The sequence below is a fragment of the Geodermatophilus sp. URMC 60 genome (genome assembly GCF_053502585.1).
Window position 1 is genome coordinate 4,559,993 of record NZ_CP199958.1, and the last position, 56,931, is coordinate 4,616,923.

Here is a 56,931-nt window from a genome sequence, read left to right on the forward strand (position 1 = left end):
CGCGCAACCTGAGCAGCCTAGATGCCTGCAGGCGGGAGAGGGGGACCCGGCGTGGACATCGCCTTCACCGTCCACCTCCCGGTGGACACCGGCAGCGTCCCGTTCATCCGCGGGCTGTGCCGGCAGGCCCTGGAGCACCTGGACGTCGAGCACACGGTGATCGACGAGATCGCGCTGGCGCTCACCGAGGCCTGCGCCAACGTCGTCCAGCACGCCGGGGACCACGCCGAGTACGAGGTCGCGGTGGCCATCGACGACCGGCTGTGCCGGATCAGCGTGGTCGACAGCGGCGAGGGCTTCGACCCCGCCGAGCTGCCCGCGCGGGACGAGCGCTCGCCGCTGGAGGACGGCCGCGGCCTGCTGCTCATGCAGGCGCTGGTCGACCGGCTGGACTTCCGGCACGAGCCCGACGGGCGGCACCGGGTCACGCTGCAGAAGCGCCTGGCGCCGCACCCGACGCTGCGCCTGGTCGACCCCGTCTGAGCATGGCGGCAACGGGAGACGTCCTGCAGGACCGCTACGAGCTCCGGTCGCTCATCGCGACCGGGGGCATGGGCGAGGTCTGGCGCGGGCAGGACCGGGTGCTCGGCCGCGAGGTCGCGGTCAAGGTGCTCAAGAGCCAGTTCACCGGCGACCCGGTCTTCCTGACCCGGTTCCGCACCGAGGCGCGCCTGTCGGCCGGGCTCACCCACCCGAACATCGCCGTCCTGCACGACTACGGCGAGGTCGAGCCGGCCTTCCCCGGCGGTGACCGGCTGGTCTACCTGGTCATGGAGCTGGTGGACGGTGAGCCGCTGTCGGCGGTGCTGGCGCGCGAGGGGCCGCTGACGCCGGAGCGCACGCTGGACCTGCTGGGCCAGGTCGCCGCCGGGCTGGCCGCCGCGCACGCGGCCGGGGTCGTGCACCGTGACGTGAAGCCGGCCAACCTGCTGGTCCGTCCCGACGGCACCGTGAAGATGACCGACTTCGGCATCGCCTGGTCGGCCGCGAACGCCACCGTCACCCGCACCGGCCACGTCGTCGGGACGGCGCAGTACCTCGCGCCCGAGCTGGTGCAGGGGCGGAAGGCCACTCCCGCCGTCGACGTCTACGCCTGGGGCACGGTCGCCTACGAGTGCCTCACCGGGCGCCGTCCCTTCGACGGGCCCGACTCGGTCGAGGTCGCGATGCGGCGGCTCACGGAGACGCCCGCGCCGCTGCCGGCCGGCGTCCCTGCGCCGGTGCGCGAGCTGGTCGAGCGCACCCTCGTGACCGACCCGGCCGCGCGCATCCCCGACGGCGCCGCGCTGGTCCCCGCCGTCGCCGACGCCGCCGCGGGCCGTGCGCCGGAGCCGGCCGACGAGCGGACCGCGACCCGCGTGCTGCCCGTCGTCCCCGCGCAGCAGCCGGCCACCGCGACGCTGCCGGTCGGCCCGGCCGCGGCCGCCGCCGTGCTCCCGGTGCCGCCCACGCCCGACGACGAGGACGACGGCCGCGGCCGGGTGCGCCGGCTGGTGGTGCCGGTGCTGGTCGGGCTGGTGGCCACGGCGCTCGTCGTCACCGGCCTGGTGCTCGGGAGCCGCGACGTCCCCACCGCCGCGCCGGCCGCGGCCGCCCCCACCACCTCCGCCCCGGCGACGTCCGTGCCGCCGGCGTCCGTCGCGCCGCGGTCCACGGTCCCCTACGTCCGGGTGGACTCCGCCGACCACGTCGGGCAGCAGGTGACCGCGGTGAGGGCCTGGCTGACCGGCCTGGACCTGACGGTCACCCTGGTCGCGGTGGAGCGGGACGACGTCCCCGACGGGCAGGTCCTCGCGCTGGAGCCGACCGGCGAGCTCCCGGTCGGGACGACGGTGACGGTGGCCCACGCCGTCGCCCCGACGCCTCCGCCGACGACCGCCGCGCCGTCCCCCACGCCGACCGCCGAGGCGACGGCCGGCAAGGAGCGCGGCCGGGACCGCGAGCGCGGGCGGGACCGCGACAAGGACGACGACGACGAGAAGGACGACGACTGAGCTCCTCGCGAGGGTAACCGGGGCGGACGGCGGGGCAGGACTGCTCCACCGTCGCGCCACCGACCGGAGCGAGAGGGACATGGAGAAGATCAGCGACCGCCTCCTGAACTGGGCGTCGATCCTGGAGCCGACCACCCGCGTGCAGGCGGAGCGCACCGCCTCGATGCCGTTCGTCCACCCGCACGTGGCGCTGATGCCCGACGCGCACCTCGGGCTCGGTGCGACCGTCGGGTCGGTGATCCCGACCGACCGCGCCATCATCCCGGCGGCGGTCGGCGTGGACATCGGCTGCGGGATGATGGCCGTGCGCACCCAGTTCACCGGGGACGACGTCCGCGGCCGCAACCTGGCCACGCTGCACGAGCAGGTCTCGCGGGCGATCCCGCTGTCGGCCGGCCGCTACAACAAGAAGCTGCGCGAGACGGCGGCGGCACGGGTCGCGGAGCTGCGCGACCTGCCGGGTGTGGCGCAGGCCGACGGCGTCGCGCACAACTGGCCGCTGCAGCTGGGCTCGCTCGGCTCGGGCAACCACTTCATCGAGGTCTGCCTGGACGAGCACGACCGGGTGTGGCTGTTCCTCCACTCGGGCTCGCGCGGGGTCGGCAACCGGCTGGCGTCCAAGCACATCCGGGTGGCGCAGGACCGGTGCAGCGGCATGGACCTGCCCGACCGCGACCTGGCGTACCTGGAGGAGGGGACGGCGGAGTTCGACGCCTACATCGAGGCGCTGCACTGGGCGCAGCGGTTCGCCGCGCTCAACCGCGAGGAGATGATGGACCGCCTCGCCGAGCAGGTGTCGCAGTTCTTGAGTGGGCGTGGCCGGACCGAGGAGGTGCACCGCGCGCAGGTGGTGCAGTGCCACCACAACTACACCGAGCGGGAGACGCACTACGGCACCGAGGTGTGGCTCTCGCGCAAGGGCGCCATCTCCGCGCGGACCGGCCAGTGGGGTCTCATCCCGGGCTCGATGGGCGCGGCGTCCTACGTCGTCGTCGGCAGGGGTGACGTCGCGTCGCTGACCTCGGCACCGCACGGAGCCGGGCGCAACCACTCGCGGGGTGCCGCACGGCGGATGTTCACCCGCGCCGACCTCGACCGGCGGATGAAGGGCATCGCCTGGGGCCGCTCGGACGCGTTCCTCGACGAGCACCCCGACGCGTACAAGCCCATCGACCAGGTGATGGCCGACGCTGCCGACCTGGTGGAGGTGCGGCACACGTTGCGCCAGGTGGTCAACGTCAAGGGTGACTGACCGGCCCCTGCCAGGCACGTGCAGGGCGCGATGTCGGGTGTACTTGACGTGGTGTCCAGTAGACCCGACACTCTTCGCCATGGGGCGGACCTCGGCGAAGGGGCGGCGCAACGCGGTGCGCGCGGCCCGGACGGCGTCGGGGCTCACCCAGGCCGAACTCGCGAGCGCCGTCGGGGTGACGCGGCAGACCGTGGTGGCGGTGGAGGCCGGGGACTACGCGCCGTCGGTCTACCTCGCGCTGGCGATCGCCGCCCGCCTCGACCGCACCGTCGAGCAGCTGTTCGGCGAGCAGCCCGAGGCCGACCGGCCAGGGCGAGGGTCCGAGGTGGAGGTGGGTCGGTGAGCGGGGACGACGACGTGCAGCCCGGTGCACGGGACGGCTGGTTCATGCGTGCGGCCGGTGTGGTCGGCGACCTGGACCACCCGTTCTACGAGGAGGAGCGCCAGCGCGACGTCTGGAACGAGGCCTGCGCCGTCGGGCTCCAGGCGGCGCTGTGGCTGGGGCTGGCCCTGGCGACGGCGATGGTGTGGCTGGGCGGTGCGACGGGCCTGCCCTACGCCCTGGCGGTCTTCGCCGTCGTCGTCGGCGTCACCTCCTGGGTGACCGTCCTCTACGCGCAGCAGCTCGGTGTCCGCGTGGAGGACCCGGCCGGGCTGCTGAGGCTCCGGCTGGTGCCCTACCTGGTGCTCCTCGCCCTGTTCCTCGCGGGCGTGTTCCGGGTCGCACCGGCCGGCGGGTTCCTCGGCGGCATGGCCCAGGGTGCCGCGTTCGGCGGCGGGGCCGTGACGCTGTGGCTGCTCGTGAGCGGCCTGCGCGCCCGGCGCCGCGCGCGGAGCGACGGGGCCTGACCGCCGGCACGCCCTCGGCCGGGGCCGGCGAGCGGGCGGCGGACGTCCCGGTCGGGGCCGGGCGGGCCCCCGACCAGCAGGACGGCGTGTCGACACGATCCGGTGGTAGACGATCCCATCGCGCACCAGCCGAGACGGGCTGGTCCTGTTAACGTCGGGGACCGGGTCGAAGAGCTGGCCCGGACGCGCCGTCCGTGGGACGCCGTCCGGCGGTGATCCCGCCGACCCGGCGCTCCGCAAGGGGGATCACCATGCCCGCACGTGCCATCTCGCAGCGGCCGCTCGAGCGTCCGCTGCTGCTGTCGATCGACCTCCGGAACGGCTGCGTCACCGCCGCCGGCGAGCTCGACCGCCTCGTCGCCCACCGGCTCGGGGATGCACTGCACGCGCTCGGCGTCACCGGCCACCGCACCTGGACCATCGACGCCGCGGGCCTCACCTTCTGCGACGCCGCGGGTCTGCGGGCGCTCGCCGCGGGCGCCGCGCTGGCCGAGGACCGCGGCTGCGTGCTGCGGCTGGTCGCCCCCTCGCCGTTCACCGTCCGGCTGCTGCGGCTGACCGGCATGGCCGACCTGCTGGACCGCCCGGCCGCCCGGCCGCCGCTCGGCGTGGCCCAGGCGCGAGGCGGACGGCGCGCTCCGGTCGTGGGCAGGCCGACGATGCCGCGCACCAGCTGACCGGGCCGCGCACCAGCTGACCGGGCGGGCGGCAGTGGTGGCGGGTCAGCCGCTGTTCCGGCCGCCGAGCGGGTGGTCGGTGTCCGGGACCCCGCTGGCGGCCTCACCGGGGTTGGTCGACATCTCGCCGTCCCGCGCCGCGCGCGGCTCCTCCTGCTGGGACGGGGGACCGACCTCGCCCGCCTCCGGCCGCTCGCCGGGCAGGACGTCGTCGTCGGGTCGCTCGTTGGCGCCGCCGTACGGGCGGCCGGTCATGTTGCCCTCGGTCATCGCAGACCTCCTCGTCCCGGGCCCGGAGGGGTACCCGGGCCCGGCACGGGTCACGCGGGAGCGATGACCCGCACCGGCTCGCCGCGGAGCCAGGCAGCGACGTCCTCGACCGCGTCGCCGTAGAAGACGCGGTAGGTGTCGCGGGTGACGTAGCCCAGGTGCGGGGTGAGCACGGTGCGCGGGGCGCGGCGCAGGGGCGAGTCGGCGGGCAGCGGCTCGCGGTCGTGGACGTCGAGACCGGCGCCGGCGAGGCGGCCCTCGGACAGGGCCTCGATCAGGGCGGCCTCGTCGACGATCGGGCCGCGCGAGGTGTTGACGAGGATCGCGCCGGGCTTCACGCGGGCGAGCTCGTCGCGGCCCACCAGCCCGCGGGTGCGGTCGGAGAGGACCAGGTGGACCGTGAGGACGTCGGCGGTGGCGAACAGCTCGTCGCGGTCGACGCGGCGCACGCCGGCCTCCGCGGCGCGCTCCTCGGTGAGGTTCTGGCTCCACGCGACGACGTCCATGCCGAAGGCCTGGCCGATGCGGGCGACGCGGGTGCCCAGCCGGCCGAGGCCGAGAACGCCGAGGCGGGCGCCGGCGAGGTCGGTGCCGACGGTGCGCTGCCAGCCGCCGGCCCGCACCCCGGCGTCCTCCTCGGGGACGTGGCGGGCCACGGCCAGGACCAGCGCCCAGGTCAGCTCGACGGTGCCGGTCGGGTGGGCGCCGGTGCCGCAGACGGGGATGCCGCGCTCGGCGGCCGCAGCGACGTCGATGGCGGTGTTGCGCGCGCCGGTGGTGACCAGCAGCCGGAGCCGCGGGAGCCGCTCGAGCAGGGTGCGCGGGAACGGGGTGCGCTCACGCATGGCGACGACGACGTCGAACCCGGCCAGCCGCTCGGCGACAGCCTCCTCGTCGTCGAGGTGGTCGGCGAAGCTGACGACGTCGGCATCCTCGGGGAGGCGCGACCAGTCGGCGAACTCGGCGGCGACGGACTGGAAGTCGTCGAGGACGGCGATGCGCAGCACGGTCCCCGAGCATGACGGCGACCCCCGCCCGGTGCGAGCGGGGGTCGCCGTGCGATCAGGGGCGGGTGCTCAGCGCACGGGGCCGCGGCCGTAGCCCCGGCCGCCGCCCTGCTTCTTGTTCTGCTCGCCCATCTTGGCGATGAACTCCTTGATCTTCGCCTGGTTCTGCGGCTTGCGGGCCTCCTGGATGACCTTCGCCGCGAGCCCCGAGGCCAGGACCTTCCTCAACATGCCGGCCATGGTGTTCCTCCTTGGGTCGGTTGCCTCTCGTCGTGCCCGTGGAACGGCCGGTCCAACCACGACCCTGTCAGAGCTCTCTGCATGGGACCCCACACGGTGCGCACAGGCGCTCCGCGATCAAGGAAACTTTTCGATAACGCTCTGAGCAGCGCGTTTCCCCTGCACTTCCAGGCGCCGCCAGTGGCGTTCGTGGTGCTCAGCCCGGCGAGTCGCGCTCCGTGCCGGCCACCGTCCCGGACCCCCGTCCTCGCTTTGAGCAGGGCCCTAGGGCCCACCTAGCCTCGGTCGCCGTCCGGAGGGCCCGCGTCGCTGACCTTGTGACACCCGCCGGACGCCGCCGAACCGTGCACCGGTCGATGACCGGTGCGCAGGCCGGGGACCCACCGCAGCACTGGGGTGAAGCGCGACTCGTCGCGCCGGGCGACTCCCCCGTCCGAACCCGTCAGCTAACCCGGTAGGCGGTCGTGGAGAACAGGAGAACCGTCGTCGATGACGACTGCCCGCACGACCTTCGCTCGCCGCTCGTTCCGCGGCGTCGCCGTCGCCGCCATCGCCGGCGCCGGGATCGCTCTCTCCCCCCTCCCGGCCTCGGCTCACACCGCCGTCGCCGCTCCGGTCTCGGCCGCCGCGGTCAGCAGCGCCGCCCAGACCGCCGTCAACACCGCGCTGGCCCAGGTGGGTGACCGGTACGTGTACGGCGCCACCGGTCCGAACTCCTTCGACTGCTCGGGGCTGACCACCTTCTCCTACAAGGCGGCCGGCGTCTCCCTGCCGCGCACGTCCAGGGCGCAGTCGACGTTCGGCACCCCGGTGTCGAAGGCCAACCTCCAGCCGGGTGACCTGGTGTTCTTCTACAGCCCGGTCTCGCACGTGGCGATGTACATCGGCAACGGCAAGATCGTGCACGCGCTGAACGCCAGCAAGCCGGTCCAGGTCATGAACCTCGACTCCATGCCGAGCTACGCGGGCGCCCGCCGGGTCGCCTGACCTGCGCTGAGCGGCGAGATCACCGATCCCGCACGGCCACGACGCTGTGGGCGTGCGGGATCGGCGGTCCCGACCGGGCGGTCAGCCGCAGGGGTGCGGCGGCTGGTCGGCCGGCTGGAGCGAGAACACCGACGCGGCGTCCTGCGGCCAGGTGCGCAGGAAGAGCAGGCCGTACCGCTCGTTGAGCAGGGCGTCGGGGCCCGAGGTCTCGACGAGGTCGAGCAGTCGACCGGACTCGTGGTTGCGGAACCGCCGGAGCTCCGCCCCGCAGGCGAGGGTCAGCACGTCCCCGACCGCGCCCATGACGACGACGGCGGTCCAGGTGTCCTCGGGGCTGCTGTCGCAGAGCAGCACGCGGGTGGGCTGGACGGCGTGGCCGGCGGCACGGCTGGTGCAGAGGGTCGTCCGGCCGCTGTGCGGGGCGGTCGGCCCGAGCTCGCGATCGGTCACGGCGTACTCCTGTCCTGCGGCGCCTCCGGCCGTCCGGGCCGGCTGGGGACAGTGCAGCACCGCGGGGTCCCGGTGCGCTCGCCGCAGACGCCGTCGTCCCCCGGTCGCGCGGGTGATGGCCGATCCCGGTGACGCACGGTCAGCTCCTCCTGCGCGCCGCCCGGCACGTGTGCAGGATCGGGGCACCGGCGGGTACGGCGCCGACGTGGACGGACGCACGCTGCTGCTGGGTGACTGGACGCCGATCGTGCGGGACGGCATCGACGTCCTTCGGCTGGCGATCTTCATCGGAGCCGCGGTGTACGCGGCCGACGGCCGATGGGGATCGGCGGCCCTGCTCACCGTCCTGGGGGCCGTCACGCTCGTCGCACGGCTGGTGAACCTGCCGCGGCTCTACGACCTGGCGCTGACCCTGGGCATGGCGCTGCAGGGGTTCGGCGAGACGCTGGGCCTGTACGACCAGTTCGTCCGCTTCGACGACCTGGTGCACTTCACCCTGCCGATGCTCACGGCCCCGGTCGTCTACATCGCGCTGGCCCGGCTGGACGTCGTCCCGGACCCGCGCGACGAGACGCACCTGCAGCACTACGTGGGCATCGGCGTGGTCACCGCGGCGCTCGGCATCGCCATCGGGGCGTTGTGGGAGCTGTTCGAGTGGCGTTCCGACGCGTGGTTCGGAACCCAGCTCTCGGAGGACAACGACGACACCAACGGTGACCTGTTCCGCGACACCCTCGGGTCGCTCGTCGGCGCCGGCTTGCTGGTCGTGTGGGCCCGCTTCGGCTGGGGCTCGGTGCGGCGCATCCCCGGCGTGAACACGCACGAGGAGGTCAGCGCCTGACCGCGGGACGTCCGGCGCCGCAGGATGCTCGGGTGACCCCGCGCATGCACCGCTCGCACCGCGCCGCCGGCGCGCTGGTCGGCTCGGCCGTCGGCGACGCGCTCGGCGCGCCGTTCGAGTTCGGCCCGCCCGGGCAGTTCTCCGCCCGCTTCCCCACCCCGGCCCGCGGCGCGCACACCGAGATGTGCGGCGGCGGAGCGCTCGGCCGGGAGCCCGGCGAGTTCACCGACGACACCCAGATGGCGCTGCTCGTCGCGACATCGCTGGTCGAGCGCCGCGGCCTGGACGAGGCCGACCTGTTCGACCGCTTCCTGCGCTGGGCCGAGGCCGATCCGCCGGACATCGGCGTGCAGACCCGCGCCGTCCTCGGCTCCGGTCTGCCGTGGGACAGCGCCGCGGCAGAGCACTTCCGCCGCACCGGGCGGTCGGCCGGCAACGGCTCGCTGATGCGGGCGACGCCGGCCGCCGTCCGGTTCGCGCGCGAGGGCCGCGAGGCCACCACGGACGCCGCCCGGCGCATCTCGGCGCTGACCCACGGCGACCCGGCCGCGGGCGAGGGCTGCGCGGTCTTCCACGAGCTGGTGCGGGTGGCCCTCGACGGGGAGGACCCGCTGGCCGCCGTCCCCACGGCGCTCGAGGCGGTGGCCGACGAGCACCGCGCGCGGTACGCGGAGGTGCTCGCGCCGGACTGGACGCCGGAGCCCGGCACGCCGAACGGGGCGGTGTGGCCGACGCTCGGCCAGGCGGTGTGGGCGCTGCGGCACGGGACGTCGTTCGCCGAGGTGCTGCGCCTGGTCGTCGACCTGGGCGGGGACACCGACACGGTGGCCGCGGTCGCCGGCGGGCTGGCCGGGGCCGTGTACGGGATGGGCGGCATCCCGATGCGCTGGTCGTCGGTCGTCCACGGGCGCATCCCCGGGCACGGCGACCGGGTGTGGCGGCTGGCCGACCTGCAGCAGCTGGCGGCCGCGCTCGACGGCGGCGCGCAGCAGAGCTACGACCCCGGTGTGATCCCGCGGATCGGTCCGCAGGAGGTGCTGCCGGGCATCTGGGCGGGCAACCTCGACGGCGCCCGCTACAGCGAGGAGGACTTCGCGGTCATCTCGCTGTGCCGGCTGGGCGAGCCGTTCCCCCACGTGCTGCACCGCATGGCCTACATCGCCGACAGCGACCACAACGCCGACCTCGACGTCATGCTGGCCGACGTCCTCGACGACATGACGGCCCTGCGCGCCGAAGGGCACCGGCTGCTCGTGCACTGCCACGGCGGCGCCTCGCGGACCGGGCTGGTGCTGCGCGCCTGGCTGGTGCGCGAGGAGGGGATGACGGCGCAGGAGGCGACGGCGTACGTCGCCGGGCGCTGGCCGCACCTGGGTCTGTGGAACGACAGCTTCACCGCCGCCTTGACCCGACTGGAGGAGAGCCGCCGCTGAGCGTGACGGAGCCCGGACCACGACCGCCGCTGGGAGCGCGATCCGGGCCGGCCCTCTACCAGGACTTTCGCCCTCCGTGGTCACATCGTCGCGCCAGAGTGGCGGCCGCCACACAGAGGTGCGGCCGCGGAATGGGGACCGACGTGATCATCCTGCACGCGAGCATCGCCATCCTCGCCGTCCTGCTCCTGATCATCGTGCTCAAGGTCGAGCCCATCATCGCCCTGGTCGTGGGCTCGCTGTACCTGGGGATCGCGGGTGGCGTGGGCCTCGTCGGGACGCTGGAGACGATCGTCACCGGCTTCGGCGAGATCATGGCCGAGGTCGGCCTGCTCATCGGCTTCGGCGTGCTGCTCGGCGCGATGCTCTTCGCGCTGGGCGCGTTGCAGAGGTTCGTGGCCCTGCTGCTGCGGCTGCTCGGGGCCCGCCGGCTCCCCTACGCGATGAGCGCCGCACTCACCACGCTCTTCCCCTCCATCTACGTCGACGTCCAGCTGGTGCTGGCCTCGCCGCTGGCCCGCTCGGCCGCCCCGCACATCGGACCGCGCGGACTGCCGCTGATGGCCGGTTCGCTCACGTCCGGCATCCTCGTCGGCTACGTCTTCGTCATCCCCGGCCTCGGGACGCTCTCGATCGCCGGCCTGCTCGGCATCCCGCTCGGCACCATGCTGGTCTACGGCCTGGTCGTGGGCCCGGTCACCGCGGTGGTGACCACGTACCTGTTCGGCCTCATCCTCAAGCGCGGTCTCTGGAAGCCGGAGTCCGACGAGCACGAGACCCAGGCCCTGCGGGACGAGGAACGGGCGGCGAGCGAGCGGGACGGCGCGAACGACGTCGCCATGCCGGCACTGGGGATCTCGCTGCTGCCGGTCCTCGTGCCGCTGGTGCTCATCGCCACCGGCGCCTTCGCCACGGCCGCCGGCGTGGAGAACCCGGTCATCGACTTCCTCAGCAACCCGGTCTTCGCCCTGTTCCTCGGCATGGTCGGCGCCTACGTGCTCACCCGGCGCACGCTCGGGCGCGAGCGCACGGACGACGCCGTGGCCACCGGCCTGAGCACCACCGGGCAGATCCTGCTCATCACCGGCATCGGCGGCTCGCTCGGCGCGGTCATCGGCGAGACCGACCTCGACCAGCGCCTGGGCGCCCTGTTCTCGGCCCAGTCCGGCGCCTCGGTGATCCTGACGCTGCTGCTGGCCTGGCTGATCGCCGCGCTGCTGCACTTCGCGATCGGGTCGATCTCGGTCGCGGCGATCGCGGCCGCCGGCATCCTCGCGCCCGTGCTCGGCACGCTGGACGTCGCGCCCGTCGTGGTGGGTCTGGCCATCGGCGCCGGCGCGCTGTTCGCGCTGCAGGTGAACAGCAACTTCTTCTGGATGTTCCAGAGCCTGCTGGGGATCTCCACCTCGGGTGCGCTGAAGGCGCTGACCCTCGTGACCGCGCTGGCCTCGGTCGTGGCGCTGCCGATCATCATCGTCCTCGGCTTCGTCGTCCCCGCCTGACCTGCCGGGCCGGCGGTGGAGCCCGGCACCCGGACGACCTCGGAACCCCAGATGGGAATGGCTGACACCGCATGACGCACAGCACCACCACTCCGCCCGCCGCCCGGACGCCGCTGCTCGCCGGGGTGCGCGTCCTCGACCTCTCCACGATGATCGCGGCGCCGACCGCGGCGGCGATCCTGGCCGACTACGGCGCGGACGTCGTCAAGGTCGAGATGCCCGGCACCGGCGACTTCGTCCGCCGCTTCGGCCGGCAGAAGGACGGCCAGGGCCTGTACTGGAAGGCGCTCTCGCGGGGCAAGCGCTCGGTGGCGCTGGACCTGCGCCGTCCCGAGGGCCGCGACCTGGTGCTGCGGTGGGTCGAGCACTTCGACGTCCTCGTCGAGAACTTCCGCCCGGGCACTTTGGAGCGCTGGGGCCTCGACCCCGCCGACCTGCGTGCGGCCAACCCGCGGCTGGTGGTGCTGCGGGTGACGGCGTACGGCCAGGACGGCCCCTACCGCGACCGGCCCGGCTTCGGCACCCTCGCCGAGGCGCTGGCCGGCCTGGCCTCGGTGTCGGGCTTCGAGGACCGGCCGCCGCTGCTGCCGGCCTATCCGCTGGCCGACATCATGGCCGGCAACCTCGGTGCGACCGCCGTCCTCGCCGCGCTGCTGCGCCGGCAGGCCACCGGGACGGGCGACACCATCGACCTGGCCATCTACGAGGCCGCGCTCAAACTGGTGGAGATCAACGTCCTGGAGTACCAGCAGACCGGGCACGAGCACGGCCGCACCGGCAACCGGTACGGGCCGGCCGCGCCGCGCGGCAGCTACCAGTGCCGCGACGGGCTGTGGATTGCGCTCAGCGGCAGCACCCAGCCGATGGCCCAGCACGTGCTGCGGACCATCGGCGGCGAGTCCCTCGTCGAGGACCCGCGGTTCCGGACCAATGCCGACCGCGTGCAGCACGTGCAGGAGCTCGACGACCTGATCGCCGCGTGGTGCCGCACCCGGGACCGGGACGAGGCCATCGCCGAGCTGACCGCCGGCGGCTGTGCGGTCGGCCCGCTGGAGAGCGTCGCGACGATGCTCGACAACCCGCAGGTCCGGCACCGGGGGTCGATCGTCGAGGTCGAGGACCCCGACCTCGGGCCGCTGGCGATGACCAACGTGTACCCGGCGTTCCAGGACGGCGGCACCGTGATCGGCCGGCCCGGTCCGGCGCACGTCGGGGCGGACACCGACGCCGTCCTCGCCGCGGACCTCGGGCTCTCCCCCGAGGAGCTCGCCGCGCTGCGGGAGGCGGGCGTGACGACCGGACCGCCCACCGTGCCGCCGGGCCACCAGAAGGACGCGGTGTGACGCCGCGCGTCGACCGTGAGGCGGCACTGCACCGCCGCACCCAGCTGTTCGTGCCGGCCGTCCGGCCGGAGTTCCTGCCGAAGGCGGCCGCGTCCGGGGCGGACGCCGTCATCGTCGACCTCGAGGACAGCGTGCCGCCGGCCGAGCGCCCCGGAGCCCGTGCCGCGCTGCCGTCCGCCTTGGCCGCGCTGCGGGGCGTGGACTCGGTCCTGGTCCGGGTCAACCCGGACGACGACCTGCGGGACGACGTCGAGGCGGCGGTGCTGGCCGGTGCCGACGGCGTGCTGGTGCCGAAGGTCGAGACCCCCGAGCACGTGCAGGTGGTCGAGGAGCTGGTCAGCCGAGCCGAGCGGGTCCTCGACGTCCCGGGCCGAGCGGTCGAGGTGCAGCTGCTGGTGGAGACACCGCGCGGACTGCTGCGCGTCGCCGAGATCGCGGGCGCCGGGGCCCGGACGACGGCGCTGGTGCTGGGCGTCGAGGACCTCGCTGCCGAGCTCGAGGTCGACCCTGCGGCGGAGGGGTTCGACGTCCGGTGGGCGCACGGCCTGGTCGTGTGCGCGGCGCGGGCGCACGGGCTGGCGCCCTACGGGCTGCTGGGCAGCCTGGCGAACTACCGGGACCTGCCCGCGCTGGCCGCGGACGGCCGGGCCGCGCGGGCCTTCGGCTACGTCGGCGCCCTGTGCATCCACCCGGCTCAGGTGCCGGTGCTGGCCGAGGCGTTCTCCCCGTCGGCGGAGCAGGTGGCGCACGCGCGACGGGTGCTCGACGCGCTCGCAGCCGGAGAGCGGGCGGGGACGGCGGCGGTGTCGGTGGACGGCCGGATGGTGGACATCCCGACGGCGACGCGCGCCCGTCGCCTGCTCGCCCGTGCCGGGGTCCGAGGTCCTGGCCTGCCGTGACCGCGGCTGCGCCCCGCTGGCCGCGCCCGGCACGACCCGGCCCGGTGGTGGCGGTGGGGAAGCTGGTGGCCGACCAGCTGCTGGAGCTGTCCGCGCCGCTGGTGGTCGGGGGGCAGCAGCGGGTGGTGCGGACGACGACGGCGGGCGGCGCCCCGGCCAACGTGACGGCCGGCGTGGCCTGCCTCGGTGCGCCGGCCCGGTTCGCGGGCTGGGCCGGGGCGGACCCGCTCGCCGACGGGTTGCTGGCCGGCCTCGCCGGGCGCGGCGTCGAGGTCGCGGTGGTGCGCCGCGGCCGGGCGCCGTTGTCGACGGTGCTGGTGCACCCGGACGGCGAACGCACGCTGCTCACCGACCGCGGTGAGGGCGGTCTGGAGCCGGCCGACGTCCGCGTCCCGTGGGTCACCGGCGCCGCCGTCGTCCACCTGGACGGTTACGACCTGCTGCGCTTCCCCGAGGCGGTGCTCGCCGTCGCGTCGACGGCGCACGACGCCGGGGTGCCGGTCAGCGTGGACGTCGCCGCCGCGGCCCGGATCGAGCGCCACGGGGTCGGCACGTACGTCGACCTGCTCGCCGGGCTGCGGCCGGACCTGCTCTCCTGCAACGCCGCCGAGGCCGCGGTGCTGGGACTGGACGGCGACCTGCCGGCGTGGGCGCCGGAACTGGTGCTGGTGCACGCCGGGGCGCGGCCGACCCGGGTGGAAACGCCGGCCGGCACAGTGGAGGTGCCGGTCGAACCGCTGCCGGGGGAACGGCTGCGCGACACGACCGGCTGCGGGGACGCCTTCGTCGCTGGAGTGCTGACCGGCTGGCGCACCGGGGCATCCGTGCTGGGCGCCGTCCGGACCGGTCACGCAGCCGCCGCGCTGGTCGCCGGTGTGATCGGCGGACAGCCGCCGTCCTGAGGGTCGCGGGCGAGACGCCGGACGGGACCGACACGAAGGTCCCAGTCAGCCGTGCCGTGCCGAACCCGCTACCCGACTCCGCGGGCCTGGGCGGCGACGGCGTCCAGTCCGGCCACCACAGGCTCGACCGTGAAGGTGACGGGCTCGTACGCGGTGGCGAGATACCGCAGGTCGGCCGGCTCGTCGGTCTCGACGACGGCGTACCCGCCGAGCCCGACCCGTGCGACGAACCGGTGGAAGGTGAGGCTCCTCGGCAGCCGCCCCACCGAGAAGGCCTCGCGGACCCGCTCCTGTGCTGCCTCGTACTCCGCGACCGACTCCGTCGGCCGCTCCCGCCAGGTGACGACGTACTCCATCCCGCCCCCTCGGACGTCGTGTGGCACATCGAGGCTCCCGGGGGGCGCAGCGGCGACACCAGAGGACGACGACCCCGACCGGTCCCGACGGCGCTCGGTCGGTCGGCGACGGACGCGCGTCACTCGGCCGCGCTGCCGCAGCAGGATGGGCGCATGGCCTCGACCCGGGACGTCCCCATCCTGCTGCTGGACGTCGACGGCGTGCTCAACGCGGCGCGCGCCGACCTGCCCGCGGGGTGGGAGCGGGGCACCTTCAACGGCTACGTGCTGACCTGGGACCCGACGATCACGGCCCGGCTGCGGGCGCTGCACGGGTCCGGCCGGGTGGAGATCCAGTGGCTGACCACCTGGACGACGGACGCCGACCGGCTGCTGGCCGAGCCGATGGGGCTGCCCCGCGGACTGGTGACCCACGCCCGCGCCGACACCGCGCCGACCGGGTTCGCCGGTGTGTTCGGCGGCCGGTCGGCCTGGTGGAAGCTGACCGCCGCGCAGGCGGTCGCGGAGGCGCATCCGGACCGGCGGATCGTGTGGGTCGACGACGACCTGGCGATGCAGGCGGCCGACACCGGGGACTGGCTGGCGGCGAACCCGCACGTGCTCGTGGTCGCGCCGGACCTGTTCGTCGGGTTGACCCACGACCAGCTGGACGCGATCGAGGCGTGGCTGTGAGCTGCCGGCGACCGTCGCTGCACCCTCGTCCGGCCGGGCAGTCGCACCCGGACGACGACGAGCGCTGAGCCCGAGCCGCCTGGTCCACCTTCCGCGAACGTCCGCCGCTGCTTCCCCCTCCGCCGCTGCTTCCCCCTGTGAGCAGCGGTAGAGGTTCGCGGGGGAGATGTGGTGCCCCGGCAGCCTCGGCCCCCGCCCTCACTGTGCGCAGGCGTCGAGCGTCGCGCCTCGGGTCCGGCTGCGGAGGCGGCGACGTCGAGTGCGGGACGTCCAGCGCGTGCTCGCGGTCCGGCCGGCGCGTCCACCCGTCCCAGCCGCTCCGGCGTCGGGACCGGGCCCTGCCACGGATCACCGGCGGACGTAGAGCTGCGCCGGCTTGCCGACCGTCCCCTCCGACCTCCGCCGGGTCTCGTCGAGCATGGGCAGCATCGCGCGGCGAAAGGTGTCGGCGGAGTAGTCGAGGCCGCCCGCCACGGCCTCGTGCAGCCGGAACAGCGATCGCATCGTGAACGGCTGGTCCAGGAGCCCGTCCGGGTCGGGGCGTTCGGCGTAGGCCGTCCGCACGTCCGCCGCGGCCCGCCGCACGATCTCGTCGTGGTCGAACAGCAACCCGCGGACCTCGTCGACCGGGCGCACGCACACCTCCTCCGGCCGCGCCTCCAGCACCGGCTGGACCGCCCGCCACGGCAGCGCTGCGACGTGCGCGACGGAGAGGACCCAGCCACGGTCGTCACGGCTCGGTTCGTCGAACACGTGCAGCTGGCGCGGCGCGACGTCCGGCGTCAGCCCGGCCTTCTCCCGCAGGCGCTCCTGGTCACGGCGGCCGACAAGACGCACAACGGTCTGTGCATCGCCGCGGACGTCCGCCGCTACGGGGAGGAGTTCTGGTGGACGTTCAACGCGAGCCGGAACGAGCTGCTCTGGTACTGCACCAGCGTCGAGCGGGCGGTGGCCGACGCCTGCCGGGCAGCTCGATCGCCGACGCGCTGCGGCGAGCCGTCGACGAGTTGATCGCAGCGGCCGACACCAACGGTCGGCCATCCCGGCGGCGATGCCGGTCCGCGACTGACACCGGCGCCCGTGGGTCCACGTCCGCGGGAGGCCGTCAGCGCACGACGGTCGCCATCTCGACGAGCCGGCACAGCGCGTTGACCTGGCGCAGCTGCTCCGGCGTCCGGACGGCGGCGTCCAGCAGCTCCTCGCTCATCACCACGACAGCCAGCGCCTTGGCCCGGGAGACCGCCACGTTGAGCCGGTGCAGGTCGTAGAGGAACGAGACGCCGCGCGGGGCGTCGTCGGCCGAGGTCGACGTCATCGAGTAGACGACGACCGGCGCCTCCTGCCCCTGGAACTTGTCCACGGTGCCGACCCGCGCGCCGTCCGGCAGCGCCCGCCGGATCAGCGCGACCTGGTTGTTGTACGGCGCGACCACCAGCACGTCGTCCGGCCCGATCGTGGACCGCTCCCCCGCGGCGTCGACCCAGCCGATGCCCTGCAGCGAGCGCCACAGCTCGGCGACGGCGGTGGCCTCGTCCGGGGACGCGGCCATCGACGGCTGCCCGTGCTCCACGAACCGGACGGCGAGCCCGCTGGACCGGCCGTCCACGGCGATCCGCTCGCGGCCGGCCGCCGACTCCAGCCGCCCCTCGTACGCCAGGTCCGACACGAAGGCGGTCAGCGCCGGGTGCATCCGGTAGGTGCGGTCGAGGAAGACGCCGCGGCCCTCGGGCACCGTCGGGTGCCCGTCGAGCAGGTGCTCGAGCGCCGAGAGCCCCGACTCCCCCGGGTGCACGGCCTGCGTCGGCTGCGCGAGCTGCTGCGGGTCGCCCAGCAGCACCAACGACGTGGCCGACCGTGCCACCGCCACCGCGTTGGCCAGCGAGAACTGCCCCGCCTCGTCGATGACCAGCACGTCGACCGCCTCGGCCAGGTCCCCCCGGCACCAGAACCACGACGTCCCGCCGACCAGTGATGCGGAACCGTCCAGCAGTCGCGAGGCCACGTCGCCGGCATCGCGGGACCACTCCACGCCGGGTGCCCCGCACGCCTGGGACTCCTCGCACTTCTGCAGCGCCGGCCGGTCGACGGCGCTCAGCACGTTGCCGATGACCGCGTGGGACTGCGCCGTGACCCCGACCTTCTTGCCGGCGTCGAGCAGCGCGCGGATCAGCCGGGACGCCGACCGCGTCTTGCCGCTGCCGGGCGGCCCCTGCACGGCGAGCACCTCGCCGTCGAGCGCCAGGCCGAGCCGGACGACGGCGTCGCCGGCCTCCTCCCCCGGGAGGCGGCGGGTGTCCGCGGGGACGACGCGGTCGAGGAGCCGCTGCCCGAGACAGGACCCCCCGGCCAGGACGGCGTCCGCGGTGGCCTTGATCGCCGCGCGCAGCTGCTCGTCGTTCAAGGGCCCCTCCGGACCCAGCCCACGCGGACCCGCCGGCGCCCTGGTGCTCTTCACGACCACCCGCCCGGCGACCGCGTCGAGCGCGCGCACCTCGCCGATCCGCGCACGGGTGTCGACGTCGAAGGCGGGCTTGCCGACGGAGAGCTTGGCGTCCTGCGGCGGAAAGGTGAACTCGTAGAGCTTGCTGCGCTTCTCGGTGCCGATCTCGACCGCGGCGGACAGCCCGCCGAGCGCCGTCCGGTCCTCGACGAGCTGGTCGTCGTCCAGCTCGCCGCGGCTGAAGAACTCCCACCAGCCGGGCCGGGCCTCGCGGCGGTGCCACTGCACCAGGTCGCCGAGCAGGTCGTGCCCGCGGTCCTGCAGCTGCTCGACCAGCACCAGCTCCGCGACCTCGGCGTCCGACCGGGGTGCGGGGACGGCGATCTCGGCCACCGTCGGGCGCGGCTGCGGACCGTGCAGCGCCTCCAGCTCGGCCCGCTCGGTCTCCAGCCAGTCGTGCAGCTCGCGGGTGGAGTCGACGTCGTCCTTGTTGTAGTCCTCGATCGACTGCAGGCGGGCCGGGTCGCGGTCGATGAGCCACTTCTCGTACTCGACGACGCTGCTCATCGCGTCGGCGACGTCGCCGGTGTGCGCGCGCCCGTAGAAGGCCTCGACCTTCTTGATCGAGTAGGACTCCCCGCTGATCCGCATCGACTGGCGGACGACGGGATAGAGGTCGACGAACCGCTCGGCGCGCAGCAGCTGGTCGAGCTCGGCCTCGCGGACGCCGTACCGGCCGGTCAGCCGCTTGAGCGCGCTGACCTCGTAGGCGGCGTAGTGGTAGACGTGCATGCCGGGGTCGGCGCGCCAGGCCTCGACGATGCGGTCGACCAGGTCCTCGACCATGCGCCGCTCCTCGGCGGCGTCGTGCGCCCAGAGCGCGGTGAAGGCGCCTCCCCGGTCGCCCAGGCCGGCGAGGTACTCCAGCCCCTGCCCGTCGCCGGCGAGCGGGTCACCCTCGAAGTCGAGGTACAGGTCGCCGGGGCTGGGCTCGGGCAGGCGGAGCAGTCCCTGCGCGGTCTGCGGGGGGAGCAGCGTGCGGGTGGGGGCGCCGGCCGCGCGGCCGCGGAGCTGCTCGCGGGCCTGCTCGCGCAACCGCTCGCGGGTGCCCCGGCCGATGCCGGTGGCCCTGAGGACGTCGTCGGGCGCGTCGGCGAGCTGCCCGAGCGTGGCGATGCCGGCGCCGTTGAGGGCGGCGCGGTGGTCGCGGCGCATGCCGGCGACGAGGCTGAGGTCGTCGTGGGTGCGCAGCTCGGTCTCGCACCTCGGCTTCCAGGTGCACTGGTCGCAGTGGGCGACGGGGACGGGCCCGGTGCTGATCGGGTTCTCGATGAAGGCCTGCAGCCGGGCGCGGGCGCGGCGGGCGTAGGCGGCGACGTCGACCAGCCGCCACGGGCGGGTCTCGCCGTCGCCGGTGACGACGCAGATGCGCTCGGGTGCCCGGCCCTGGAGGGTGGCCAGCCGGTCGGCGTAGGTGGCCATCTGCAGCAGCGCCGGCACCTTGATGCGGCGGGCGAGCTTGGCGTCGGCGACCTCGTAGGACCAGTTCCCGAGGTCGGACGGCTGGTCCGTGCGCAGCAGGAAGTCGGCCTGGCCGCCCCAGGTGCCGTCGAACAGGGTCGCCTGGTGGACGACGTCGACGCCGGCGCGCATCGCCTCTTCGGTTGCGCGTTCGTCCCGGGTGTCCGCGAGCCGCGCCACGGAGAGCCCCTGCTCCTCCAGCGACTCCAGGTAGCGGAGCTCGTGCGCGATGCCGAGGTCGGCGACGAGCACCGTCTGGTCGCTGACGCCCTCGGCCGGCGGGTCGAGCCGGCGCTCGGCCACCTGCAGGTTGAGCGCGGTGAGGTGGGAGCACTCCTGGTGCCGGGTCAGGTCGCTGGGGCTGAGGACCAGCCGCCCGTCGACGCGGTACACGGCGTCAGACCCCGGTCGGGTGGACGGCGGGCAGAGAGAGGTGGAGCAACGTTCCCCCGTGGTGCAGCGTGCAGAGCCACGAGGAGGCTGTCACGGACGGCGCCGTTCCGGGACCTCCCGCGCCGACAGGTCATCGCACCGGTCGCCCGGTCCAGCCCGGTGCGCGAGCACGCCTCGACGACCCACACGCGTCTATGGGTTGCACCGGCTCGGGCCCGGCCAGGTCGACAGCTCCGGCAGCGATGTGCCACCAGCGTGGTAGCACTGTGCATCCCACAGCGGTACCATTGCTGGATGAGCACGCAGATCGCCGTCCGGCTCCCCGAGGAGCTGGTGGAGTTCATCGACCGACTGGTCTCCGACGGCCGCGCTCCGTCGCGCGCTGCGGTCGTCAGTCAGGCACTCCAGCGCGAGCGGCGTCGTGAGCTCGCGGCTCGCGACGCCGCCATACTGGCCGCTGCCGCCGAGGACGACGACCTCGACGGACTCGCCGAGCACGCCGCCCGGACACCGCTCGACGACCTCGACTGATGCGTCCGATCCATCTCGCTCACCTGGACAAGACCCGCCCCGTTCTGGTGCTGACCCGCGAACTGGTGCGCCCGTATCTTTCGCGGGTCACCGTCGCGCCCATCACCAGCACCATCCGCGGCCTCTCGACAGAGGTGCCCGTCGGCCCGGGCAACGGCCTCGACCATCCGAGCGTCGTCAGCTGCGACAACGTCGTCACCGTGCCCAAGTCGGCGCTCGGTCGGCAGATCGGCAGACTGCACCCGGAGCAGGAGGTGGCCCTCACCGCGGCTCTGCATGCCGCCTTCGATCTCGAGGACCTCCCCACTCCTCGCTGACCCGCTGCTCGTCGACTCGGCACGCACCTCCGCCGGCACGTCGAGCCCGTACGCCTCGCGGACCGGCCAGGTCAGCCTGTACATCAGGAGCGGGCCCTACGGTCACGGCTGACCACGAGGCGATCCCCCGACACGTCGAGATCCACCCCCGCCGTCAACTTGCCCGGTTACCTTCTCCGCGCCATGGCTGAGCGCGTTCCCGACCTCCCTTCCCCGCAGGTCCCGTCCGTCGAGGTGTCCGTCCTCGGACCCGTGCAGGCCACGGTCGCCGGGCAGCCGGCGGCGCTGGGCGGTCCGCGGCAGCGGTCGGTGCTCGCCCGCCTGGTGCTCGCCGGCGGGCACGTCGTCCCGACCGACCGGCTGGTCGAGGACCTGTGGGACGGCGAGCCCCCGCCCAAGGCCCTGGCGGCCCTGCAGGTGCACGTCTCCCGCCTGCGCCGGGCTCTGGAGCCGGCCGGTGGACGACGGTCGGGGGCGACCGTGGTCGTCAGCGCGGCGCCGGGCTACCGACTGCACTTACCTCGCGAGGCCGTCGACGCCTGGCGGTTCGAGGATCTCGTCGCCCGAGCGCACGCCACCGACGACGTCGCCGACCGCCGCCGGCTGCTGGAGCAGGCGCTCGCCTGCTGGTCGGGTCCGGCCTGCGCCGGGTCGGCCGACGCCTCCTGGGCCGCGCCCGAGGTCGCGCGGCTGGAGGAGCTGCGGCTGGTCGCGGTGGAGCTGCGCGCCGACGCCGACCTGGCGCTCGGGCGGGCGGCGGCCGTCGTCCCCGAGCTGGAGCGCCACCTGCACGAGCACCCCGAGCGCGAGGAGGCCGTGCGCCTGCTCGCCCTGGCGCTCTACCGCAGCGGCCGGCAGGGCGACGCGCTGTCCGTGCTGCGCCGGGCCCGGGAGCACCTGGCCGAGGAGCTCGGCATCGACCCGGGCTCCGGCCTCCGCGACCTGGAGACGGCGATCCTCGGGCAGGTGCCGGCGCTGGACCTGCCCGGGCCGCGCAGTGCGCCGCTGCCGGCGGTCCCGGCGCCGCCTCCCCCGCCGTCGCTCGGGCGCACCGCCGAGCTGCGCCGGCTGGTCGACCTGGCCGCCGAGGGTGCCCGCGTCGTGTGGATCGCCGGCGAGGCCGGCGCGGGCAAGACCACGCTGGTCGAGGCCGCCGCGGCACGGCTGCTCGAGGACGGCTGGCGGGGAGTCGAGGGTCGCTGCCCCGAGGTGGACGGCGCTCCCCCGGCCTGGCCGTGGACCGAGATCACCCGCGCCCTGGGTGCCGCTCCCCTCGAGGAGGGCACCGCCTTCTGGCTGGCGCGGGCGGTCGCCGACCGGCTCCGCGACGCTGCTCGGGAGCAGCCGCTGCTCGTCGTGCTCGACGACGTCCACCGCGCCGACGAGCTGACCCTGCAACTGCTGCGCCAGGTCGTGGACTCCCTGGCCGACTGCCGGCTGCTGGTGCTGGCGACCTACCGGGACGCCGAGGCCGGCGAGGCGCTGGCCGCCACCCGCGCGGCGCTGGCCTCGACCGCGGCACGGCACCTGGAGCTGCGGGGGCTGGACGACGACGGCATCGCCGTCCTGGCCCGGCAGTCCGGGCTGGAGGACGCCGGGCCCGCGGAGCTCGCGTTGCTGCGCGAGCGCACCGACGGCAACCCGCTGTTCGTCCGCGAGCTCACCCGCCTGCTGGTGGCCGAGGGGCGGGGAGCGGCGCGCACCGCTGTGCCGGCCGGGTTGCGCGACGTGCTGCGCCGCCGCGTCGAGCGGCTGCCCGGGACGGCGGTGACGGCGCTGCGCCAGGCCGCGGTGCTGGGCCGGGAGGCCGACGTCGACGTGCTCGCGGCCGTGGCCGGGCGGGACGCCGACGAGCTGCTGGACGCCCTGGAGACCGCGGTGCTGGCCGGCCTGCTCGACGAGCCGGCTCCCGGGCGGGTCCGCTTCACCCACGCCCTGGTGCGCGACGTGCTCTACGAGGACACCCCGCTGCTGCGCCGCGCCCGGGTGCACGCCACCGCGCTGGCGGTGCTGGGCGAGCAGGGCGGGGTGGACGCCGCGACGCTGGCCCACCACGCCGTGGCCGCCGCAGGCCCGCGCACCGCCCTCGACGCCGTCCCCTACGTCGTCGCCGCGGCGCGGGAGGCCGCCCGGCTGGGTGCGGCGGCGGAGGAGGCCCGGCAGTGGGCGTCGGCGCTGCGGATGCTGGAGCTGGCCGGTCGGCGCGGCGGCGGGGAGGAGCTGGCGGTGCTGCTGCCGTCGATCTCCGCGCACGCCCGCGCCGGGGACGCGGTCGCCGCCCGCGACCAGCAGCGGGACGCCGTCCGCACCGCGCGGCGGCTGGACCGGCACGACCTGCTCGCCGACGCCCTGGCCGCCTGGGATGCGCCGCTGGTGTGGACGGTGCGCGAAGGCGGCGCGCAGGACCCCGTGCTGCTCGACCCGCTGCTGGAGCTGCTGGAGACCCCGGCCGGGGACGGTCTGCCCGACGACGTGCGCTGCCGGCTGCTGGTCGCGCTGTTCCGCGAGGTGGAGGGCGTCGACGACGCGCGGGCCGATGCCGCGAGCGCGCGGGCGCTGGAGCTGGCCCGGGCCGCCACCGGTCCGGACGCGGCCCGGCTGCTCTGCGCGGCGCTCAACGTGCGGGCGTTCGCCGCGCTCGGCCCGGACCTGGTCGCGCAGCGGGAGCCGCTGGCCGAGGAGCTGCGGACGCGCGCGGCCGCGGCCGGGTACACCGACCACCGGGCGGTGGCGCACTGGTTGCTGTTCCTCTCCGCCGCGGGGCGCACCGATCTCGTCGCGGCCCGCCGGCACGTCGACACGGCGGTCACGCTGGCCGACGGCGGTCAGCTCGGCCACGTGCTCGGCACGTTGCAGGTCTTCGACGGCGCGCTGCTGGTGCTCGCGGGCCGGCACGACGAGGGGCAGGCCCGCTACGAGCAGGTCGCGGCCCACCTGGCCGAGACCGGGGCGACCAACGGGGCGCTGATGGCGCTGATCGGCCGGTTCGTGGCCGGGTTCGCCCGCGGGGACCTCGCTCCGGTCGCCGGTGAGCTCGCCTGGCTGCACTCGGTGATGCCGGGCGCGCTCACCGACGCCGTCGTCCTCGGGTTGCTGGACGCCGGGCGGGACGACGAGGCGCGCGCGGCGTGGCAGCTGCGCCGTCCGGTCAGCCGGGACTTCTACTGGCTGGCCACCACGACGCTGCGGGCGCACGCCGCGACGCGGCTGGGTGACCTGGCGACGGCGCGGCAGGCGCGCGAGGAGCTGCTGCCGTGGGCCGGGCGGATCGGCGGGCTGGACTCCGGCACGCTGGTGGTCGGCCCGGTCGACGACGCGCTGGCCGCGGTCGCCGAGGCCCTCGGGGAGACCGACGCCGCGGCCGCCGCCCGGCGCTGCGCCGACTCGGTGCGACGGGAGCTGGCCGCGCAGCTGGCCGCTCTCTGAGCTGAGGTCCCCTCCGCGCCCCCGGATCAGCGGCGGACGTTGCTCATCACGCGCTCGAACTGCTCCGGCCGCAGCGGCCGGCCCGGGAGCGGCTCCTCGGCCGGCCGGAGACCGTCCAAGGCCAGCCGGAGCACCCGTCGCCACACCCCGGGGGCGATCCCGCGCGCCCGCTCCACGACCCCGGCGACCATGACCGGGACGAGCGCGACGTCGAGGACGGTGACGTCAGCGCGCACCTGACCGCGCTCCTGCGCCCGGGACAGCAGCTCGGCGACCACCGGGGCAATGCGCTCGGTGGCCGCGCCCGCCCTCGACCGGCCCGACGGTCCGAGCATGTACTCCTGCAACCCTCGGTCGGCCGCCTGGAGCTCGACCACCCGCTCCAGGAGGCCGCGCAGCGCTGCCGCCGGGTCGGGTTCGGCCAGGGCGGCCTCGGCCAGCCCGACGACCTCGCCCACCTGGTCCTCGAACAGCGCCTGGAGCAGGTCCTCCCGACGGGGGAACCGGCGGTACACCGTGCCGACGCCGACGTCGGCTGCGTGCGCGACCTCGTTGTGGGTGACCGGCCGGCCGGTCTCCGCGAACAGCCGGCGGGCGGCGGCCAGGATGCGCGCCCGGTTGCGCGCGGCGTCCTGCCGCAGCGGCCCGCCGGCCCCGGTCGGTCCCGCTGCGTCCACGGCCGCAGGGTACGGGCGGCGAGCGGTCACCGACCGGCGAGCACCTCGCAGACCGACGTCCACCCGCGCGGGCCGTACCGGTCGTTGTCGAGCTCCGGCCCGAGCGTGGCCACGCCGCTGAACATGCTGTGCAGGTACTGGACGCCCTGCCAGGCGGGGAAGGGCTCCCCGGTGTCGCGGGACAGCGCCCGGCCGGCCCGTGCAGCCGCGCTGAGCAGTCCCGTCCCGCCGGCCCAGGTCGGCCGGAACCGGCGGCCGGTGAGCCCGGTCATGACGCCGGCCAGGTCGCGGGCGGACACCGAGTCACCGGCGACCTCCAGGTAGCGCGGGGTGTCCGGGTCGAGAGCGGCGTCGGCGGTGAAGGCGGCGGTGTCGTCCTTCGTGGTGAAGTCCAGCCGCTGGTCGGCGTCGCGCCAGTAGAGCACCCGGCCCCTGTCGAACAGCACCAGCGGCGCCTGGCCGGTGAGCATGTCGGCGAAGGCGCCGATGAGCACCGAGGTGGCCCGGATGGGAGCGCGGTCGAGCACGCGGGCGAAGTCCCGGCGGAGCTCGAAGTTGCGGTTGGAGCCGGGGGCCACGCGGCGGTAGTCGGCGGAGAAGTCCGACGGGATGAACCGCGGGACCCCGGCCGCGACCGCGGCCTCCAGCAACCGGGTCTGGGCGCCGACCATCACGTCGCGTACCCCGTTCACCGTCGAGACGACGACGTCGGCACCGTCGGCCGCGCGGCACAGGGCCACGGGGTCGTCGTAGTCGGCCTCGACGACGCTGGCGCCGAGCTCCTCCAGCCGGACGGTCCTCCCGGGGTCGGCGCCGGGCCGGGTCAGGGCGCGGACGGCGGCACCCCGCCCGACGAGGGCGCGCGTGGTGCGGGCGCCGAGGTCGCCACTGGCGCCGGCGAGCAGGACGGTGGTCATGGGAGCTCCCCACGGTGTGCCGGAATCGGATAGGTCTATCCGGTTCGGCTCCGACGGTAGACCGATCGGGGGACGCCCTCAACCCGGGACCGGACGTCGACGTCCTCGCCGGCTTCCTGCTGGACGCCAGCGGCACGGCCCGCCGACGGGTCCGCGGAGCCGACCGCCCGCTCCTCCTACCCGCCGAAGACCGCCTTCTCCCGGCGCCGGAACGGCGGGATCAGGACGGCGAGCAGCAGCCGCAGCAGCAGGCCGCCCTCGCGCTCGATCGTCGCGCGCTCCTCCTCCGTCGCGACGGCCAGCACCCGCGGCGCCTCGAAGGACAGCCGCGCCCGCGTGCGGATGCGGGCCTCCACCGCGGCCCAGTCGGCGACGGAGACGTGGCGCTCGATCACCGGGAGGACCGAGGCCTCCTCGTCGCCGATGTGCTCGGTGAGGGTGTCGCGCAGCTCGGCCAGCTCGACGGCGAGGGTGGTAGCGGTGTCCTCACCGGGCCGGGCGCGGAAGGCGTCGGCGGCGGCGCGCAGGCGGTCCAGCGCCGGGTCGAGGGCGGCGTGGTCGTCGGACAGCTCGGTGAGGTCGACGTGCGGCCCGGCGGAGGCGGCGAGCACCGGCCACAGGACGTCGTCCTCGGCGCTGTGGTGGTGGTGCACCGAGTCGGCCCAGTCGCGGACGTACCCCACGACGGCGTCGACGTGCTTGCTCCCGGTCGCCGGCGCGGCGGCGAGCCGCTCGGCGAGGCCGGTGAGCCGGAGGGCGTCGCGCAGCGTCGCGCGGTGCGCGAGGCGCATGCCCAGGACGTCGGGCACGGGGTCGCCGTCGGCGCGGGGGTGGACGCGGATGCGGTCGGTGCTGGTCATCGGGTTCCTCCGGGCGGTGGGGCGGTCGCCGCGGACGCTCGCGCAGGGCACTTACCGGCCGCTTGCAGAGCCGTTGCAAGCGAGCGGGAAGCGCGACCGGCCACGGTTCTCGCCGACCGGGTTCCCCGGACCACGACTCACCACGAGGACACGCCTTGACCGCCACCGCCGTCCCCACCTCCACCACCCCGGCTGCCACCGTCCCCGACCACCGGCCGTCCCTGTCCCTGCGGGGGTTGGCCGTCACCGCCGGGGGTGTGCTGTTCGCCGCCGGCAACGCCCTGCACCCGCTGGAGCACAACGAGGAGGCCCACCAGGCGGCGACCTGGGTGGCCGCGCACGTGACCTTCGGCGCCGGTGCGGTGCTCATCGCCGCCGGGGCGGGCGCGCTGGCCGCACGCCTCGCCCGCTCGCGGGTCGCCACGGTCGGCCTGGCGGTGCTCTGGGTCGGGCTGGTGCTCATCCCGGTCGGCGGCTACACGGAGGCCTACGTCGCGCCGGCCATGCACCACGGCTTCGTCACGGTCGAGCAGGCGACCCTGTGGTTCTCCGCGCTCGCCGGCACCGCCACGCTCCTCGGTCCGCTGCTCATCGCGCTCGGGGCGCTGCGCTCCCGGCTGCTGCCCGCGCCGGTGGCGGTGTCCCTGCTCGCGCTGCCGGTCGGCGGGGTGCTGGGCGGGGCGATGCCCGTCGAGGGCTGGGGGATCATCCCCGGCACCGTGATCTTCGGCCTGGGCATCGCCGCTGCCGGCTGGTTGAGCCGGACGCCCGCCTGACCTGCCGCGACCCGAGCGCCCCGCGCCCCCGTGACCCCGGGGCGCGGGGCGCTCGCCGTCCGGGGGGTGGGGTCACCGGCCCGGGCACGGGCGGAGGTCGAGGGTCGCCTGCCCCGCCACCACGGGGGTGATCAGCTCCCGCAGGCGCGCGGTCTCGTCGGCCGGGAAGCCGTCGGCCTGCCAGGCGGGGAGCTGGTCGACGATCTGACGCGCGTATCCCTGCACCACCGGGGGTGGCGTCCCGGGACGGGTCTCGAGGCACGACGGGGGTCCGTCCGGCGGAGCGGGCGCCGGGGCCTGGCCGGTCATCGTGCGGAACAGGGCCAGCCGGCTGGCGGTGGCGTACCGGGGGTCGAGCGCCTCACCGCTGATCACGACCGACAGCACCTGCAGGGCCGACAGCTGGCGCACGCCCTCGTCCCCGGACGCGAGACCCTGCAGCCCGTCCCGCAGCAGCGGGCCGGCCGGTCCGGCAGCCTCGGGTCGCGCGGTCAGGTCCGCGATGAGGCCGTCGACCGTCTGCGGCGGGGCCGGCACCGACTCCTCGGCGGGGGACGGCACCGACGGCGACGCCGGCATCGGGGCCGCACTGCTGGTCGTCGCCGCAGCGGCCGGGGCAGCGCTCGTCGGGCGCTCGCCGTCCGCCGTCGCCAGGGCCACCAGGCTGCTCGCGCCCAGGGCCGCGGCGGCGGTTGCTATGGCCACCTCCCACCGGCGTCGGCGCCGTGGGGCAGGAACCGCGCGATGGGGTCGCACCCACGCGAGGGTAGGGGCAGGGCCGGTGCGTCCGGGGGTCCTCAGCAGCGGTCCGGTTCCGAACCCTTCCCCCGGCTGTTCCCGCATCCTGCACCGTCACCGGTCATGCGGACGGCCGGATGCAGCGTGCGCAGATGCGCCGGGACGGCATGACGTCCGAGGTGCACGCCTGAGCGGCTACCGGTGTAGTGGGGACGTCGACCTGCCTACCGGCGAGAGGACACCCCGTGCGCGCAGTGCAGTACCGGACCATCGGTGGCGGACCCGAGGTGGTGGAGGTCCCCACCCCGGAACCGGGACCCGGGCAGATCCGGCTGCGGGTGACCGCCGCCGGGCTGTGCCACTCCGACTGGTTCGTCATGGACCTGCCCGCCGAGCACTACGCCTACGGGCTGCCGTTGACGCTCGGGCACGAGGGCGCCGGGGTCGTCGACGCGCTCGGCGATGGCGTCACCGGCGTCGCGGTGGGCGACGCGGTCGCCGTCTACGGCCCCTGGGGGTGCGGGCTGTGCCACGCGTGCGCGCAGGGTGCGGAGAACTACTGCCCGCGGGCGGCGTCGCTGGGCATCCAGCCACCGGGGCTGGGCTCCCCGGGCGCGCTGGCCGAGTACATGATCGTGGACGACGTCCGGCACCTGGTCCCGCTCGGCGACCTCGACCCGGTGGAGTGCGTCTCGCTCACCGACGCCGGGCTGACGCCGTACCACGCGATCGTCTCCAGCCTCGACGCGCTGCCCGCGGGGAGCACCGCCGTGGTGATCGGCTCCGGCGGGCTGGGGCACGTGGGCATCCAGGTGCTGCGCGCGGTCACCGGCGCCACCGTGGTGGCGCTGGACATCAGCGAGGACAAGCTGGCGCTGGCCTCGGAGGTGGGAGCGCACTCCGTGCTGCGGTCGGACCCGTCGGCGATCGAGGCGATCCGGTCGCTGACCGGCGGGGTGGGCGCGCAGGCGGTGTTCGACTTCGTCGGTGCCGCGCCGACCGTGGAGATCGCGCGGAAGTCGGTGGCCCTGGACGGCGTGATCCAGATCGTCGGGATCGGCGGCGGGCTGCTGCCGACCGGCTTCTTCTCCACCCCGATGGGGGCGTCGGTGCGCGCGCCGTACTGGGGCACCCGGACGGAGCTCATGGAGGTGCTCGACCTCGCGCGGGCCGGCGCGGTGCACGTCGAGGTCGAGAAGTACTCGTTGGACGAGGCGCCCGAGGCCTACCGCCGGCTGCACGAGGGGGCGGTCCGCGGCCGCGCCGTCGTCGTCCCCGGGGATTGATGAGCCGGACGGCCACGGCCGCGAGCTGAACCTCCCTCCTGGGCCCGAAAGCACCGGGGGATGACACCGTTCCCCCCAGGAGTGACCCTCCGTCGACGACGCATGGCCGTGGATCACGGCGCAATCGACGCCTGATGGGTCGGTCAGCAGTGAGATTGACGCGGCGAGTCAGCCGCGAGGACCCTGCCGCTCGCCGCGTCCGCGGACGCGGTGCACGGCACGACGAGGTCATCGAGCGCCCACGCACCCCGGGGATGGACGTCGTGCCGCTGCCTCACTCGTGTGCCCGTTCGGAGGCAGTGATGTCGTCAGCAACAACCCGCCGTGGTCCGGCTCTGGCCCGGGTCGCCCTCGTGCTGTGCGGCGTCGTCGCGACGACGCTCGCCGCACCGTCCGCTCTCGCCGCATCCCCCGCCGGCGCCCAGGTCCAGCCCCTCGCGGTGACGCTCGACTCAGCAGAGATCGGCAGCGCACCCGGGACCGTGGTGCTCAGCGGCACGGTGACCTGCGACACCCCGGTCGAGGCGGGGGTCTTCGGCAGCGTCGCACAGATTCAGGGCATGGACATCGCGCGCGACTTCTTCTCCGTCGACGCAGCCGTGCAGTGCTCCAGCATCCCCTCCGCCTGGACCGCGACCTCCGTCGGGGCGTTACGGGTGTTCCTGCCCCTGCCGGCGACCATCGACGTCTACGCCCAGTACTGCGTCGGGGAGGTCTGCCCGACTGTCTCGATCAGCGAGACGGTCACTCTGGTTGCGGCAGGACCAGCGGCCGCCCCTGAGCCCGTCGTCGACGTGGCGATTTCTCCATGACGGCCGTGATGACCCGGACGAGGAGATCGGCGCGGCCGCACCCGACAGTGAGCGATCCCGCGGAGGCGTCAGCCACTGCCTGACGCGGGGCCGACCGACAGCGCTTGCGTCGGTCGGCGGGGTCGGGGTGACCGCGTTGTGCGAGTCGGCCGGCGGCATCCGATCGGAGCCTTGCTCGCCCGGCGCCAGCTCTGGCCCACCGATGCGGACTGCGTCCCGAGGCACGGCTGTCGAGCACCCTCCGTGGAAGCTCCACCCCTGCTTCCACCTGTGAGCAGGGGTGGAGCTTCCACGGAGGTACTGCACCCCGCGGCCTCGTCGGCGGTCCTGCCGTGCTCGACCGGGGAGAGGGGTGAGCGGCGTGGGCCGGCCGTCCGGCGGCGTCGCCTCCGCACGGCGCGTTCCCGGGTACGCCCACACCCCGGGCACCACCCGACTCCACGACCCACCCGAGAACCGCTGTGAGGCGTGGACGACCCACAGGCCGGCTCCGGGGAGCTACATCAACCGCTGATGACTGTCGCCAGGCGCCGGCGCTACGACGTCCTGGGATCCGACCCATCGTGGACGACCTGACGCCCGGTCCGCAGTCGGGAAGCCGACGTCGTGGTCACCAGGTGTCGACGTTCGGTCGTATCCGCCCGGGAGGGCGCGGCATGTCCGCGACCTCGCGGGTGAGCGTGGCGATCCAGCGGCGGGTGTCGGCCGGGTCGATGACGTCGTCGATCTCCCAGTGCGCGGCGACGTTGAGCCCGCGGCCCTTCTCGTAGGAGGCGGCGACGGCGGCCTCGTAGGCGGCCCGCCGCTCGGCGGCGTCCTCGATCGCGGCGAGCTCGCGGCGCATGCCCAGCCGGACGGCGCCCTCCAGGCCCATCGGCCCGAACTCGCTGGTCGGCCAGCCGACGGCAAAACGCGGCACCTTCATGCTGCCGCCGGCCATCGCCTGCGCGCCCAGCCCGTAGGCCTTGCGGACGACGACCGTGCCGATCGGCACCGACAGGTTCGCGCCGATGACGAACAGCCGGGAGAAGTGCCGCACCGTCGCGGTCTTCTCCGACTCGGGGCCGACCATGAAGCCGGGGGTGTCGCAGAGCGAGACGACGGGCAGCCGGTGCGCGTCGCACAGCTGCAGGAAGCGGGCGGCCTTGTCGGCGGCGTCGGCGTCGATGGCCCCGCCGAGGTGGGCCGGCACGTTGGCGAGGACGCCGATCGGAGCGCCCTCGACCCGCGTCAGGGCGGTGATCATCCCAGCGCCCCATCCGTCGCGGAGCTCGAGCACCGACCCCTCGTCGCACAGGGCGCGCACCACGGCGCGCATGTCGTAGGCCCGCTTGCGGTTCTCGGGGACCAGGTGGCGGGCCGGCCGCGGGTCGGGTGCGGTCCAGTCCTCGGCCGGGCCCTGAAAGTAGGAGAGGTACTGCTTCGCCGCGGCGACGGCCGCGGCGTCGTCGGCGACGCGGATGTCGACGACGCCGTTGGCGTGCTGGACGTCGACCGGGCCGATCTCCTCCGGCGCCACGACGCCGAGCCCGCCGCCCTCGATCATCGCCGGGCCACCCATGCCGATGTTCGCGTCGTCGGTGGCGATGACGACGTCGCAGGTGCCCAGCAGCGCGGCGTTGCCGGCGAAGCAGCGGCCGGACGCGATGCCGACCGTCGGCACCAGACCCGACAGCCGGCCGAACAGGGTGAACGCCGCGGTGTCGAGCGCGGAGACGATCGGCAGGTCGACGTCCCCGGGGCGGCCGCCGCCGCCCTCGGCGAAGAGCACGACCGGCAGCCGGCGGGCCTCGGCGAGCTCGAAGAGGCGGTCCTTCTTGAGGTGGCCGCGCATGCCCTGGGTGCCGGCCAGGACGGTGTAGTCGTAGGAGACGACGACGGCCGGGGCGCCGCCGATGTCGGCGAGGCCGCCGATGACGCCGTCGGCCGGGGTGGTCCGCTCGAGCTCCTCCCGGCTGCGGCGGCGCTCCTGCGCGGCGATGACCAGTGGGCCGTACTCGAGGAAGCTGCCCGGGTCGACGAGGTCGGCGAGGTTCTCCCGCGCGGTGCGCCGTCCCTGGGCGTGCCTGCGCTGAACCGCCTCGGGACGGTGCTCGTCGAGGCCCTGCGCGTGCCGTCTCCGCACCTCCGCGAGGTCGGCCCGCTCGGCGTCCAGGTCCCGTGCCTCGGCGACTGCGTCCTCCGCACCGTCGGCGTGCTCGACGGTGGCCAGCAGCTGACCCTGGCGGACGGTGTCGCCGACCCGCACGGTGACGTCCCTGACGACGCCGCCGGCCGGCAGGGCGACGACGTGCTCCATCTTCATCGCCTCGAGGACGACGACCACGCCGCGAGGCTCGACCGCCGTCCCGGCCGCCGCCTCGATCGCGACGACCGTGCCGGGGACCGGCGCGCGCAGCGCGTCCTCGTCGGGGTCGAGCGGCTCCTCAGGTGCCGGCGCGGAGCCCTGCTGCCCCGCGGCGGCGACCAGCTCGGCGGTGCGCTCGTCGACGAACGCGGTGGTGGCGCGCTCGACCTCCGGGTGGGCGAGCAGCGCGCGGAGGAAGGTGGTGTTGGTGGCGACGCCGCGGACGTCGAGCTCGGCCAGTGCGCGGCCGGCCTTCCGCAGGGCGCCGGCGAGGTCGCGCTCGGAGACGACGACCTTCGCCAGCAGCGGGTCGTAGCGCGCGCTCTGCTCGGCACCCTGCCGGGCCGCGGTGTCGACGCGGACACCCGGGCCGCCGGGGAGGGTGAGCGCGGTGATCGTGCCGGCGGACGGGACGACGGCGCCGTCGGGCGTCATGGTCTCGGCGTTGACGCGGGCCTGGACCGCCCACCCGACGGTTCGCGGCGGGCCGTCGGCGAGGCCGAGGTCGGCCAGGGTGCCGCCGGTGGCGACGCGCAGCTGGAGACGGACGAGGTCGAGGCCGAGCGTCTCCTCGGTGACGGTGTGCTCGACCTGCAGCCGCGGGTTGCACTCGAGGAACACGAAGTGTTCGGGGTCGTCGGCGGCGACGAGGAACTCGACCGTGGCCAGCCCGTGCACGCCGCCCTCGCGGGCGAGGACGGCGGCGGCCTCGTGCAGCCGCCGGCGGGTGTGCTCGGGCAGGCCGGGGGCGGGCGCGATCTCGACGATCTTCTGGCGGTGCCGCTGCAGGGAGCAGTCGCGGTCGCCGAGGACGACCGTGTTCCCGTCGGCATCGCCGAGGACCTGCACCTCGACGTGCCGGGCGCGGTCGAGGTAGGCCTCGGCGAAGACGGCGCCGTCGCCGAAGGCCGTCTCTGCCTCGGCGGAGGTCCGCGCGAGGGCGGCTGCCACGTCGTCGCCCCGCCGGAGGAGGCGGGTGCCTCGGCCTCCGCCGCCGGCGCGGGCCTTGAGCAGGACGGCACCGGTGTCGTCGAGCAGTGCCGCGATCTCGTCGGGGCCGGCGCCCGCTCCGGTGCCGCGGAGGACGGGGATGCCGGCGGCCTCGGCGAGCGCGCGGGAGCGGACCTTGTCGCCGAACAGGTCGAGGGTGCCCGGCGGCGGGCCGACGAAGGTGACCCCGGCGTCGGCGCACGCGCGGGCGAGGGCCGGGTTCTCGGAGAGGAAGCCGTAACCGGGGTGCAGCAGGCCGCAGCCCGTCGTCCTCGCGGCGTCGACCACTGCGTCGACGTCCAGGTGCGCGGCGGGGCCGGTGCCGGGCAGCTCGATGCGCTCGTCGGCAGCGGCGAGGTGCGGCGCGCCGGGCTCGTCGGTGGCCGCGACCGCGACCGACGTCATCCCCTCGGCCGCGGCGGCCCGCGCGATGCGGACGGCGATCTCCCCGCGGTTGGCGATCAGCAGGCGGTGCGCGGCGGCCACTCCCGGATGCTCGCACGGCGTCCGACCGGCGCTGTGTGGGCCGTCACCATCGCGAGGCGGCTCCGAGCTCTCCGGCGGCCCGGTCGTCGGCGGCGATCCGCTCGTCGGCGTCCGGTCCGTCGACCAGGACGGCGCGTCGGCCGCTCGGCCCGCCGTCCGAGGCGCTCATCGACGAGCGCTGTCGACGGCCACCGGCTCGCGCCGCGCCCGCTGGTGGTGGGCGTTGCGCGGCGTGGTCAGCACGGCGCGGGTCCGCTCGTCCAGCTCCGCCGGGTCGAGCACGCCGGTGTCGGCGAGCAGGGTCTCCAGCGCCTCCAGCCACCGGTCGTAGTAGCGCCACTCCTCACCGGTGCCGGCGTCCTCCCAGGAGCGGATCGCGGCGATGAGCGCCTGCTGGAACCGTGGCCAGTCGTACTGGCCGCTCTGGTGGGCGGCCAGCGCGAGCGCGAAGGCGCGGATCTCCCAGGCGGTCTCGAAGGCGACCTCGTCGTCCGGCCGGATCCGCTCCTGGTGCGGCAGCTCCAGGAGCAGGTGCTCGACCCGCCGCCGGGCGGCCTCGCGGTCGTCCGGAGCGGTCATCGGCGCGACGACCCCGGGTGCAGCGGCTGCCCCACGCCGATCATCGAGTCGCGGGTGACCAGCGCGGCGAGCTCCTCCTCGCCGAGGTCCTCGGTCCCCTCCGGCCGCTGGGGCAGCACGAAGTAGCGCAGCTCGGCACTGGAGTCCCACACCCGGATCTCGACCGACTCGGGGATGTCGAGGCCGAAGTCCTCCCGCAGGACCTGGCGCGGCGCGCGGACCATCCGGGCGCGGTAGGGCGGGGCCTTGTACCAGTTCGGCGGCAGCCCGAGCACCGGCCAGGGGTAGCAGGAGCAGAGCGTGCAGACGATGACGTGGTGCACGGTGTCGGTGTTCTCGACGGCGATCATGTCCTCGCCCTGCAGGCCGCCGATGCCCAGCTCGGCGCACGCGGCGCTGGCGTCGGCGAGGAGGCGCTCCTTGAAGGCCGGGTCGGTCCAGGCCCTGGCGACCACCTTCGCGCCGAGGTGCGGGCCCACCTCGTTCTCGTAGATCTCGGCGAGGCGGTCCACCGCGTCGGTCGTCATGACCCCCTTCTCGACGAGCAGGGACTCGAGCGCCTTCACGCGGGCGGCGATCTCCTCCTCGGAGCGCTGCGCGGGCTTGGGGACCGGGAGCGGGGTCTGCGGGCTCTCGGTGGTGGACATCCGGGTTCTCCTCAGCGGCTGGCGGGGTGGGTCGGGGGCCGGTCAGGCGGCCTCGAGGTAGGGCTCCCACACGTCGAAGGTCACGGTCGCGTTCGGGTCGGCCACCTCCTCGCCCCACAGATCGGCGGCGCGGAACAGGACGGTGTAGACGTGCTGCGGGTCGTCGCCTCGGCCGTTGCCGGCGCTGTCGGGGTAGATGAAGGGGCCGTGCGCCTTGGTGATGACGCCCGTCCTGCCCCGGGTGTAGCGCGCCCGGCGGGTGTGGCCGAACGGGCTGTCGTCGGCCACGCGGACCCGGTCGCCGACGGCGAACCGCGCGGGCCGGTCGGAGTCGCGGCGAGCGGGAGCGCCCTGGCGGACGAGCGTCTCCATCGCCGCGACGAGGTCGGGATCCGTGCGCTCGGGGACCTGCGCGTCGGGGTGCTCCAGGTAGTACTTCGTGCGCTTCTCGAGCTCCTCCGGATCGACGGCCCCGGCCTTGACCGCGTAGTGCTCGATGGTGTGCGCCCAGTGCTCGTAGTAGGGCGAGAGCAGGTACTCGGCGGCCGGCATCTGCTCGATGCCGTAGCGGAACTCGTCGACCCCGAAGTAGCCCTGCGCGGCGTTCGTCGGGAACATCGCGAAGACCGCCTTCTCCCAGTCGGCGTGCCAGACCGGCTCGTCCTGCTCCACCTGGACGGGGCCGAGGCCGTCGGTCCCCCCGAGATCGTGAACGCCGTTCATGCGCCTCTTCTCCTCTGTCGGGGTGGGAGCGCCGGGATCAGCGGGCTCGTTCGATCAGCGTCGCGGGAGGGGCCCCCGCCTGGCCCGGGGCGCACGTGGCCGGCCACGGGCTCGCGGAACTCGGTCGCGGCGCGGCCGGCAGGACCGTCGCGGTCGTGGGCCGGTCGATGCGGTCGAACGGGTACGGCATCCGGGCACACCGCCTTCGCGGAACGGTGCAATCACGGTGGCACAGCCGCGAGGAAGGTGTCCACACCCCCTGCCGGCCGAGCGACACGTGGCCTGGCACCGCGAGCAGGTCTTCCAGGGGACGGCGCTGGCCGGCTGACGTCATCTCCCATGAGGCTCCTGGAGCCACTGGACGAGGCCGGTGCCCCGCTCGCTGCTGTCGTCTCCACCGGCTCGCGCGTCGAGCCAGGAGCGGAGGGCTGTGAGCAACCGCGGCAGGCCGCTCGAGGTGCGCGGCCAGCGACGCGCGTTGACCAGCAGCAGGCCGGCGTGCTCGTCGACGTCCAGAGGCGCGTAGTCGACGACGTTCTCGGTGACGACGACGCGGCCGTGCTGGCGGGCCCAACGCACCACCTCGGCATCCTCCCGGCCGACGAGGTCGGGCAGTTCGACGACGGCGACGACGTCGTGCCCCTCCGCACGTAGCTGCTCCGCGAGTCGCCGCGGGTACATCTCGTCGAGCAGGAGCTTCACCGGTTCGGACCGGCCAGGACCTCCTGCTGACGGCGCCAGGCCGCCTCCAGTTCCTCGGCGGCCCGGTCGTTGGCGGCGATCCTCGCGTCGACCTCGTCCCGGTGGTCGGCGTAGTAGGCGACGGCCGCCCGCACCTGCGCCTCGGGCAGCGATGTCATCTCGGCGACCGCAGCGACGACGTCCTCGTGACGCTCCTCCTGGACCCCACGGAGGGTCCGGATCACCTCGTCGACGTCCGGACCACCTACCAGACCGGCCCGCCGGCCACTCGGGCCGTCGCGGAAGGTGATCGCCGGATGGGCCTCCCGGCGCAGCGCCTCGTCGAGCAGCCGCTCGATTGTCGACGAGACCGAGGCGCCGCGCCGTCCGGCGAGGTCCGCGAGTCGGCGGAGGACGTCATCCGACAGGCGTACAGAGCGGGGACTACCCATGACTACATCGTAGTCACGGTGACGCCGTCTGCTTCAGGGGACGACGCAGCCGGGTGCCCGTCCCACGTCGTCGTCCGTCCGTGGTCAACCGGTGGCGACTGCACCGCCGCTGTTGGGGACCAGCTTGATCCAGGTGGTCCCGGGCGTAAGCGTCACCGGGGCGCCGTCCGCTCCGGTCAGCCTCACCCGGTCGCCGGTCCCCGGCTTGGACCAGGTGGCCTCGACCGCGTGCCCGCCGGAGGCGACGAGGGCCCGGCCGGTGCCGGTCAGGATGGTCTCCGGGACGGGGTTGCCGGCCGGATCGCGGGCCTCGGTCGCGACGACGTCGACACGCAGGACGACGACGTTGGTGGCGCCGATCCGCCGGCCATCCGCCTCGACAAACGGGGTGCTCCCCTCGCTGCGCAACCAGCGGCCGTCCGCGGCGTTCCAACTCCACCGTGGGTGGCTGACCCCGGACAACGTCAACTCCAGGGTGGTCGTCGGTTGCCCCGCGGCGACGGCGGTGGGTTGCTCGCCGGCCGCGGGGTGGTCGAACTGGGCACCGGGTGGGGCTCGATGGTCGGCGTCGGCCTGGTCGACGAGGGTCTGCGGCACCGCGTAGACGTTGTGCGGCGCCGCGCGGGTCGTCGTCCGGTGAAAGCCGTCGGCCCCGGAGTCCTGGCTGAGCGCCTGCAGTCCCGCGTCCTGGGCGGCGGTGACGTAGGTCGGCACGCCACCGGAGAACGCGAGCAGCCCGCCCAGCGGCGCGGCGATCGCGGGGTCCATCGGCCGGATGGACCGCACCGGGCCGATCTCGGGCGGGAGGTCGGAGTGGTAGACGGCGACGAACCGGGTGATCCCGCCCTCGACGACCTGCTCCCACACCACGTCCGCGGCGCCCAGCCCGGTCTGCGGGCGGGCGTCGACGGAGTTCTCGATCTTCACCGCGAGCGCCGGGCGGTCGGCGACCGCATCGGCCGGGACCCCGGTCAGCGGCCAGGCAGGCGTGGACGGCCGCGTCACTGCGGCGATGATCGAGTCCAGGTACGGCACGGCGGACAGGTGCTTCTCAGCCGCCGGCCACGCGACCACCACGCCGGCGGTGACCAGCACCACGATGAGCAAGGCCGCTCGAAGACCACGCCCGGACCTCGACCGGCGGCGGCCCTTCGCCGTCCTTCCTCCGCTGGACCGGGAGCCCTTCGCGGTGCGGGCGCCCTTGCTCGGCCCGGAGCGGGACCGTGGCGCGGTGGACCTGGGCACGTCGGGGCTCCTGGCTCGGCGAGGCGTCGCCTCTCCTGTATCGGCACGGCCCGCCGGGCTCGGAACAACGACGCCGGCTAGCAGCCGGCGCCGACACGGACGACGCGGGCGCCGTCTTGGCGAGTCGACACAGCGCCGTGCCCGGAAGCCCACCACTCAGCCGTCCGAATTCGTGCCCCTACCGGGCGGACGACGTCCACTTCATTGACCCTGGAATGCGCGACCAGTGGGACGGGCGGTGAACGAGCCGTGTGTCAAGGCAGAGGCTCGGCGCGGTGCCCGACCGAGCGAGTCCTCATCGGCGAGTGTGTCCGGGTGAGCAGCACGACCTGGGGCAGTCCGCCGATGCCAATCCTTCTCACCGGGAGTGAGCCCATCGACGGGACCGGCGCAGCGCTGCGGGACCTCTGGGCGTGGTGCATGTCGGACCTGAGGGCGAACACTGTGCGATCCGTGCTCGCCGAGTTCCTCGTCGCCCGAGCCGTCGGTGCCGCCAGCAAGCCGCGCATCGAGTGGGACGCCTACGACGTCCTGACACCGGAGGGCATCCGGCTGGAGGTCAAGTCCGGTGCGTATCTGCAGGCGTGGGAGCAGTCGCGACTGTCGACGGTGGTGTTCGGCGGGCTCAGCGCGCGGACCTGGTCGCCGACCGACGGTTACAGCACCGCCAACTCGTACAACGCCGACGCGTACGTCTTCGCCGTCCTGACCGCTACCGAGCACGACGACTACGACGCACTCGACATCGCGCAGTGGTCGTTCTGGGTCCTGCCCGTTCACGTGGTCGCCGGCACTGGGCAGCGGAGCATGCGGCTGTCTCGAGTCGAGGCCCTCGCCGGTCCTGCCGTTCCCTATGCCGATCTCGCTCAGAGGATCCGGGACGTCGCCACAAGGCAGAAGGGGACGGCAGGACGATGAGCAAGGGTCCAGCGGTGACGCGACAGGTAGCCCGATGGGCGGAGGTCCCGCGGGTTCCCGCTCTCTACGCCATGTACGGAGGCGAGACGGAGCGCGCCTGGGTGGCCTACGTGGGCATCGCCGGGAATTTGAACAACCGTCTCGTCCAGCACTTCGTGCGACGAGACAGCAGCGTCGTCACCGGCACCTCGGCGGTTGGGATCAACGTCGAGCACGTCCGCTATGTGCAGTGGTGGGAGAGCGACCTCCTCGTCGATGACAACGCCAGACACGCTGCCGAGCTCATCGCTTTCGAGGTGCTCGACCCGGCTCTCCGCAGCCGCGGCGCCCCCAGGAGGGAGGCCCTGGAGTTGCGTGTGGATCCGACGTTCCGCCGGTCCGTCGAGCAGATGCTCGACGCCGCGCCAGCAGGTCGGTTGGTATTCCCCCGGTTGACCGACCTGGCCGACCGCATCACCGATCTCGAACTGCGACTCGCACGGGTGGAGGAACTGCTCAGAGGCACGTCCGGCACGACGCATGGGCCGGGCGTCAGCGGGAGTCGTCGGTCGTAGGCGGACGCGCGTACCAGGCCAGCCGCTGCCCGAGCCCGAGCCCGGCGAGCGGCTCGACGGGGGTGGCCCCGGCCGCGGCCAGCGGCGCCCGCAGCGGATCGCAGTACGCCCGGCCGGCATGCACCTCGACCGCCGCGCCAGGGAGGTCGTGCCGCGTACCGAGCTGGGCGACGACCCAGGCGCCCCACGCCGTCCGGTACGACGCCGGCTGATCCCGAAGATAGACGTCGTACGGCGCGACGACCTCCGCCGGTTCCAGCAGGCCGAACTTGGCGCTCAGCACGTACCAGGGAACTCCGGAGGAGCGCGCCAGGTCACGCGCCTTGGTGAACGCAGCACCGATGAAGAGGTCAGCCGCTGGCCGGGCCGTCGGCGCTTTACGGCTGGAGCAGCCGACCAGGACGACGTCAGCCGACGACTTCCGCGACAATTGAGCCGGACCAGTTGCTTCCCGACTGGAGGCACCCCAGTCGCTCGTCGGGAAGCCGAGACGTTGGAGCTGCCGCAGCGCGGTGTGCGAGGTGAACTCGCGGCGGTCGAGGCCGGTCGCCAGCGCCAATACCTCCTTCGGCGGCCAGCGGACGCCATCGACGTCCACCCAGTGCTCCCTCACCTCGTCCGGCGCGCGGCCGCGGACGGCGGTGCGGACGGTCTCGACGTCGAGTGTGTACCGGGTCCCGTTCAAGACGAACTCCACGTCGTCCCTCATCTCGTGGCAGCCGTCGCCAGGCGCTGGGCGACGCCCTTGGCACGGACGCTGCGGATCAGGTCCAGGTCGCCCCACACGACGGGCAGGTCACGGGCCCGTCGCGGGAGCCTGCGCTGAGCGTGTCGGCATCCGCAGTTCGGCGGTGTAGGCCGCGTGGTCGCTCAACTGTCGGCCATCCCAGCCGGGACGATGGACGTCGGCGACCGGCTGCACCACCAGTTCGGGGCTGACTGCCAGGTGGTCGATCGCGTAGGCCTCAGGGTTCAGGTGCTGGGCCCGTTCGGTCAGCGCCACGAGGTCGAGCCCTTCGATTGCGGAGCGGAGCGCCTTCGCGCCGCCGACGGTCGCGCCCCAGAAGGGAGCGCCCAACTGCTGGTTGAAGTCGCCGCCCCAGATGAGGGGCTCGCCTGGCAGCCGCCCGGCCTGGATCCGGGCGACGTGCTGGTCGAGGACATAACGGAACTGTGCGGCCTGACCGGAGGGGAGTCCCGGCCAGTAGTCGCCGGCGCCCCGCCATGGAAGCACGGAGCAGGCCACGAGGACGGACGACTCCCCCAGCTCCAGACGTGCCAGGACCAGCGCCTCGTCACCCGCGTGTTCCGCACCGCCGGCCGTGCGAAGTTCGCCTAGCGGGAGCGCGGTTTCGATCCCGGCCCACCGCTTCTCCTTCCTGTCGATCCCACGCGGCGGGGCGACGACGAGGCGCCCGCCTCGCGGGTCCCAGTCCCGGTGCACCTCCGTGAGCAACCAGACGTCGACGGCCTGCGCATCCATCCAAGTGGCGATGGCCTGTCCCCTCTCCGAGGTCGAGGTCGGGCAGAGCTTCAGGTTCCAGGTACCAATGCGCACGGTGCTCCTCGGTCGTTGGGGTTGCGGCCGAGACCCTCGCATCGGTCAGCGAGCTCGCCGGGAGGCGAGCTGGCGAGTCACCCTGCGGCACCTCGTCTCCCTCACGAGACCCACCTGTCTCACATCGGCCGCGCCTCGCTCAGGGGCCTACTGCCATTGCTCATCCTGGCGGGCATGCCGAACCAGGGGATCTTCTGTCTCGAGGGCGACTGGGGGGATTCCCTCGTCGAGCGCCTGTGCGTGCGGCCGGGGCTCGACATGCTCACGACGATGCGCGGCGACCGGCTCATCCACCGAAATGCGGCGACGGCAGACGAGTTCGAGTACTACCTGCGCAAGTGGGTCACACGGCGCTACGACGCCTTCCCGCTCGCCTACCTCTCGTATCACGGCGAACGCGGCAAGGTCCATCTCGGCCGCGACTCGCTGAGTCTCGCTGAGATCGCCGCGATGGTCCCCGGACGACTGGCCGACCGGGTCGTCTACTTCGGGTCCTGCGGCACCATGGCCGCTTCCGAGGAGGAGCTGCGCGACTTTGTGGAGACCACAGGGGCACATGCGATTGCGGGCTACACGAAGTCGGTGGATTGGGCGGAGTCGGCCGCGTTCGACTTCACGCTGTTGCCCGAACTGCTGGACAGCGTGGACATCCGGAAGTTGCACACACGCCTGTGCAAGCGCCACCCGTACTTCGCCGACGGGCTGGGTCTGCGTCTTGCGACGGCGACCTGGGTGTCACCAACGCGGCGCACGACGGAATAGCGCCCTGCTTCAACGGCGGACCGACCGTGCCGGCGGACGCCGCGGCGATCGTCACCGCCGTCCTGAAGGAGAAGGAGTGACCACGACGCTGGAGACCCGCCGCGGGCTGGGCTGCGGACCGCTGACCGAGCGCTTCGACGAGGCGCTGCTGTTCGCGTCGCGCCACCACCGGGCGCAGCTGCGCAAGGGCTCGCGGGTGCCGTACATGACGCACCTCATGAGCGTCAGCGCGCTGGTGATGGAGCACGGCGGCAGCGAGGACCAAGCGATCGCCGCGCTGCTGCACGACGCGGTCGAGGACGCGCGGCCGGGCACCGGGTGGTGCGGTACTCGGCGACATCCGGTCGCGGTTCGGGGACGCCGTCGCCGACATCCTGCGGGCGTGCTCGGACGGTCTGGACGTCGACGGAAACCGCAGCGGGACGTGGGCCGAGCGCAAGCGTCCGTACGTCGCCGGCCTGGCGCACAAGCCGATAGACGCGCTTCTGGTGACCGCCGCGGACAAGACGCACAACGGGCTGTGCATCGCGGCCGACGTCCGCCGGTACGGGCAGGGCTTCTGGTCGACGTTCAACGCCTCGCGCGAGGAGCTGCTCTGGTACTACACGAGCGTTGAAAGGGCGGTCGTCGCGCGGCTGTCCGGCAGCTCAATCGCCGACGCACTGCACCGTGCCGTCGACGAGTTGCTCATTGCTGCTGGAGCCGAGCGGTCCGCCGTACCGGAGGAGATGCCCTAGCGGCAACGAGGCTCCGGGCCTGCCGTCACCCGTTCGGGTCGACCTCGACGGACGACTGTCTGACCGGTCCTTCCTGTCACAGGGCTGTGATCATCTTCGACCACCAGCGCTCGGAGGAGGTCAGGTGGCCAGGTCGATCGGGGATTGGTTCGCGGATCACGCGCGGGAGTTGCCCGATGACTCACCGGACGACGAGGTCGTCGAACGGCAGGCTCCGTGGGACCTCCAGTCGTTAGGCCTGTCGACCACCCGGTCGGCTCGCCGCGATGGGGGCTTGAGCGCCAGGACCGCCTGGACGTCACGGTCCCGGGCTGGCGGTGGCCGGAGCGCCGCCGCCGGATCGCCTGGGCGAAGTGGCGGGGCGCCATCGGCTCGAAGCTCCTCGAGCTCCGTCCCTAACAACGCGTTTCAGAACGACCGAAGCCGGCGGTAACAGATCAAGGCGCAGGCCAGCTGAAGCAGCCCCAGGTGGATGTCGGCGCGGCGTTCATACCGGGTGCGCAGCCGCTTGAACGCGTGCAGCCAGGCGAAGCTTCGTTCAACCACCCAGCGCTGCTTGCCCAGACCCGAGCCGTGGGCGACGCCGCGGCGGGCGATCCGGGGCGTGATGCCTCGAGCGCGCAGCCGGCGGCGGTAGATGTCGTGGTCGTAGCCGCGGTCGGCGAACAGCTCCCGCGGTCGACGACGCGGGCGCCCGCGCCGGCCCCGGATCGGCGGCACCGCCTCGACCAGCGGGATCAGCTGGGTGACGTCGTTGCGCTTGCCGCCGGTCAGGGTGACCGCCAGCGGGATGCCGCCGGCATCGCAGATCAGGTGATGCTTGGAGCCGGGGCGGCCGCGGTCGACCGGCGACGGGCCGACCTGGTCCCCCCTTTGAGGGCGCGCACGTGGGAGCCGTCGACCGCGCAGCGGTCCAGATCCAGCACACCGGCGGCGCGCAGCTCGGCGAGCAGCAGCTCGTGCAGCGCCGGCCAGACGCCGGCCTCGGTCCAGTCCCGCAGCCGCCGCCAGCAGGTCACCCCGGAGCAGCCGACCAGGGACGTGGGCAGCTGGTTCCAGGTGATGCCGGCCTTGAGCACGAAGACGACGCCGGCCAGCGCGGTCCGGTCGTCGATCGGCCGGCGGCCCGGATAGCGGTGGCGACGGGGCTTGGGCGGCGGCAGCAGCGGAGCGATCCGCTCCCACAGCCCGTCGGGCACGAGCTCCTCGATCACCCAGGCCAGCCTGCTCAGGACCGGCCACGTCCTACGGCAGCCACGCCGAGGTCAAAGTGAAACGATCTTTAAGTCGGTGCGCAAGAAGATCCTTACCGCCGCCCGCGTCGACCCCCGAGCTGACGCTAGGAGCCTCGCGGCCTCGCTCACGAGGGCCGGCACTCCGGTCACCCCGGCCCAGGTCGCAGCCGTCCTCGGGCGGCCTCTTGCGACAGCCGGCACCCGTGGGCACGCGACCGACACGAGTCCAGTTCCTCGAAAGCTGGCATCGGAGATCCGCCGTGTCGCGCACGCCAACCCGCAGATGGGTCACAAGAGATTCGCCGCGCTCTTGCGCGCGCATGGAGTTGACGTGACCAAGGCCCAGGTCGCCGAGGTGCTGACTCGCCGCTGGCGCTTGCCCTCACGGGACGGACGTGCCACCAAGGGCACGAAGCCGGCCATGGTGATCAAGGTCAACGCGGGCGCTCAGACGAGTCGGACGCTCCACGAGACCCCGTTGTGCCCGTCCTGCGGCATGCGGCTCCGCGTCCTTGCGATGTGCCGTTGCTCTTGACCTCGTTCGCAAGCGGGGGCGGTCAACGCTTGCGCGCACCCCTGCTCTCCAACTGCGCGAGCACCCGCGCCCACTCAGCACCCCGCTCGGATGTCGGGAGGAACTCCCGGATCCGCTCAGCAGCACTGGCTAACTGCGCGGCGACGGCGCATTCCTCGTCCGCCCAGGCGGCGAAGAGGTCCGCACAGCGCCGGTCGAGCAGGTGGTGCACCGAGTCCAGACGTCAGCACCCGGGCACCTCGTGAGCACCCGCGCGTCCCATCCGTCCAGCTGCGCAGCCGCGCCCCGGACACCCCATTGGAGGACGACGGCGCAGGGCCGGACCACCTACATTCCGGCAGTTCGTCGGGCCCAGACCGCACCTTGTGAGGAACCGACCGTGACGCGTGGCGACCTCGAACGCACCTCCTTCAACCAGGAGGTCGCGCCCACCATCGCGGCAGCGATCGGCGTCCCGGAGCGCTCACCCGACGGCCGGTCCGACCGGTTCGCCTACTTCGCCAACGCGACCCGCTTCCTCGTCGTCGCCGGACCACAGGAGGGCGACGCCGTCCAGCTGGCGCTGGCGTACGGCATGACCTGGGCCGGTGACCGCCGGCTCGTCCTGGCCCTCCCCCATGACCACTCCACGGCCACCACACAGCGCATCCCCTGGTTCGGCGACGCGCGCCGTCCCGAACTGTGGCTGCACGACGGGGTCACCGCCCGGCCGGCACCCGTTCTCGACCGGACGGCTGCCGTCGCTGCACTCGGTGCGCGTCTGGAGGACGGCGACGTCCGCGCGGACTTCAGAGTCGCGTCGACCGCCCTGCACCTTGGCGCCCGTGCCGGCGCGGTCGGCCTCCTCGTCAACTGGGCGACCCGTGACCCTCGCCTGGACCCCGCACACCGGCAGAACGAGCGCTCCTGGCACTACATGGGGCAGCGGGTGCTGTCCGTCCGCGGCCGCCGGGGTGGCGTCCGCGTCCTAGCCGGCATCCACGGCAGCACCGACGACCGCGCACCCGTGGCACTCGCACTCGACCACGGAACCCGGCTCACCGACGAGCAGCTCGCCGAGGTGCGCAGCGCGGTGGAGGCGGGGATCGCCCGGCGTCTCCAGCCGGGCGAGGGCTCCCTGCACCGTCTCGACGAGCACTGGCTGCAGGCCGTCCTGCGACGCCGTCCCGACCTCGTCGGCATCGAGCAGCCGGCGCTTCGCGAGGTGCCGGCCTGGCGTCCCCGGGACACGCCCGCACGGTGGAGCCGCGGCTACGTCGACCTCCTGGGGCTCGACGGCCACGGCGACCTGCGCGTCGTCGAGACCAAGCTGGTCACCAACAACGACGCCCTCCTCGTGCTGCAGGGCCTCGACTACCTGACCTGGGCGCACGCCTACCGGGACGTGCTCACCGAGAGGCTCGGCGCCTCGTCGGCGGCCCGCCTGGTCCTCGACCTGGTCGTCGGTGCCGACGCGGACGGCCAGGTCGCCCTGTCCCGGTACAGCGCCGCCCTGCTGGCCGCCCTCGCCGACGACGTCGCCTGGTCGGTGCAGGCCGTGACCGACTGGTTCGGCCCGGACGTCAGCCCGTCCGTGGTGTCCCCCGTCGAGCGGACCGTGCTCGCCGAGTGGACGGAGCCCGCCAGGACGGGTGACGACGCCTTCCGCACCGCCTGCCGTGCCACCGCCGTCCGCTGGAAGGAGCGGACCGCCGCGCTGCCGGATGACGCTCGTCGCCCGGCGCCGTACTGGGGCGGCCCGTCGTCCGTTCCGCTGAACTTCTGCCTGCCGGTCGAGCACGCCACGGCCAACCTGCTCCCCGACGTCCGCGAGGAGGCGCTGTCCCTCTTCGCCGAGCTGGGTATCCCCTGGCACCGGGGCCACGGCGCCGGGCCCGGCAACCACCTGCTGTCCTCGCAGGTGCAGTGCGTCAACGCGCTCGCCCGCATGGTCCGTGACCCCGCTCGGCTGCAGAAGGCGTTCGGCGCGGTCCTCAACGTCGCCGAGGTGCTGCCCATCGAGCCGGGACGTCACCTGACGTTCGAGTTCATCGGCCCGGCCGACGTCCTGGGCGAGGCGCGGGGCGGCAGCCGCACCCGCGGTGCGCAGAACACCAGTGTCGACGCGGCCTTCCTGTACCAGACGTCCGAAGGCGAGACCGAGCTGGCGCTCGTCGAGTGGAAGTACACCGAGGAGTACCGGCGCGGTCGCCCGGCCGACCCGGTGAAGGACGCCATGCGGCGGCAGCGCTACCAGCACCTGTGGGCGGCGGACGACGGTCCGCTGCGCACCGACGTCGTCCCGTTCGAGGACATGCTGGCAGAGCCCTTCTACCAGCTGATGCGCCAGCAGCTCCTCGCGCATGAGCTGGAGGCGCGAGGAGAGCTGGGCGCCTCGGCGGTACGGGTCGTGCACGTCCTGCCGCCGGCCAACAGCGCCTACCAGGCCAGCCTCACCCGGGACAGCCACCGCCAGGCGGGCGCGACCGTCGACGAGGTCTGGACGCGGCTGCTGCGCCGGCCAGACCGGTTCCAGCACCTGGACCCGGCCGTCTTCTGCGACCCGAGGGTCACCTCGGACGAGTACGTCGCCCGCTATGGAGAAGGCGTCGCGTAACGGACCTGACCGCGGACGTCGGGGCCTGTGCACCTCACCGCTGCACTCCCAGCGCTGGCCGCGGATGAGCTCTTCCTCTCGTACAGCGAGGACGCCGAGATTCGCGGATCGGCTTGCGGAACCTCGACGTCCGCTTGCGTCCCACCCGCATCAGGCACTCGCGCCGCTCCAACATCCGTCACAGACAGCAGGTAGGAAATCGCCATGAGTGACACCGCGGACGCTCTCCCGCAGCAGGCCGTCCCCAGCTCGAGCGGAGCGAGTGCATCACCGGTGTCCGTCGACGTCACCGCCACGAGGGTCCTCAGCTACGCCCTGGCACACAACCAGGTGCCCGTGGTGTCCCGGGTCGCGGTCCGCAACGCCGGAGCTCCCGTGTCCGGGGCGACCATCCGCCTCTCGGTGCGCGATGCCGAGGGGGCGATCGGCAGTCCCGTGCAGCTCCATGCGGACCTCGGCGAGTCGGCCACCACCGTGCTGACCGACGTGCCACTCCGCCTCGACCCCTCAGCGATGCTGCAGATCGAGGAGCAGCGGCCGGGGACCATCGAGGTGGAGGTGGTGCAAGGGGACCACCCGCTCGCGCGGCAGGCGGTTCCCGTCCATCTGCTGGCCGCCCAGCAGTGGCTGGCCACGCCGCCGTCGCTGGCCCTGGAGATGCTCGCGGCGCACGTGCTGCCCAACCACCCGTCGATCACGACGCTGGTCGACGAGGCCGCGGACCTGCTCCAGGAGCGCACCGGCAGCCCCTCTGTCCAGGGCTACCAATCGGGTCCCGAGCGGGTCGACCAAATCGTGGCGGCACTGACCGAGGCCATGTACCGGCGGGGCATCCGCTACAGCGAGCCGCCGGCGAGCTGGGCCGACATCGGGCAGAAGGTGCGTACGCCCGGCGATGTCCTCGACGGGCGCATCGGCACGTGTCTGGACACGGTCGTCGTCCTGGCCGCGGCACTCGAGCAGGCCGGCATCCGGCCGATGCTCTGGATCGCCGAGGGCCATGCCTTCCTGGGCTACTGGCGGGAGGAACGACCGGTCGACAGCGCGGCCACCACCGACATCCCACCGCTGGTGAACCTCATCGACCTCGGCCTCGTCCGCCTTATCGAGACCACGCTGTTGACCGAGCGCGGCAACGGCGCGGCACTTCCAGACCTCCATCGCCCTGCCTACGCTCGTTGGCTGACCGGAGACCTGGACCGTGTCCTGGGTGTCGTCGACGTCCACCGGGCCCGGCAGGACCGCATCGTTCCGCTGCCCGCCCGGACCAGGGACGCCGACGGCACGGTCCAGGTGGTGGAGTACCGGCCGGCCGTGCACAGCACACCGGCCCGGCCCGTGCCGGCGAAGCCGGCCGGAACCGCGGCCACCGGCCGGGTGGAGGTGCCGGCGCGCGTCCAGCAGTGGAAGAACGCTCTGCTCGACCTGAGCCTGCGGAACCGTCTGATCAACTACACGGAACGATCCGGACTGGCCCTGACCGTTCCGGACGACTCGCTGGCCGCTCTCGAGGACATGGTCAACGAGGGCACCGCGATCACGATGCTGCCCTCCGACCAGATCGCCGAGGTGCAGCGGGCGCGGGGGCTGCGGTCGGCCCGCGAACTCCCCCAGGACCAGCTCGCCGAGATCCTGCACCAGCGCCGGGCCGTGTTCGCCGACGTGACCGAGGCCGCATACCTGACCCGGTTCCGCAACCTCGCCTACAAAGCCAAGACCGTGGTCGAGGAGACCGGCGCCAACAACCTCTACCTGGCTCTGGGCAGCCTGGTGTGGGAACTGGACGGCCGGCCGCTGCGCTCGCCGCTGGTGCTCGTGCCCGTAAACCTCAGCCCGACGGCGCGCAACAGCGCCTACCGCCTGACGCTCGACGAGTCCGGCACGAGCACCCCGAATTACTGCCTGCTGGAGAAGCTACGCCAGGTTCACGGCCTGTCTGTGCCGGGGTTGGCCGAGCCGGCGGAAGACGGCGCGGGCATCGACCTGGACGGCGCGTTCGAGTCCATGCGCGTGGCACTGGCCGAGCGCGGTCTCCCCTACCGGGTGGAGCCGACGGGGGACCTCGCCATCCTGCAGTTCGCCAAGTTCCGCCTCTGGAAGGACCTCGACGAGCACTGGGCGGACTTCACGAGCAACTCGCTGGTCGCCCACCTGGTGCACGCACCCACCGAGCCCTACGTCGACCCGGTGACCACCGGCGCCGAGAACGTCGACCTCGACGACCTGGGCGCGCGCTGCCCTGTGCCCGGTGACGCGTCGCAGCTGCGGGCTGTCGCCGAGGCCGCGGCCGGGCGGACCTTCGTCCTCGAGGGGCCGCCCGGTACCGGCAAGTCGCAGACCATCACGAACCTCCTCACCCGTGCGGTCGCCGATGGCAAGCGCGTCCTGTTCGTCGCGGAGAAGCGCGCTGCGCTCGACGTCGTCGCTCGGCGGCTCGAAGCGGTCGGCATGGGCCCGTTCGCCTTGGACCTGCACGACAAGGGCAGCAAGCCAGCTGTCGTCCGGGCCCAGATCCGCCAGGCACTCGACCATGCGGTCGACGTCGACACCCAGGGACTGTCCACGGACCGCGAGGACCTGCGGTCATCGCGGCGCAGCCTCGGCCGCTACGCGCAGCGGTTGCACGAGGAGAACGGCGGCGGCCTGTCGCTGTACACGGCACGAACCGCACTCCTGACGGCAGGAACCGAGATCCCGGCCCTGCCGGTGCCGACCTCCTTCGTGGCCTCCACCACGGTCGACGCCACCTCGGCGCTGCGAGAGCTGCTCGCCGGCCTGCCGGACGTCGCGGACCAGACCCGGCCTCGGCCAGGACACCCCTGGGCGTTCGTCGACACCAGTGCAGTCGACGTCTCCGCAGTGCAGCAGGCCGCCCGGGTCGTGGACGACGCTGTCGCAGGCCTGCCCTCGCACGGCCCACTGGCCACCACGCTGCGGGCCGTCCGGACCTCGCGTGACCTGGACGCCCTCGCCCAACTGCTGGGCGGACCCGCGGTCGGTCTCGACGTCCTGGACGAAACGCGCTCCTCGCGGTGGGACCAGGCAACAGGCGCCGTCGCAGGAGAGGTCGCCGCCTTCGTGGCTGCGGCGCATCCCGGCCTCGATGTGGCCACCCCCGCTGCCCTGGACCTCCACCTGGCCGACATCCACGCCGCGGCCACCGCAGCCGCGGCGTCGAGCTGGTTCGGTCGCAAGAAGCGGCTCATCGCCGTCCGTGACCAGTTGGCCCCCGCGCTCCGGCCGGATGCCGTCGTGGAACCGAAGGCGGTTCCCGCGCTGGCCGCCGCTCTCCTGCAAGTGCAGAGCGCCGTCCGAGGGCTGGCGGAGCGTGCCGGTGTGGTCCCCGGGCTCGCGGTGCCGCCGGCGTGGAACCCGCTCACCGACGCCGGCCGACGTGTGCTCGACCGTCAGGTGGAGTGGCTGCGCCGTGCCGGCGCGGCGGTGGAGTCCGAGGAGGGCTTCCCCGGTGCGCTGAGGGCGCTGCTGGCCTCCGGTCCGGTCGTCGACCCCGCGGCCGCCGCTGCGATCGGCCGGGCCCGGGACGCGTTCTCCGGGCTGCTCGCCGCCTGTCACGCCGGGGATGAGCGCCTGGGATCGTGGGCCGGCGATGAGGGCCTGCTCACCCGATGGGCGGTCACTCAGCGGGAGCGTGCCGTGGAACAGCCCGGCCTCCCGTCACTGCAGCGCTGGGTCGACTTCCTCGCGGCCGTGGAGCCGTTGCGCTCGGCCGGCCTGACCGAGGCCCGTGACGTGCTCGTGGCGGGCACGCTTCCGGCGGACGACGCCGTGCGCGCCTTCGACCGGGGGTTGGCCGAGACCTCGGTGGAGGAGCGCCGTCTGGCCACGGGGCTCGACACCTTCGACCCGGCGACGCACCAGCGTGCCATCCGCCGGTTCACCGCCGCGTCCCGTGCGGTGCGCGAGCACCTCCGGTCGGCAGTGCCCGCAGAGGTGCTCGACAGCCGTCCGTTCGACGCGACCAACAGCCTGGGGCGGGTCGGTGCGCTGCAGCGGGAACTCGCCAAGCAACGGCGCGGTCTGGGCGTGCGTGCCCTGTTGACCACCTATGGCGACCTGATCACCGCTGTGATGCCGTGCGTGCTCGTCAGCCCCGACTCCGTGTCGCGCTTCTTCCCGGCCTTCGCGGGCCTGTTCGACGTAGTCGTGTTCGACGAGGCGTCGCAGATCCGGGTCGCGGACGCGATCGGTGCGCTCGGCCGCGCCAAGACTGCGGTCGTCGTGGGCGACAGCAAGCAGATGCCGCCGACGACCTTCGCCGAGGCGGGGTCGGGGAGCGCTGACGACGACGTCACCGAGGACGGGCTGGAACCCGTCGTCGAGGACGAGGAGAGCATCCTCAGCGAGTGCGTCCAGGCACGTGTGCCGCGACAGTGGCTCTCCTGGCACTACCGGAGCCAGGACGAGTCGCTCATCGCGTTCAGCAACCGTCAGTACTACGAGAACCGGCTGTCGTCCTTCCCCGCACCGGTGCACGGGCGGGCGTCCGCGGGGCCGGACGGTCGAGGTGTCGCACTCATGCGCGTGGACGGCCAGTTCCACCGGTCCGGTCGCGGCAAGCTGCTGCGCACCAACCCGGTCGAGGCCGAGGCGGTGGTGGCGGAGATTCGCCGTCGGTTCGCCGCTTCGCCCGCCGAGGTCCCGTCCCTCGGGGTGGTCACCTTCAACCAGCAGCAACGGGCCCACATCGAGGCGCTGCTGCGTGACACGGGCGACGAACGGCTCACCGAGGCGCTCGAGCGCACGGACGGCGAGGGCCTGTTCGTCAAGAACCTGGAGAACGTCCAGGGTGACGAGCGCGACGTCATCCTGTTCTCGACGGGATTCGGCGTGAACGAGCGGGGCGTCCTGCCGCTGAACTTCGGGCCGCTGAACCGCGCCGGCGGTGAGCGCCGGCTCAACGTCGCGGTCACCCGTGCGCGGCGCCAGGTGGTCGTGTTCTCGAGCTTCGACCCCGCGCAGCTCAGGGCGGAGGAGACGTCGTCCGTCGGGATCAAGCACCTGCGCGCCTACCTGGACCTGGCGGCGCAGGGCACCGACGCGCTCCCTCAGAACGGTCGAGCGTCGTCGGTGCCCGACCGTCACCGGGACGAGATCGCGGCAGCGCTGCAGGAACGGGGCCTGGTGGTCCGGAGCGACGTCGGGTTGTCCGACTTCAAGGTCGACCTGGCGCTCGCCAGCCCCGCCGCCCCCGAGCAGCCGGTGGTCGCCGTGCTGCTGGACGGGCCGGCGTGGGCCGGCCGCGGCACGGTCGGGGACCGGGACGGGCTCCCGGTCGATGTCCTCAAGGGCATGCTCAACTGGCCCGCGGTCGAGCGGGTGTGGCTGCCGTCGTGGCTGAGCGACCGTGACGCTGTGCTGGACCGACTGGTGGCCGCGGTTGACACCCGTCCGGAGCCGGCGCCCGAGGCGTCTCAGCGCCCGTCGGGACCGCCTTCCCCGTCGGACTCCGTGCCGAAGGCGGCGGAGTCTGCCTCGGTTCGACCCGTCCCGTCCGCTCCGAAGAAGATGGGCGAACAGGTCGCGACGCTCGACGGCGAGACGGCGTTCGTCCCTTGGGAGCCGGGTCGGGTCGGGGACCGCAGCGTGCTGGACCAGTTGGCCGTCCCTCGGGCGGCAGAGGTCGTGCGGACGACGCTGCTGGCGGGAGCACGCGCCGAGGGGCCGATCCACCTGGACCGGCTCACGCGGCTGACCGCGGCGGCGTTCGGTCTCGGGCGTGTGGCTCAGGCGCGGAAGGACGCCATCGCCAGGCTCATCCCCGCCTCACTGCGGGTCGGTGACTTCGTGTGGCCGGAGGCCGGCCAGGCGTCGACCTGGCCGGGCTTCCGTCGACAGGCCTCGAGCAGTGACCGGCCGCTGGAACACGTCGCTCCCGAGGAAATCGGCAACGCGATGGTGGCGTTGTGCCGTGCCGCTGCAGGCATGTCCGAGGACGAACTGTTCGCCCAGACCTTGGAGGTCTTCGGTTACCGCCGGCGCACCCCTGCGCAGGTCGGTGTGCTGGAGGTAGCGCTTGCCCACGAGCTGGCGACGGGCCGGCTGGCTCGGGAGGACGACGGCCTGGTTCTCAGCACTGGCGGATGACGCGGACCCACGTCGGTCCACTCGACCCACTGCTCGCGTGACCGCTCGTCTGGGCACGGCAGTCAGGCGTTGGTTGATCGCTGCGCTCCACGAGACGCGGGAGTGAGGGCTGGGGCGTTCAACCACGACAGCGACGCCGACACCGCATCCACACGAATCTCGCCCACACGAATGAGGAACCGCTGTGCCATACCGCCTGCCGAAGGCTTTGAGGGATCCAAACAACACGCACACAGCGGTCAGCTACCTGCGGACCTACTACAGCCTGTGCGGCAGCCAGCGATACACCGGCTCCTATTTCGACGACTGGGAGACGACGGACCCATACCGATTCACAGCCGATGACCTCGTGGCAGTGAGCTTCCTGTCGGTCTACGTCCCGTCGATGGCTGCTCGTGAGTTGCTCCTGGATCCGGCGAATCGCTTCGAGTCCCTCCTGAGGGACATCGGACCGGACCACGACCTCGCTGAGGTCGACAGCGCCATTAACGAGCAGTGGTCGGCCTGGCGCCTGTACTCAGCCCTGCGCCGCCTTCCCGGCGTCGGGCCGACCATCGCGAGCAAGTTGTGCGCACGGAAGCGCCCACGACTCGTCCCGATCTACGACTCGGTCGTTGCCCGTGTCACCGACTGCTACAAGCGCCAGTGGGAGCCACTGCGGCTCGAACTCCGGGAACACGGCCTACAGGACCGACTGATCGGCCTGCGCCAGGAGGTGGAAGTGTCGGCGTCCGTGTCGCTGCTCCGGGTCTATGACGTGGTGGCGTGGATGGAGGGCAAGGACGAAGCAGGGCCTGTCACGCAGGAAGAGGAGCGTGGCTCTCGTACGGCCGACCCGCCTCATGAGGACTTCAGCGCCTTGGACGACGAAGACGGGAGGAACCCAAGCGGCACGTCTGGCAATGACGCCAATTAGCAGGCACGAGCCCGCTCGGCGAGCGCCTCGCCCAGCGAGCGTTGGCGAGCGAGGTCCTCTCGCGCCTCATTTTGGATGAGGTAGCGGCGACGAGCCAGGCGGACACCCACACTCGTCACCGGGCGGAGGATCACGACCCCAGTGGCCGTCTCGACGACCAGTCCGGCGGCGTGTGCAGCCACGAGCGTGACGCCCTCCTCAGCGAGGATGGACTTCACCTCCTCGACGGAGGCGCCGCCACGGTGGGCCTTGAGGGCGCGGAGAGCCGCGATGCTGAGGCCGGTGACCGGGATCCACTCGCGTACGAGGCTTCCTGCGTCTAGGGACCCGGCCGCCTGCTGCAGCGTCGCGGTCAAGTCGGCGTTTTGGACCCCGGCGTCGATGACGTCCATCCCTCGCGCAGCCGCCGCCTCCGCAACCTCGCTGGTCGCGATGACGTGCTCGATGTCGGGATATCTGTCGAAGTGCTCCGCCAGGTAGTCGACGGATCCGGTGGCCTTCATCTGCACGACGCCGACGACCTCGTCGTCCTGGAGCAGTTCGGCGTCCCATCCCGGCTGGTTGAGCTTCTCAGCGAGCTCGAGGCCGTCAGCTCCCTCCGGGAGGTCCAGCAGGCCAGCCTCGGCCCTGTGCTCCACGACGTCCTCGAACAACGTCCCCTTGACGCCGTTCACGAAGCCGCCAGCCGAGGCGCTGTCCACGGGAGCGAGGAGGAAGCCCAACGCCCGGGGGTTCCAGTTTCCAGCCCACCCAAGCCGCTCCAGCGCCTCGATGACCTCCGGTGGCCACTCGTCCTCAGCTGCGGCGAGGTAGCCGTCGACCGCCAGTCCGGCCGTTGCCCACGTCTCCGGCGGGACCCTTCGCAGGTCAGCCACCCTGCGACTGACGACGTCCCTGGGAAGCGCCGTCGCCCCCAGGCGCTCCAGTCGCTTCTTCAGCGCCTCCACCCGCTCGGCCAGCGGGGTCACTCGGCGCCCTCGAGGACGGCGACGCGCGCGCGGAGGTCCTCGATGAGCCCCTGCTGCAGCGTGAGCACCTCGAGCATCTGCTCGACGAGAGCGCGCTGCTCCGCCCACAGCTTGGCCTGCGTGGCGATTTCGTGTGCCTGTTCGCCGACATGGGCGGCGACCTTGAGCCCCTCAGACGTGACCTTCTTCCCCTGCTCGAAGACGGGTGCGAGCTTCTTGCCCGCCTCTGTGTCCGCGACCCGCTCCCCTGCTGTGACAGCGACGCTCTTCAGCCGCCCCAGGAAGCCGAAGCCCTCGCTCGTCCGCGCCTCGGTGACCACACCACTCCCCTGTCATGAGTCTTCGCCTGCCGAGGACATCGACGAGCGACCCGGCGCATCAAGCCGACAGACGGCATCCTCATCAGTTCGAGAGGGCCCGATCCACCTCACCAGTCCAGAAAGTGCATCGAGTTCTGCGCACCCGTGGCGAAGTAGTGCGACACATCGGTGCCGAGGACCCGTTCCGCGAAGTCGTCGCATACCGGCGACAGCAACCGGCGGAGCCCCACCGCGGCTTGCCTGCAGCACTTGGGGTGGCCGCGGTCATCCGACTGCTGTGCGTGCTTCTTCCCGAGTGGCACCACTAGCTTGAAGTGGCGTTCCGGTTACGGTCCGTCCGTGGCAGACCTGACGCCGGGCGTCTACGAACACCTGCTGACTGAGGCACTGACCAGCCGACTCGCTGGCGCGGACTCCGACCTTGTCTCTTTCGGCGAACTAGACCCCGTCAACGCGCACGAGACGCTGACTCGCCACATCGCCGAACTGGCGTCCCGCGCTCTACGCAGTGCTGGTGGCAGCGACCGGGCGGCGGTCGGCCGCCAGGTGCAGCTCGCCAACGACATAGTCAAGGCGATCACCGCGCTGGCTCCTGAGGCCGCCGCTCCCGAAGACGCCGTCGTCGAGCCGCCGCGCACACTGCTCGCCGTTGCCCCACCCTCCCCCACGCCCGGCCCGGCAACGTTCCCCGAGCGGCCGGCCGTGCCGCTGTCCACGAGCGCGCTGCTCGTCAACGGCCGCGGTCAGCCGCGCATCGGCTACGAGGTGAGCCGCGAGATGGCCTCCGCTGACCGGGTGGACCTGCTGTGCGCCTTCATCAAGTGGCAGGGCCTGCGGGTCATCGAGAAGCAGCTCGGCGAGCTGCGCGAGCGCGGCGGCCGGCTGCGCGTCATCACCACCACCTACATGGGCGCCACCGACCAGCGCGCGCTGAACCGCCTGGTCGAGCTCGGCGCCGAGGTCAAGGTCTCCTACGAAACCCGGACGACCCGACTGCACGCCAAGGCATGGCTGTTCCGCCGTGCCACCGGCCTGTCGACGGCGTACGTCGGCTCGTCGAACCTCTCCCGCACCGCTTTGACCGACGGCCTCGAGTGGAACGTGCGGCTGTCCAACGTCGAGCAAGCGCACCTGCTCACCACGTTCGCCGAGACCTTCGACAGCTACTGGCTCGACCCGTCGTTCGAGACCTACGAGCCGCACCGCGAC

The 56,931-nt window shown here is 73.6% G+C and carries 52 protein-coding genes, 2 pseudogenes and 1 riboswitch; of the genes and pseudogenes, 30 read left to right on the forward strand and 24 right to left on the reverse strand.

From position 1 onward, the window contains the following. Positions 1-51 precede the first annotated feature (51 nt). The 6 genes from ACWIX3_RS21500 (at position 52) to ACWIX3_RS21525 (ending at position 4,772) form a co-directional block, all read left to right on the forward strand. Positions 52-483, forward strand: a complete 432-nt coding sequence (locus ACWIX3_RS21500) for an ATP-binding protein (protein ID WP_448609383.1) — start codon at positions 52-54, stop codon at positions 481-483. Between the two features lie 2 nt (positions 484-485). After that, positions 486-1,994 (forward strand): serine/threonine protein kinase, encoded by a 1,509-nt coding sequence (locus ACWIX3_RS21505; RefSeq protein WP_448609384.1) that lies wholly within the window; start codon positions 486-488, stop codon positions 1,992-1,994. A 79-nt stretch (positions 1,995-2,073) separates the two neighbouring features. Next, positions 2,074-3,246: an RtcB family protein gene (locus ACWIX3_RS21510; RefSeq protein WP_448609385.1), complete on the forward strand. Its 1,173-nt coding sequence runs from the start codon at positions 2,074-2,076 to the stop codon at positions 3,244-3,246. 79 nt (positions 3,247-3,325) lie between these two features. Beyond that, positions 3,326-3,589 carry a helix-turn-helix transcriptional regulator gene (locus ACWIX3_RS21515; protein ID WP_448609386.1) on the forward strand — a complete coding sequence of 88 codons (264 nt, stop codon included), beginning with the start codon at positions 3,326-3,328 and terminating at the stop codon, positions 3,587-3,589. Next, positions 3,586-4,095 carry a hypothetical protein gene (locus ACWIX3_RS21520; RefSeq protein WP_448609387.1) on the forward strand — a complete coding sequence of 170 codons (510 nt, stop codon included), beginning with the start codon at positions 3,586-3,588 and terminating at the stop codon, positions 4,093-4,095. Before ACWIX3_RS21515 ends, ACWIX3_RS21520 begins: the two co-directional genes overlap by 4 nt. 251 nt (positions 4,096-4,346) lie before the next feature. Next, positions 4,347-4,772, forward strand: a complete 426-nt coding sequence (locus ACWIX3_RS21525; RefSeq protein ID WP_448609388.1) for an STAS domain-containing protein — start codon at positions 4,347-4,349, stop codon at positions 4,770-4,772. A 45-nt stretch (positions 4,773-4,817) separates the two neighbouring features. On the opposite strand, the gene ACWIX3_RS21530 is transcribed toward ACWIX3_RS21525, so the two are convergent. The 3 genes from ACWIX3_RS21530 to ACWIX3_RS21540 all read right to left on the reverse strand — a co-directional run bounded on the left by ACWIX3_RS21530 (position 4,818) and on the right by ACWIX3_RS21540 (position 6,289). Then, positions 4,818-5,042, reverse strand: a complete 225-nt coding sequence (locus ACWIX3_RS21530) for a hypothetical protein (RefSeq protein ID WP_448609389.1) — start codon at positions 5,040-5,042, stop codon at positions 4,818-4,820. Between the two features lie 50 nt (positions 5,043-5,092). Beyond that, positions 5,093-6,049: a D-2-hydroxyacid dehydrogenase family protein gene (locus ACWIX3_RS21535; RefSeq protein WP_448609390.1), complete on the reverse strand. Its 957-nt coding sequence runs from the start codon at positions 6,047-6,049 to the stop codon at positions 5,093-5,095. Positions 6,050-6,118: 69 nt separating this feature from the next. Continuing rightward, a complete protein-coding gene (locus tag ACWIX3_RS21540; protein WP_012949693.1) occupies positions 6,119-6,289 on the reverse strand; it encodes a hypothetical protein in 171 nt (56 codons plus the stop codon). A gap of 325 nt (positions 6,290-6,614) precedes the next feature. Beyond that, positions 6,615-6,766, forward strand: a riboswitch (cyclic di-AMP (ydaO/yuaA leader). A gap of 12 nt (positions 6,767-6,778) precedes the next feature. On the opposite strand from ACWIX3_RS21540, the gene ACWIX3_RS21545 reads away from it, so the two are divergent. Next, a complete protein-coding gene (locus ACWIX3_RS21545) occupies positions 6,779-7,276 on the forward strand; it encodes a C40 family peptidase (protein ID WP_448609391.1) in 498 nt (165 codons plus the stop codon). An 81-nt stretch (positions 7,277-7,357) separates the two neighbouring features. On the opposite strand, the gene ACWIX3_RS21550 is transcribed toward ACWIX3_RS21545, so the two are convergent. Then, on the reverse strand, positions 7,358-7,726 hold the full coding sequence (locus tag ACWIX3_RS21550; protein ID WP_448609392.1) for a hypothetical protein: 369 nt from the start codon (positions 7,724-7,726) through the stop codon (positions 7,358-7,360). A 205-nt stretch (positions 7,727-7,931) separates the two neighbouring features. On the opposite strand from ACWIX3_RS21550, the gene ACWIX3_RS21555 reads away from it, so the two are divergent. The 6 genes from ACWIX3_RS21555 to ACWIX3_RS21580 all read left to right on the forward strand — a co-directional run bounded on the left by ACWIX3_RS21555 (position 7,932) and on the right by ACWIX3_RS21580 (position 14,646). Continuing rightward, positions 7,932-8,567 (forward strand): hypothetical protein, encoded by a 636-nt coding sequence (locus tag ACWIX3_RS21555; protein ID WP_448609393.1) that lies wholly within the window; start codon positions 7,932-7,934, stop codon positions 8,565-8,567. Positions 8,568-8,599: 32 nt separating this feature from the next. Beyond that, positions 8,600-10,000 carry an ADP-ribosylglycohydrolase family protein gene (locus tag ACWIX3_RS21560; RefSeq protein ID WP_448609394.1) on the forward strand — a complete coding sequence of 467 codons (1,401 nt, stop codon included), beginning with the start codon at positions 8,600-8,602 and terminating at the stop codon, positions 9,998-10,000. Between the two features lie 131 nt (positions 10,001-10,131). Next, a complete protein-coding gene (locus ACWIX3_RS21565; protein WP_448609395.1) occupies positions 10,132-11,502 on the forward strand; it encodes a GntP family permease in 1,371 nt (456 codons plus the stop codon). Positions 11,503-11,573: 71 nt separating this feature from the next. Beyond that, positions 11,574-12,845 (forward strand): CaiB/BaiF CoA transferase family protein, encoded by a 1,272-nt coding sequence (locus ACWIX3_RS21570; protein WP_448609396.1) that lies wholly within the window; start codon positions 11,574-11,576, stop codon positions 12,843-12,845. Next, on the forward strand, positions 12,842-13,744 hold the full coding sequence (locus ACWIX3_RS21575) for an HpcH/HpaI aldolase/citrate lyase family protein (RefSeq protein ID WP_448609397.1): 903 nt from the start codon (positions 12,842-12,844) through the stop codon (positions 13,742-13,744). Before ACWIX3_RS21570 ends, ACWIX3_RS21575 begins: the two co-directional genes overlap by 4 nt. A 53-nt stretch (positions 13,745-13,797) precedes the next feature. After that, positions 13,798-14,646, forward strand: coding sequence for a carbohydrate kinase family protein (locus ACWIX3_RS21580; RefSeq protein ID WP_448609398.1), 849 nt, complete (start codon positions 13,798-13,800; stop codon positions 14,644-14,646). 68 nt (positions 14,647-14,714) lie between these two features. Here the strand turns inward: ACWIX3_RS21580 and ACWIX3_RS21585 are convergent, their stop codons facing one another. Further along, the gene (locus ACWIX3_RS21585) at positions 14,715-15,002 is read right to left on the reverse strand and encodes a DUF3303 domain-containing protein (RefSeq protein ID WP_448609399.1); all 288 of its coding nucleotides are present in this window, start codon (positions 15,000-15,002) and stop codon (positions 14,715-14,717) included. A gap of 153 nt (positions 15,003-15,155) precedes the next feature. On the opposite strand from ACWIX3_RS21585, the gene ACWIX3_RS21590 reads away from it, so the two are divergent. Beyond that, positions 15,156-15,674, forward strand: a complete 519-nt coding sequence (locus ACWIX3_RS21590; protein WP_448609400.1) for an HAD domain-containing protein — start codon at positions 15,156-15,158, stop codon at positions 15,672-15,674. 348 nt (positions 15,675-16,022) lie between these two features. On the opposite strand, the gene ACWIX3_RS21595 is transcribed toward ACWIX3_RS21590, so the two are convergent. Continuing rightward, positions 16,023-16,427, reverse strand: a complete 405-nt coding sequence (locus tag ACWIX3_RS21595; RefSeq protein WP_448609401.1) for an NrtR DNA-binding winged helix domain-containing protein — start codon at positions 16,425-16,427, stop codon at positions 16,023-16,025. On the opposite strand from ACWIX3_RS21595, the gene ACWIX3_RS21600 reads away from it, so the two are divergent. Continuing rightward, positions 16,428-16,685: a hypothetical protein gene (locus ACWIX3_RS21600; protein WP_448609402.1), complete on the forward strand. Its 258-nt coding sequence runs from the start codon at positions 16,428-16,430 to the stop codon at positions 16,683-16,685. 94 nt (positions 16,686-16,779) lie between these two features. On the opposite strand, the gene ACWIX3_RS21605 is transcribed toward ACWIX3_RS21600, so the two are convergent. Next, entirely contained in the window at positions 16,780-20,028 is a 3,249-nt protein-coding gene (locus ACWIX3_RS21605) for a TM0106 family RecB-like putative nuclease (protein WP_448609403.1), read from the reverse strand. Between the two features lie 294 nt (positions 20,029-20,322). Between ACWIX3_RS21605 and ACWIX3_RS21610 the strand changes: the two genes are divergently transcribed. The 3 genes from ACWIX3_RS21610 to ACWIX3_RS21620 all read left to right on the forward strand — a co-directional run bounded on the left by ACWIX3_RS21610 (position 20,323) and on the right by ACWIX3_RS21620 (position 24,302). Continuing rightward, positions 20,323-20,559: a ribbon-helix-helix domain-containing protein gene (locus ACWIX3_RS21610; protein ID WP_448609404.1), complete on the forward strand. Its 237-nt coding sequence runs from the start codon at positions 20,323-20,325 to the stop codon at positions 20,557-20,559. After that, positions 20,559-20,876, forward strand: a complete 318-nt coding sequence (locus ACWIX3_RS21615; RefSeq protein ID WP_448609405.1) for a type II toxin-antitoxin system PemK/MazF family toxin — start codon at positions 20,559-20,561, stop codon at positions 20,874-20,876. The genes ACWIX3_RS21610 and ACWIX3_RS21615 overlap by 1 nt, the downstream gene beginning before the upstream one ends. Positions 20,877-21,059: 183 nt before the next feature. Next, positions 21,060-24,302, forward strand: coding sequence for a BTAD domain-containing putative transcriptional regulator (locus ACWIX3_RS21620; RefSeq protein ID WP_448609406.1), 3,243 nt, complete (start codon positions 21,060-21,062; stop codon positions 24,300-24,302). 26 nt (positions 24,303-24,328) lie between these two features. On the opposite strand, the gene ACWIX3_RS21625 is transcribed toward ACWIX3_RS21620, so the two are convergent. The 3 genes from ACWIX3_RS21625 to ACWIX3_RS21635 all read right to left on the reverse strand — a co-directional run bounded on the left by ACWIX3_RS21625 (position 24,329) and on the right by ACWIX3_RS21635 (position 26,756). Then, entirely contained in the window at positions 24,329-24,979 is a 651-nt protein-coding gene (locus ACWIX3_RS21625) for a TetR/AcrR family transcriptional regulator (RefSeq protein ID WP_448609407.1), read from the reverse strand. A gap of 26 nt (positions 24,980-25,005) precedes the next feature. Continuing rightward, complete coding sequence (locus ACWIX3_RS21630) at positions 25,006-25,896, reverse strand: NmrA family NAD(P)-binding protein (RefSeq protein WP_448609408.1); 891 nt, start codon at positions 25,894-25,896, stop codon at positions 25,006-25,008. A 176-nt stretch (positions 25,897-26,072) separates the two neighbouring features. Then, the gene (locus tag ACWIX3_RS21635; RefSeq protein ID WP_448609409.1) at positions 26,073-26,756 is read right to left on the reverse strand and encodes a hemerythrin domain-containing protein; all 684 of its coding nucleotides are present in this window, start codon (positions 26,754-26,756) and stop codon (positions 26,073-26,075) included. Positions 26,757-26,911: 155 nt separating this feature from the next. Between ACWIX3_RS21635 and ACWIX3_RS21640 the strand changes: the two genes are divergently transcribed. Next, a complete protein-coding gene (locus ACWIX3_RS21640) occupies positions 26,912-27,532 on the forward strand; it encodes a hypothetical protein (protein WP_448609410.1) in 621 nt (206 codons plus the stop codon). 72 nt (positions 27,533-27,604) lie between these two features. Here ACWIX3_RS21640 and ACWIX3_RS21645 read toward each other — a convergent pair whose 3' ends face one another. Continuing rightward, on the reverse strand, positions 27,605-28,237 hold the full coding sequence (locus ACWIX3_RS21645) for a hypothetical protein (RefSeq protein WP_448609411.1): 633 nt from the start codon (positions 28,235-28,237) through the stop codon (positions 27,605-27,607). A gap of 278 nt (positions 28,238-28,515) precedes the next feature. Here ACWIX3_RS21645 and ACWIX3_RS21650 point away from each other — a divergent pair, with 278 nt between their 5' ends. Both ACWIX3_RS21650 and ACWIX3_RS21655 read left to right on the forward strand, forming a co-directional pair. Continuing rightward, a complete protein-coding gene (locus ACWIX3_RS21650) occupies positions 28,516-29,556 on the forward strand; it encodes an NAD(P)-dependent alcohol dehydrogenase (protein WP_448609412.1) in 1,041 nt (346 codons plus the stop codon). Between the two features lie 302 nt (positions 29,557-29,858). After that, complete coding sequence (locus ACWIX3_RS21655; RefSeq protein ID WP_448609413.1) at positions 29,859-30,368, forward strand: hypothetical protein; 510 nt, start codon at positions 29,859-29,861, stop codon at positions 30,366-30,368. 610 nt (positions 30,369-30,978) lie between these two features. On the opposite strand, the gene ACWIX3_RS21660 is transcribed toward ACWIX3_RS21655, so the two are convergent. The 8 genes from ACWIX3_RS21660 to ACWIX3_RS21695 form a co-directional block, all read right to left on the reverse strand. Then, positions 30,979-34,191: a carboxyl transferase domain-containing protein gene (locus tag ACWIX3_RS21660; protein ID WP_448609414.1), complete on the reverse strand. Its 3,213-nt coding sequence runs from the start codon at positions 34,189-34,191 to the stop codon at positions 30,979-30,981. 43 nt (positions 34,192-34,234) lie between these two features. Then, entirely contained in the window at positions 34,235-34,360 is a 126-nt protein-coding gene (locus ACWIX3_RS21665; protein WP_448609415.1) for a hypothetical protein, read from the reverse strand. Continuing rightward, positions 34,357-34,770, reverse strand: coding sequence for a nitrile hydratase accessory protein (locus ACWIX3_RS21670; RefSeq protein ID WP_448609416.1), 414 nt, complete (start codon positions 34,768-34,770; stop codon positions 34,357-34,359). Before ACWIX3_RS21670 ends, ACWIX3_RS21665 begins: the two co-directional genes overlap by 4 nt. Beyond that, positions 34,767-35,417 (reverse strand): nitrile hydratase subunit alpha, encoded by a 651-nt coding sequence (gene nthA, locus ACWIX3_RS21675; RefSeq protein WP_448609417.1) that lies wholly within the window; start codon positions 35,415-35,417, stop codon positions 34,767-34,769. The genes ACWIX3_RS21670 and nthA overlap by 4 nt, the downstream gene beginning before the upstream one ends. 42 nt (positions 35,418-35,459) lie before the next feature. Beyond that, a complete protein-coding gene (nthB, locus tag ACWIX3_RS21680) occupies positions 35,460-36,140 on the reverse strand; it encodes a nitrile hydratase subunit beta (RefSeq protein WP_448609418.1) in 681 nt (226 codons plus the stop codon). A 330-nt stretch (positions 36,141-36,470) separates the two neighbouring features. Further along, entirely contained in the window at positions 36,471-36,842 is a 372-nt protein-coding gene (locus ACWIX3_RS21685) for a DUF5615 family PIN-like protein (protein WP_448609419.1), read from the reverse strand. Then, entirely contained in the window at positions 36,839-37,273 is a 435-nt protein-coding gene (locus tag ACWIX3_RS21690) for a ribbon-helix-helix protein, CopG family (protein ID WP_448609420.1), read from the reverse strand. The genes ACWIX3_RS21685 and ACWIX3_RS21690 overlap by 4 nt, the downstream gene beginning before the upstream one ends. Before the next feature lie 84 nt (positions 37,274-37,357). Beyond that, the gene (locus ACWIX3_RS21695; protein WP_448612495.1) at positions 37,358-38,371 is read right to left on the reverse strand and encodes a DUF3048 domain-containing protein; all 1,014 of its coding nucleotides are present in this window, start codon (positions 38,369-38,371) and stop codon (positions 37,358-37,360) included. 600 nt (positions 38,372-38,971) lie between these two features. On the opposite strand from ACWIX3_RS21695, the gene ACWIX3_RS21700 reads away from it, so the two are divergent. Both ACWIX3_RS21700 and ACWIX3_RS21705 read left to right on the forward strand, forming a co-directional pair. After that, the gene (locus ACWIX3_RS21700) at positions 38,972-39,436 is read left to right on the forward strand and encodes a hypothetical protein (protein WP_448609421.1); all 465 of its coding nucleotides are present in this window, start codon (positions 38,972-38,974) and stop codon (positions 39,434-39,436) included. 101 nt (positions 39,437-39,537) lie between these two features. Continuing rightward, positions 39,538-39,990, forward strand: a complete 453-nt coding sequence (locus ACWIX3_RS21705) for a hypothetical protein (RefSeq protein WP_448609422.1) — start codon at positions 39,538-39,540, stop codon at positions 39,988-39,990. On the opposite strand, the gene ACWIX3_RS21710 is transcribed toward ACWIX3_RS21705, so the two are convergent. Both ACWIX3_RS21710 and ACWIX3_RS21715 read right to left on the reverse strand, forming a co-directional pair. Then, the gene (locus ACWIX3_RS21710; RefSeq protein WP_448609423.1) at positions 39,968-40,687 is read right to left on the reverse strand and encodes a DUF6884 domain-containing protein; all 720 of its coding nucleotides are present in this window, start codon (positions 40,685-40,687) and stop codon (positions 39,968-39,970) included. The genes ACWIX3_RS21705 and ACWIX3_RS21710 overlap by 23 nt on opposite strands. A 99-nt stretch (positions 40,688-40,786) precedes the next feature. Next, on the reverse strand, positions 40,787-41,548 hold the full coding sequence (locus ACWIX3_RS21715) for an endonuclease/exonuclease/phosphatase family protein (protein WP_448609424.1): 762 nt from the start codon (positions 41,546-41,548) through the stop codon (positions 40,787-40,789). A gap of 174 nt (positions 41,549-41,722) precedes the next feature. On the opposite strand from ACWIX3_RS21715, the gene ACWIX3_RS21720 reads away from it, so the two are divergent. The 3 genes and pseudogenes from ACWIX3_RS21720 (at position 41,723) to ACWIX3_RS21730 (ending at position 43,047) form a co-directional block, all read left to right on the forward strand. Then, entirely contained in the window at positions 41,723-42,310 is a 588-nt protein-coding gene (locus ACWIX3_RS21720; RefSeq protein WP_448609425.1) for a DUF6642 family protein, read from the forward strand. Between the two features lie 76 nt (positions 42,311-42,386). Beyond that, positions 42,387-42,602, forward strand: a pseudogene (locus ACWIX3_RS21725) (HD domain-containing protein); the annotation flags it as partial. A 196-nt stretch (positions 42,603-42,798) separates the two neighbouring features. Then, positions 42,799-43,047, forward strand: a complete 249-nt coding sequence (locus tag ACWIX3_RS21730; RefSeq protein ID WP_448612515.1) for a hypothetical protein — start codon at positions 42,799-42,801, stop codon at positions 43,045-43,047. Between the two features lie 408 nt (positions 43,048-43,455). Here ACWIX3_RS21730 and ACWIX3_RS21735 read toward each other — a convergent pair. Next, a protein-coding gene (locus ACWIX3_RS21735) for an IS5 family transposase (protein WP_448609426.1) occupies positions 43,456-44,261 on the reverse strand; the annotation gives its coding sequence in 2 pieces (ribosomal slippage) (positions 43,456-43,922 and positions 43,922-44,261; 807 coding nt in all). Between the two features lie 935 nt (positions 44,262-45,196). Here ACWIX3_RS21735 and ACWIX3_RS21740 point away from each other — a divergent pair. The 3 genes from ACWIX3_RS21740 (at position 45,197) to ACWIX3_RS21750 (ending at position 54,434) form a co-directional block, all read left to right on the forward strand. Then, positions 45,197-47,413, forward strand: coding sequence for a PGN_0703 family putative restriction endonuclease (locus ACWIX3_RS21740; protein WP_448609427.1), 2,217 nt, complete (start codon positions 45,197-45,199; stop codon positions 47,411-47,413). 204 nt (positions 47,414-47,617) lie between these two features. Further along, positions 47,618-53,518 (forward strand): DUF4011 domain-containing protein, encoded by a 5,901-nt coding sequence (locus ACWIX3_RS21745; RefSeq protein ID WP_448609428.1) that lies wholly within the window; start codon positions 47,618-47,620, stop codon positions 53,516-53,518. Positions 53,519-53,702: 184 nt separating this feature from the next. Continuing rightward, positions 53,703-54,434: a DUF6308 family protein gene (locus tag ACWIX3_RS21750; protein WP_448609429.1), complete on the forward strand. Its 732-nt coding sequence runs from the start codon at positions 53,703-53,705 to the stop codon at positions 54,432-54,434. Here the strand turns inward: ACWIX3_RS21750 and ACWIX3_RS21755 are convergent. Continuing rightward, on the reverse strand, positions 54,431-55,402 hold the full coding sequence (locus ACWIX3_RS21755) for a hypothetical protein (RefSeq protein ID WP_448609430.1): 972 nt from the start codon (positions 55,400-55,402) through the stop codon (positions 54,431-54,433). The genes ACWIX3_RS21750 and ACWIX3_RS21755 overlap by 4 nt on opposite strands. Continuing rightward, positions 55,399-55,722 carry a hypothetical protein gene (locus tag ACWIX3_RS21760; protein WP_448609431.1) on the reverse strand — a complete coding sequence of 108 codons (324 nt, stop codon included), beginning with the start codon at positions 55,720-55,722 and terminating at the stop codon, positions 55,399-55,401. The genes ACWIX3_RS21755 and ACWIX3_RS21760 overlap by 4 nt, the downstream gene beginning before the upstream one ends. 777 nt (positions 55,723-56,499) lie before the next feature. Here ACWIX3_RS21760 and ACWIX3_RS21765 point away from each other — a divergent pair. Next, positions 56,500-56,832 (forward strand): annotated as a pseudogene (locus tag ACWIX3_RS21765) (phospholipase D-like domain-containing protein); the annotation flags it as partial. Positions 56,833-56,931 lie beyond the last annotated feature (99 nt).

Coding starts and splice junctions, on each gene's coding strand:
- ACWIX3_RS21505 (WP_448609384.1), top strand. CDS start 486: ATGGCGGCAACGGGAGACGTCCTGCAGGACCGCTACGAGCTCCGGTCG.
- ACWIX3_RS21510 (WP_448609385.1), top strand. CDS start 2,074: ATGGAGAAGATCAGCGACCGCCTCCTGAACTGGGCGTCGATCCTGGAG.
- ACWIX3_RS21515 (WP_448609386.1), top strand. CDS start 3,326: ATGGGGCGGACCTCGGCGAAGGGGCGGCGCAACGCGGTGCGCGCGGCC.
- ACWIX3_RS21525 (WP_448609388.1), top strand. CDS start 4,347: ATGCCCGCACGTGCCATCTCGCAGCGGCCGCTCGAGCGTCCGCTGCTG.
- ACWIX3_RS21530 (WP_448609389.1), bottom strand. CDS start 5,042: ATGACCGAGGGCAACATGACCGGCCGCCCGTACGGCGGCGCCAACGAG.
- ACWIX3_RS21540 (WP_012949693.1), bottom strand. CDS start 6,289: ATGGCCGGCATGTTGAGGAAGGTCCTGGCCTCGGGGCTCGCGGCGAAG.
- ACWIX3_RS21545 (WP_448609391.1), top strand. CDS start 6,779: ATGACGACTGCCCGCACGACCTTCGCTCGCCGCTCGTTCCGCGGCGTC.
- ACWIX3_RS21565 (WP_448609395.1), top strand. CDS start 10,132: ATGGGGACCGACGTGATCATCCTGCACGCGAGCATCGCCATCCTCGCC.
- ACWIX3_RS21570 (WP_448609396.1), top strand. CDS start 11,574: ATGACGCACAGCACCACCACTCCGCCCGCCGCCCGGACGCCGCTGCTC.
- ACWIX3_RS21585 (WP_448609399.1), bottom strand. CDS start 15,002: ATGGAGTACGTCGTCACCTGGCGGGAGCGGCCGACGGAGTCGGTCGCG.
- ACWIX3_RS21590 (WP_448609400.1), top strand. CDS start 15,156: ATGGCCTCGACCCGGGACGTCCCCATCCTGCTGCTGGACGTCGACGGC.
- ACWIX3_RS21610 (WP_448609404.1), top strand. CDS start 20,323: ATGAGCACGCAGATCGCCGTCCGGCTCCCCGAGGAGCTGGTGGAGTTC.
- ACWIX3_RS21615 (WP_448609405.1), top strand. CDS start 20,559: ATGCGTCCGATCCATCTCGCTCACCTGGACAAGACCCGCCCCGTTCTG.
- ACWIX3_RS21620 (WP_448609406.1), top strand. CDS start 21,060: ATGGCTGAGCGCGTTCCCGACCTCCCTTCCCCGCAGGTCCCGTCCGTC.
- ACWIX3_RS21630 (WP_448609408.1), bottom strand. CDS start 25,896: ATGACCACCGTCCTGCTCGCCGGCGCCAGTGGCGACCTCGGCGCCCGC.
- ACWIX3_RS21635 (WP_448609409.1), bottom strand. CDS start 26,756: ATGACCAGCACCGACCGCATCCGCGTCCACCCCCGCGCCGACGGCGAC.
- ACWIX3_RS21655 (WP_448609413.1), top strand. CDS start 29,859: ATGTCGTCAGCAACAACCCGCCGTGGTCCGGCTCTGGCCCGGGTCGCC.
- ACWIX3_RS21665 (WP_448609415.1), bottom strand. CDS start 34,360: ATGAGCGCCTCGGACGGCGGGCCGAGCGGCCGACGCGCCGTCCTGGTC.
- ACWIX3_RS21670 (WP_448609416.1), bottom strand. CDS start 34,770: ATGACCGCTCCGGACGACCGCGAGGCCGCCCGGCGGCGGGTCGAGCAC.
- nthA (WP_448609417.1), bottom strand. CDS start 35,417: ATGTCCACCACCGAGAGCCCGCAGACCCCGCTCCCGGTCCCCAAGCCC.
- nthB (WP_448609418.1), bottom strand. CDS start 36,140: ATGAACGGCGTTCACGATCTCGGGGGGACCGACGGCCTCGGCCCCGTC.
- ACWIX3_RS21690 (WP_448609420.1), bottom strand. CDS start 37,273: ATGGGTAGTCCCCGCTCTGTACGCCTGTCGGATGACGTCCTCCGCCGA.
- ACWIX3_RS21720 (WP_448609425.1), top strand. CDS start 41,723: ATGCCGAACCAGGGGATCTTCTGTCTCGAGGGCGACTGGGGGGATTCC.
- ACWIX3_RS21745 (WP_448609428.1), top strand. CDS start 47,618: ATGAGTGACACCGCGGACGCTCTCCCGCAGCAGGCCGTCCCCAGCTCG.